The organism is Spirosoma areae (genome assembly GCF_054781775.1).
This window is the reverse complement of sequence record NZ_BAAGTT010000040.1, coordinates 57,464-114,866: the sequence shown is the minus strand read 5'-3', so window position 1 is coordinate 114,866 and position 57,403 is coordinate 57,464. Positions and strand designations below refer to the sequence as shown.

Below are 57,403 nucleotides of genomic sequence, written 5' to 3'. Positions count from 1 at the left end.
AACCGGTTAGCGGTTTTTACATTGCCAGTGGAGATGATGCCTCTGTTTAAAAAGCACATTGGCTTCCTGGCCGACAATGCGGTAAATCCCGACAAACGCCGGTATGCCGTTGTGGGCGAAGCGCCACGTCATTTCATCGACCTCGACGCGTATCCAGACACGTCCGCTACTACGTTGCCGCGCTATTACAAAGATGCTACTGACCGTTACGGAGCCGACACGCTGGCATTGCATGGGCTGGTTCCCTGGCAAATTCAACTGACGAAGTATCAATTGACCGAGGCCTTTAAGCAGCGGGATGTCCGGCGAATTCTGCGCGTAGCCGCTGATTTGGGTCATTACATTGCCGATGCCAACGTGCCGCTGCACACGACTCGCAACTACAATGGGCAATTAACGAATCAGCAGGGTATTCACGGCTTTTGGGAGTCGCGGTTGCCGGAGATGTTCAGTACAGATTACGATTTTCTGACGGGGCAGGCCGAGTACGTCTATTCGCCCCAAAAAGCGGCCTGGCGAGCCGTATTCAACGCAAATGCTGCGCTGGATTCGGTACTTCGGTTTGAGCAGAAACTAACGGAGGAAGTGGGTGAAACCCGCAAATTTGGTTTTGAGGAGCGTAACGGCATCACAACCAAAGTGTACTCAGCCGATTTTTCGCAGCAATACCACGAACGGCTGCGCGGGCAGGTCGAACGTCAGATGCGGGCGTCGGTCAAAATGGTGGGCGATTTCTGGTACACCTGCTGGGTCGATGCAGGACAGCCCGACTTGCGGACTTTAGCGAAATACCAGCTTACAGACGGGGAGCAGAAAGAAGAAGTAGAAGAGAAGAAAAGCTGGCTGAAACGGTTGTTTTCGGCGAGGAGCGAGGATTAACGTTTTTCTAATAATTCACTTTCAAATTCTCCAATCTTACTATTGAGTTGGTTATAAGTGCATGTTGTGGGATTGAAATTTAATAAACTCGATAAACTAATGGTTTTTTGCTGGGGTAAATATTGATTCAGGATAGGGGTTGGAAGTAAATAAAACACTCACTGGTCTAAATTTAATGGATTAGCTGTTAGCTTATCTTTATGGGTATATAGACAGAAAATATACAAATCTGCTTGTCGGCTGACTGCTGGTGCGTAGGTGTTTGTTGCCGCATCCCAACCAAGTGTTTCCGAAATGCCAAATCGAATTAGTGACTCCTTTTTTTGTGTCCAGCTTTGTAGGTAAGCAGAAGATTTTACTTCAATTTTTAAGCCTTTTAGGGTTCGTAAATCATAGGCATCCCACTCGATACGCTGTGTATTTTCAAGGTCAATAGCGGTAGAAATTATGAATTCAGCAAGTTGTCCTCTGAGTGTATTGGACAACAAATCAGAATGGGACCACTGCCAGAAATTCAGCAGATTGACAGGTAAATTTGTGCCCTGTGATTGAAATGGCTCTTTCCCGGATTTTAGCATGGGCAAATTTAGTGAGTTACGGCACTTGCCGTAACTCACTAAGGTAGGTCAGACCGACAACTTCTTCATATACTCGGCATCATTCTTCAAGCTTACCATTGGCGATTCGGGGTACTCTTCCTGCTCAACCAAAAAATACTTGATGCCGCTGTCCATGGCGATACGCAGGGTCTTTTTGAAGTCCACATTGCCTTTGCCAATGTCGTTCTGAACAGGCTTGCCTTCTTTGATGGTATAGTCTTTAACGTGGCAGAGTTCGTAACGGTTGCCGTATTTTTTGAGGTGTTCGGCCGTGTTCACACCCGCCACGTCAATCCAGCACAGGTCCAGTTCAAACATCACGTTTTTAGGGTCGGTGTTGGCCAGCAGAAATTCCTGCGGGAGCTTGCCATCCATTGGCCGGAACGAATAATCGTGGTTATGGTAGCCGAATTTTAAGCCCGCCTTGCCAATTTCTTCGCCCGCTTTGTTGAACTGGTCGGCAACTTTCTTCCAGTCGTCCCATGATTTTTGCGGCCCCATATGCGGACACAGCAGGTAGGTCAATCCGGCTCCCTGCGCCATTTCGATGCTTTTCTTGAGTTCGTCCGGCTTGTCGACCTGCCCTTTAAAATTGAAGTGGGTGCTAACCATTTTCACGCCCAGCCCGTCGAGAAACGACTTCATTTCTTTTGGTTCCATACCCCACAAAAAGCCCTGTGCTCCGGCGAAGCTCTCGAATTGTTTGTAGCCCATGTTCGCCAACTGTGTCATGATGCCTTTGGGGTCTTTCGGCAGTACATCGCGGGCGCTGTAGAGTTGAACCCCAAATGGGCTAATGGTCTTGGCGGGGGCATTGGCGAATAAATCAGCCTGGCCCAGGGCAAAAGCGCCGGCTGTGAGCAGACCAGACTGTTTAATGAAATTGCGTCGTTGCATGATAGAAAAAAGTTTGCGGGTTTAAAACGTAAAGATGTGACGGTTTTGTGTAAAACGATGAATGATGAATGATGAATGATGAATGATTATTCTTCAAGTCAATAACTCATAATTTATAATTCATCATTTTTTAGAGACGTATCTTTGCGGTCTTTTCTAAATACGAATGACGTTTTCCAAAATCTATCTACAGGCCGGGCGCGACGAAGCCATTCGGCGGTTTCACCCCTGGGTATTTTCACGGGCTATCAGCCGCTATGAGGGCGACCTCAATGATGGCGATGTGGTAGAGGTGTTTGACAATAAGAGCCGGTTTCTGGCTACTGGTCACTATCACGACGGCAGCATTGCCGTCCGTATTTTCTCATTTGGCGCTACAGCGGGCGGACCCGTTACCCCCGATTTGCCCTACTGGACCCAGAAACTGGCGCATATTCGCAGCATCCGGCAGGTAATCGTTACCGGAGAGACCAATTGCTACCGGCTGGTGCATGGTGAGGGCGATGGCTGCACGGGTCTGATTGTGGATATATACAATGGCGTTGCCGTATTGCAGGCGCACTCCATCGGGATGCACCGCGAGCGCGACATCATCGCCGAAGCCCTAAGACATGTTTTCGGCGATGAATTGCAGGCGGTGTACGACAAAAGTGCCGATACACTACCCGACGAATACGGAGCAACCGTCACCAACGGCTATCTCGTTGGTCGAACGCCTGTGCCACACCCGGTTCAGGAGAACGGCAACACGTTTCTTGTTGACTGGATAACGGGGCAAAAAACCGGCTTTTTTCTCGACCAGCGCGACAATCGGGCCTTGCTGGCACAATATGCCCAGGGCAAAAAGGTCCTGAACGCCTTCTGTTATTCGGGCGGTTTCTCAATATACGCGCTCAAAGCCGGGGCCAGTTCGGTGCACTCGGTTGATGTTTCGCAAAAGGCTATTGATCTGACCAACCAGAACATCCTGGCCAATTTTGGCGATAGTGAGACAAACCGTAGCGACGGACCGCACCAAGCCCATACTGAAGATGTAATGCATTATCTAAAAAAACATGACCATCAGTACGATGTTGTCGTGCTCGACCCACCCGCCTTTGCCAAGAGTTTATCGGCGCGTCACCGGGCTGTGCAGGGCTATAAACGACTGAACGCTGAAGGGTTGCGCCGGGTCGCAAAGGGCGGGATTTTGTTTACGTTCTCGTGTTCGCAGGTGGTGGATCGGGAACTGTTTTACAACACCATTGTGGCGGCTGCCATCGAAGCTGGGCGACAGGTGCGGGTCTTGCATCACCTGAGCCAGCCCGCCGACCACCCCGTTAGTTTATTTCACCCCGAAGGGGGCTATTTGAAAGGCCTCGTGTTGTGGGTGGAATAAAGAGTGAAGAAGGATGTGTGAGGAGTGAAAAATAAAAAAAGTTGACAAAATATTCTTCACGCTTCACGCATCATTCTTCACGCAACATTCTCCTTTTTTCCTTCCATCCTTTCCGTTAATTTTGACCCTCAACCGCGTGTATAACCCGATACTTATATAGCTACTTATGGCTGAATTAATCCGAATGCCCAAGATGAGCGACACCATGACTGAAGGCGTCATTGCGGAGTGGCACAAGAAAGTGGGCGATAAAGTGAAATCCGGCGACGTACTGGCCGAAGTTGAAACCGACAAAGCCACCATGGACCTCGAAGCCTACGATGAGGGTACGTTGCTCTATATCGGTGTTGAAAAAGGGGCATCGGTGCCGGTAGATGGCGTTCTGGCCGTTATTGGAGCCGATGGAGAAGACTACAAAGCCCTTCTAAACGGATCAACCGGCGGTAGTCAGGAAGCACCGGCTGCAGCGGCTCCTAAGCCGGAATCAGCACCGGCGCAACCAGCACCAGCACCGAATGGGGCGGCCACCAACGAAACCGCCACTAAACTGCCCGACCCTAAAGCGGTTTCGGCAGCTCCGGCAGAGAACGTAAATGCGTCAGTGATTCGGATGCCGAAAATGAGCGACACCATGACCGAAGGCACCATTGTGGCGTGGCATAAGAAAGAAGGCGACACGGTGAAGTCGGGCGATGTACTGGCCGAAGTCGAAACCGACAAAGCCACTATGGACCTCGAAGCCTACGAAGAAGGCACGCTGTTGTATATCGGTGTGAAGGAAGGGGCATCGGTTGCCGTTGACGATATTATTGCGGTTGTCGGCGAGAAAGGTACAAATTTCAAAGTTCTGCTCGATGGCGGAACCACCCCTGCAACGGCTCAGGCCGCGACTGGCGAAGGTGGTAGCCAACAAACAACCGCTCAGCAAAACCCGCAGGCTGACCTACCCGCCAATGCCGACACGGATTTGTCGTATGGCGGTGGCACGGGTGATAGCGCTGAATCGAACGGGCGCGTAAAAGCCTCTCCATTGGCTAAACGCATTGCCGAAGAAAAGGGCATTAGCCTAACGCAGGTGCATGGCACTGGCCCCGAAGGGCGCATTGTGAAAAGCGATGTCGAGTCGTTTGTGCCCGGCAAAGCGGCTCCGGCAAATCAACCGGCTGCTCCATCACCGGCTGTTGCTCCAGCCCCTGCGGCTCAATCCGCACCAACACCTGCTCCTACGCCCGCAGCAGGGGGCGACTACGAAGATATTCCGCTTAGCCAGATGCGGAAAACAATTGCCCGCCGGTTGAGTGAAAGCCTGTTTACCGCCCCGCATTTTTACCTGACCATGGAAATCAACATGGACAAGGCAATGGAACTGCGCGGAACAGTCAACGGACTTAGCCCGGTGAAGGTATCGTTCAATGATTTCGTCATTAAAGCCGCTGCGCTGGCCCTCAAACAGCATCCGAACGTGAACTCGTCGTGGCTGGGCGATAAAATTCGGAAGTATAAGTATGTGCATATCGGGGTCGCCGTCGCTGTTGATGAAGGCTTGCTGGTTCCGGTCGTGCGGAATGCCGACCAGAAAACGCTGTCGACTATTTCGGGCGAAGTGAAAGATTTGGCTGGGAAAGCGAAAGACAAGAAACTACAGCCGAAAGATTGGGAAGGCAGTACGTTCTCTATTTCAAACCTCGGCATGTTCGGCATCGACGAGTTCACGGCTATCATCAACCCGCCCGATTCGTGCATTCTGGCTGTTGGCACGATTAAACAAACCGTGAAGTTTGAAGGCGATGCGGCTGGCGTTCCGGTCGCGAAGCCAACAAACGTCATGAAAGTGACGCTCTCCTGCGACCACCGCGTGGTGGATGGAGCTACGGGCGCAGCCTTCCTGCAAACGGTGAAGCAACTGCTCGAAGACCCGATGCGGATGCTGGTGTAGGTCATTCTCTAAAAAAAAGCCGCTCCCGAACAATCGGGAGCGGCTTTTTCTATAAAAACTAAAAACTTAAATCGTTGCGGGTTCCAAAGCGCCCTGGAGTTTTTGCTCCAGTACATTTTTGGGAACGGCACCGATTACTTTATCGACCAACTGACCATTTTTGAAAATCATCAGGGTTGGAATGCTGCGGATACCAAATTTAGCGGGCACCTGCGAATGCTGGTCAACGTCCATTTTCGCAACAACGGCCCGCCCTTCGTATTCACCGGCGAGTTGTTCAACAACCGGCCCGATCATCTTACAGGGACCGCACCATTCGGCCCAGAAATCTACTAAAACGGGTTTGTCAGAATTTATGAGTTCGTTGAAGTTCGCGTCGGTCGCTTCTACGGCATGTGTTCCTGCTGCCATGACTGAAATGAGTTTATTTAGTTGAACTTGTTTCAGCTACATAATCCGTTTTTAAGGTGATTAGTTCACCACTACGCCACCTTACACGACACACATACATGGCTAAATAGTAGTTGACAGACTAAATGAAGGGTGTTGATTGTGAAAAAAATGCTTGTGTATAATTTCAACGAAAAACCGTAGTTTTGAGCCTTCAGCACCATCTGACTAAATGCTATAAGTAATACGCCCTGCACGCCCAAACACATGGGCACCACTGCCGCAACACAAAGCCCTGATACTAAACAGAAAATACCGTGTAGGGCAGGGCCAGCAACGCCAGCCCATGTAGCCCTGAGCGTAGCGGTGGTTGCATACCCATCAGTAACGCAGTAAGTAAGCCCCCGGCAAAGTAGATCAAGCCAATATCGGTCCAACTTAACCAGCCCCACAGTTTGGCTGCTGGCGAGTTAAGCACATCGTCGCAGTTGGTTTTGCTGTTGATACGGCACAGTCGGTCGGTTAGGGCGTTTTTACTGCCCAACTGTTTAGCGACTAACAAACCACTCAGAATTAGGCCCGTTGCTTTGGTTACTATCAGAAGCCAATCGGGAGCGGTAAGGTCCTGTGCCACACTCAGAAGGACAAACAGAGAAGTTACTAAAGCGCCAATCAACAAAAATGGTTGCTTTGCTTCGTCCAGCCGTTCCTGAATGCGCTTTGTGGTATAATCGGTTTCGCCCGATTGTTCATCAGCTTCAGCCAACAGCACCACACCCGACCACTTCTTCTCAAAATCAATGAGTGACTCGGTTTTACGGCCAACACCGCTATCTGTGTATGTAATTGTATCTCCCTGTAAACCATTCACCAACACATACCAGCCGTTGTTTTTTTGGAGGTGAGCAATGAAGGGTAGGGGTAATTCGCGCAGTTGTTCAATGGTATTCAGTTGTAGCCCTGTGTTCTCAACCCGCCAATCGGTTAGTACATCGCTCAGGCTAAGCAAACTCGGAAAGTCAGGATGTTGTAATAACGACTCTTCCACGGTTGCCCGTGTCACCTTCGCCCGCAGTCCCTTCAGCAAGTCGTGGAGCGTTACGATTGCGTTCTCGTCGGTCGTGTTTAAAAGGGTATCCAAAAAAGCCATGCTTCGGGCGATTGACGACCCAAAGGTGACGCAAAAAATGGCTTGTTCTTATTCATGTTTATTCAATTTTTATTCATATTTTATTCAAGTTAAGACTACTAAATAAATTATAAACAGAAATTGGGCACATTGTGCTTGCCCCTAACTTATACATTGTTGACTATCAGTGGTTTATGAAGATTTGAGTACTTTTCTCTAATAAACATGAATGCATGAAGTTCGCAACCTTTTCCGTTATTTGTCGTCATAGCCATACACTTCATAGCCATCCCTACGCTCATCGTTTATGATTCTATCGGCCAATATCAAACAGTACCGGAAAGACAATCACATAGCCCAGGTTGAAGTAGCCGAAAAAATGCATATGAGTCAGCCAACGTATTGGCGGACTGAAAACAGCGACGAAGCCTGCGCCAAACGCCTGCCCCAGATTGCAAACGCGCTGGGAACAACACCCGACATTTTACAGAATTATCATCTGGTGCAGAACGGGAATGGAGTTGTAGAGCCTGCCGGTTGGGTGAAAGCGTTAGTAGCCGAAAAAGAGTCAATCATTCAAAAGCAAGCGGGAGAAATCACGTTTCTGAACGCTTACACGTCTTATATGCAGTCCGTTTGGAACACCTATGGCGGGGGAGAAGTATTTTCCGGTGAGCACTAATGGATTAGGTATGGTTTTGTAAGAGGCTGTCTAAATTTCATAAAAACAGGCCCGGTTTTACCCCCAACCCCCTGAAGGGGGCTTATTTCCACGACGGACAAAGCCCCCTTCAGGGGGTTGGGGGTAAAACCGGGCCAACAGAAATCTAATTTTTAGACAGCCTCTAAAACTCAGCTAATAACTTCCTCAATAATCGACTCGCCGGATGAATTATCGCCCGGCGTGGATTCGCCACCGGTCCACTGCCAGCGTTCATAGAGCCGAATTCGCCCGTCGGGAAGTTGTTCGGGTGTGGAGTGGCAACGGCCCGTCATCAACTCACCCTTTGTGTTGATGTGCTCATACCGCATATCTAAGCAGTTATCGGCCAGCACCTTAGCCAGGAGAAACCCTTTCACAATGGTCCCACCGCTGTAGTCGGCCCAGACGATTTGGTCTTGCTGATGATAATGAAACAGCGTATTGCCACTCACCTCGCCGTTGGGGGTATTTGCGACGGAGCGGAAAGTTTTGTTGTCGTACATGGACTTTAAAGAATGTAAAATGATTAATGAACAGTGTATACTGAAGTAGGGGACGAGCTATCTATTGTTCATTAATCATTTTACATTATTCATTAAACACTCGGCTCCTGCTGACTCAGGCAATGGAAACTGCCTAAGCCCCAGACAATATCGGTTGAATCGATGCCAACGATTTTGCGGTTGGGGAAGCACGCGCCGATGATGTCTAATGCCCGCTGATCGGTGGCGCACCGGAACGTCGGTACAATAACGGAGCCGTTGGTAATCAGGAAGTTGGCATAAGAAGCCGGAAGCCGAAGCCCATCGCTGAAAACGGGGTCGGGCATGGGCAGTTCGACAATCGTTAGCGGCTTGCCGTTGAGGAGTCGCATTTGTTTCAGTTCCTGATGAATTTCCTGCAAAAAGGGAAAGTTGTCGTCGTTGGGGTTCGACTCGTAGGCGGCAATAACGGTATCCTCATTCACAAACCGAACCGTATCGTCGATGTGGCCGTCGGTATCGTCGCCCACGATGCCTTCTTCTACCCAAAGCACTTGCTGAACCCCATAGTAATTGCAGAGATACTGCTCGATCTGGGCCTGCGTGAGGTAAGGATTGCGGTTTTGGTTGAGCAGACAGGCCCGGCTGGTCAGCACCGTTCCGGCCCCGTTAAACTCCACCGACCCGCCTTCCATAACAATTCCCGGCGTAACGTACTCCAGCTTCCGGTAGTGAGCAATTTGCACCGGAATCAGGTCGTCGCGGTCGTAGGGCGGGTATTTGTTGCCCCAGGCGTTGTAGCCCCAGTTCACGATCAGCCGTTCTTTTTTGGCTGGATTGATGAGAAAGGCCGGACCGTGGTCGCGGCACCACGAGTCGTTGGTGGGGTGGGGCAGGAGCGTGATGCGGCTCATATCGGCACCGGCCGCCAGCAGCCGAAGTTTAGCGGCCTGAATGACGATGTCGTTATGGGCGTTGATGCACACCTGTTCGCTCTCAGCGATGGCCTTAATAAAGTCGATGTAAGCCGGAAACATCAGATCTTGTCGGTTGCGGGTCCAGGACGCTTCGGTATGCGGCCAGCTCAGCCAGGTGGCCACGTGCGGGTGCCACTCCGGTGGAAAGAAAAAGCCCTCGCGGGCCGGAGTCCGGGTAGGATCAAAAACTTCATTTTGCGTTTCAATCAATGGCTGTATCTTCATGCGAATTTTTGAACTCGTCGGCAAAACTACATAAAATATGCACCTCAATGGATGGAAAAGGTGGCTGTTCGTGATTGGTTTCGGGTTGAGTGGCCTCAACCAAAGCCGGGCGCAGGCCACCCAAAAGGCTCTGTCAGAACTGGACCGGCTGCCCGTATGGCATCCCCATTACCGGCCATCTAATCCTGAGTTTCCGGGCGCCTTTCCCGGACAGCCCAACGCCTACGCAAGCCTGAGCGACCTGCTTCAAAAAGCGGGTGCGGGCAGTAAGATAGAATCGCTGATTATTACCAGTGATGTGCTGAAACAGGGCGGTCTGCCAGGGTTGCGTCAGTTGCAAACGGTGCGCGTGTTAGTTCTCAATAGTCTGACGCAACAACAGGCCGATTCATTAACTGAGGTTATTCAGGATTGGCCATTGCTGGAGCGATTGTCGGTCAATATAAACCAAATTACGCCCGGAAAAACGGAAACGAACCCTCTATCCACCTTGCCAGATGGTATTCAGCGGTTGCCAAAGCTGCGCGATGTTCGCATCAATTTCAGCGGAAAGAGTGCAACGTTGAGCGAGTCGATGCGTATGCTGGCCGGGCTGAAAAACCTGCGCCATCTTGAACTCACAAACTGGCAGACCATGCCTGCGCTCCAGGTGAATCTGGATCAGTTTCGTCAACTTACGGGGCTGAAACTTTATGGGCAGGGGTGGCTGATTAAACCCGAAACGTTGGCAGGATTAACGCAGTTGACCGAGTTGTCGCTGGCCAATGTTCAGCTTGATACCCTTACCTTTCGTGAGTCACTCTCTGGGTTATCGGGTCTGGAAACGCTTAGCCTGAGTAACGTCCGGCAGTTGCGAAAACTGGCATTAGGTAGTCTGAAAAACCTTAAAGCTATTGAGTTGCTGTATAATCCAGAACTGACCGTCGATGCCGCTACGTTTGCGGGTTTGTCGGGTCTGGAGCGGCTTATTATTCGAGGGTATCGGTCAGCGGAATTGTCGGGCCTCTGCCCCCTCAAAAATCTGCGTGTGTTGACAATCAGCGCCAATGGAACTAGTGGAAATAGTGATATAAAGAGATCGTCGCCTTTGCCAGAGTGCATCGGCCAACTGACACAACTCACCGAACTGCGCGTAGAAAACAGGCTGCTTGGCCAACTTCCGGCCACGATTGGCTCGCTAAATAACCTGACGCAGTTGACCCTGAATGCCTGTGGTCTTGATTCACTGCCCGCTTCAATTGGGCAACTAACCGCCCTGACGGAATTATTTTTACCTGGAAATAAATTCAGGCAACTACCGGCGCTTGGTCAACTGCAGGCCCTCCGGGAACTGACCGTTTCGAATAATCAACTGACCGCCCTGCCCGACGATATTGGTCAGTTAACGCAGTTGACGACGCTGAACGCCGACCAGAATAAACTCACGCAACTGCCCGCTTCGGTTGTTCGGCTGGTTAATCTACAGCGGCTTTCGGTGAGCAATAACCAATTGGAACGGCTCCCCGATGCGCTGGGTAACCTGCACAAACTACACTGGCTGACCATTGGCGACAATCAGTTAACGGCTTTACCCGGCAGCATAGGCCAGTTGGATTCGCTGCGAACGCTGTTCATTGGCAAAAATCGCCTGCGGACATTGCCATCCAACCTGGCCCGCTGGAAAAAACTTACGCTCCTGATGATTGGGGCTAACGAATTGACGGCGCTGCCCAGTGATTTCGGAAAACTTCGTCAACTGACCCAACTGTCAATCGTGTCCAATCCGATTACCGAATTACCCGCATCGGTCAGCGAGTTGGTAAATCTGGAATCGATCAACATTTACGGTACGCAACTGCGGTTGCTGCCCGACAACATCGGTGCGCTCACCAAACTCCGGTCGGTGGCGCTGGTCAATAACGAACTGATTGCCCTGCCAAACAGCATTGGGCAGTGGCAGGAGGTGGCCCATCTTTCGCTGGAACAGAACAGATTACAGGGCCTGCCCAACTCAATCGGGCGTTTGACTAAGCTCATGACCCTGTTGATAAGTGGCAAAGAGAAAGCGATGGAGGGCGCTACCGGCGGAATCCAGCAGTTGCCCGATAGCCTTGTGTACTGCACCCACCTGAAGCAATTAACCATTCGGCAGCAGCCGCAGGTAGACGCCGACGACGTGTTTGCCAAAGCCGCCCGGATAAAAGGGCTAACCAATCTGACGATTGCCAATTGTAATGTCAGCCGGTTACCGGCCATCGCCTGGAAAGAGGTTGCCTGGGAGAGTCTGGATGTATCCCAGAATTTGCTCACCGAACTGCCCGTCGACATCCTGGACGCACCAAAGTTACAGTTCGTAACGGTTAGCGAAAATCACCTTTCCGACGTGCTGAACCGAGGTTTTTATGGAAAAGATAATCTCCGGGTTGCTTTCGCTGAAGCGGGCGTGTTACCGCTGGGAACGCTGAGCAAACCGAATCGGAAAATAGGCATGGCCTATCAGCAGATGGCTGCCCAGAAAGGGGGGCAACGGGACTGGGAGGGTTCGCTGTCCGACCTGCAAAAAGCAATTGACTTCATGCCCGATACGGCCCTGGCCCTACCGTATTCCCAACGGGCCGAACTCCATTTCTTCCGTAAAGAATATACCGATGCGCTGGCCGATTTCGACAAAGCGATTTCCTATGCCCCGCAACTTCGCAAGGAGAAGCAGGGCGATACATTGGCTGCAAACCGTATGCTGGCTGCGCTGTGGCAACGAAAAGCCGCCGTTCTGGGCATTACGGGCCAGTATGATGCTGCCCTGGCCGGCATAACGGAGGCCGAACGGCAATTGCCCGCAACCGATAATAGCCCATTGGGCGGCCTGATTCAGACGGAACGCGGGCGGTATCTGACCATGAAGGATAAACTCACCGACGCTGATTCGAGCTATCGAAAGGCCATCCGGGCGTATGAGAAGTTATCCTATGCCGAGCCGGGCATTCGCCTGACCATTGTTGAACTTAGCGTGCTGACGGGCCAATATGACCGGGCGCAGCAGGCGTTAACGAACCTTCCCACGGAGCAAATACGGGAGGGCTATGACGTGCTGAAAGAATACCTGGCGGCCTGCTTAGCCGTGCTGAAAGAGGGTCAGCCGGGACCGCAGGCTTTGGAGGGTTTCACGGCCTACCTGGCAAAACATCCCGCCAAAATTTACGGCTGGAGTTTCGATTTGTTCGACAACTGGCTCACTAAATCCAAACTGCCAACGGATAAACGTGCGGCCCTTCGCCAACTGACCGATACCACGAAAGAGCGATTAGTTCGACCACAATAAGCCAGCGTTACCGAATAAGTCCCCGAATGGCGTCCGGCGTTAGCCCGATAAAGTCATCTACAATGAGTGATGCACCCGTGTTGGTGAGTTCGGCGCGGGTGTGGGTGGTGGCGACGGCAACAACGGCCATCCCCGCCCGAAGGCCTGCTTCGATACCGGCAAAAGCATCTTCAAAGACGACGCACCGGGCCGGAAGCACGCCTATACGTTCTGCGGCTGTGAGGTAAATTTCGGGGTCGGGTTTGCCCCGGTGAATCATGCCGGCATCTACGACGGCATCGAAATAAGGGCGCAACGGCAGCCCGTCGAGTGTGAACCGGACGTTGCTCTCTGGCGCCGAGGTGCCCACCGCCAGGCGAATCTGCTGCCCCTGCAACGCGCTCAGAAACTCCAGCAAACCCGGCGCGGGCTGAAGGTGCGGGCGATACAACTCGCGGTAGATGGCTTCTTTCTCCTCGGTCAGCACAATCAGTTCGCCGGGCGAAATTGGCCGCTGGAAAACGTAGGCCATGGCATCCGCCGAGACGCGCCCATTGATGTTGTCGATGTACTGATCTTTGGTGATGGGGCGACCGTGTTTCTGCGAAAACTGCAGCCAGGCGTTGATGTGAAAATTGGTGTTGTCGATCAAAACGCCGTCCATATCAAACAGGACAGCAAATGGCGAAGTACTCGTGGTTGTATCGGGCATGAATAGCGGGGGGCATGTAGAACCGCAAAATTTTGCGGCTTCTCTGCGTCAGCCGCAAAGAAAGCAGATTAGCCCCTAACCCTTACCGTCTAACGTCGGATTTTCTAACAGAATATCACCTGCCAGCACAGCCGCTTCATGGAGTAATTCGGTGGCAATCAGTTCGTCGGTCACGGTTTCAATGCGCTCATCGACAGCATCCAGCCGTTCGTTGTCTACAGGTGATGCCGCCTTCATACCCAGCAATAGCCGACCCACATAAAGCAGATTGAGCGAAAAACGCAGTTCGGGCAGGGCGGGGCTATGCCGGGTTTGGGGTTCAATTTGCATACGGGTAGAGTAGTTATAAGTAGCATGGCCGGGCGGGCATTCCAGCGGAAGCCCGCCCACGCTACTTACAACGCTTTGATTTTCAGGTTTCTGAAATAAACAGGTGCGCCAGCGTGTTTGCCCTGCAAGCCAATGTAGCCACGCAGGGGCAGGTCGGCGGGTGGTTTGCTGAGCCATTCCGGTACGGCCGAACCGTCGGGGTTGGTTTTGGCGGAGGTGAATGTCGACAGGTCGATGGTATTCACCAATTGATTATTGAGCACCACATAAATCATTTTTCCCTGGCAGGTAATGGTATAGCGATTCCACTCGTCGGGCTTTTTAACGATCCGTTGCTTTGTGGGTGCCTGATGCCCGAAAAACGCGCCACATTGCCAGTTCGTGGGCGATTCGGCCCATTTTTTGGCGTAATCATCGGCAATCTGAATCTCGACCGAATTTGGAATCCAGTTGGTGGTGTCGCTGGCGTGGACCACAATGCCGCTGTTGGTGCCATCGGCGGTTTTAAAGAACAGGTCGAGGATGAAATCGTCATAAGGCACGGCAGTCCAGATGGCTTTGTCGGCGGTGGCCGTCAGCACCCCTTCTTCCAGACTCCAGACGCCTTTGGGGAAACCTGCGTCGGAGAGGTCGCTGGCAAAGAGCGGTTTCCAGCCAGCACCACTCGGATTCGGATGGCCTTTGGGTGCCACACTGGACGGGGATGTTTGGGCAAAAAGCTGACTAACTAAAGCCAGTGTAAAGCCGGTAAGCAACAGGTACTTCTTCATGTAGGGGTTTTGCTGGAATAGTCAATCTGCAAAGAAAGAAGTTTTAACCACAGAGATGCGGAGTATACAGAGAAAAATTAAAAATTCCTCTAACTCTGCGGGTGGTCATGGATGGCTTTATCATTCTTCAGAATGACAAAAATAACTCTTTCTGTAAGTCCTGAACGACTTCATTATAAGCTACTTACCATAGCCAGTTGGTTAGTCCGGGCTTCGTTTTGGCGGAAGCTTTTCATAATCCAGCCCCCCCCAATCACGTCGTCGCCTTCATAAAATACGGCCGCCTGCCCCGGTGCAATCGCCGAAACGCCTTCGTGGAAAAGCACTTCGATTTTGTTGTCATCCAGTTGTGAAATGGTGGCGGGTGTGCCGGGGTCTTTATAGCGCACTTTCGTAACGGTTTCGAGCGCCCCGTCGATGCGGTCGTACTTTTGCAGATTCAGTTTGCTCACCAGCATACCGTCGCGAAACAGGTCTTTATCGACGCCCAGAACAACCTCGTTGGTATCTTTCCGAATCTCGGTCACGAACATCGGTTGCCCAAACGCCATGCCTAAGCCTTTGCGTTGCCCAATGGTGTAGAAGGGATAGCCCTGATGCTTGCCCAAAACTTTACCCGTGCCTTCCATCACGAAATTGCCCCCGGCCACTTCGGCTTCCAGACCGGGCATTCGCCGTTTCAGAAAGCCCCGGTAGTCATTGTCGGGCACGAAACAAATTTCGTAGGATTCCGATTTGGTGACAAGCTCCATAAACCCCCGTTCTTTGGCCATCTCGCGGATTTCGGATTTTCGCAGATGACCCAGTGGCAGGTTCGTCCGGCTCAAACTTGCCTGCGACACACCCCACAGCACGTAGGATTGATCTTTCAGGTTATCAACGCCTTTCGAGATGATGTGTCGGCCATTCTCTTCCCGAATATGGGCGTAGTGGCCCGTTGCAATGGAAGCACAATCCAGCCGGTCGGCCCGGCGAAGCAGGGCGTCCCATTTGATGTGGGTGTTGCAGAGAACGCAGGGATTGGGCGTGCGGCCTTCGAGGTACTCGCCCGTGAAATGGTCGATGACGTAATCGCCGAACTCCTCCCGAATGTCTAAGATGTAGTGCGGAAACCCCAGGCTAACGGCAATGTTGCGGGCGTCGTTGATGCTGTCGAGGCTGCAGCAGCCGGTTTCTTTCTTGGTGCCGCCCGAGGAGGCATAATCCCAGGTTTTCATGGTCATGCCAATGACCTCGTAGCCTTCTTCATGCAGCAGGACGGCTGCCAGCGAGGAATCAATGCCGCCACTCATGGCGACCAGAATGCGTCCGTGTTTGCTCATTGTGCGATCCGCGAGGATTCAAAGTCCTCCGATTGTGGTTTAATAAGATGCTATTTATACGCGCTTACAGTCAAAAATTTTATAATTTATACCAAACTGTAAAAAACCAGTAGAACCGCCAGTAGTTGTACCAATTTTGCTATGTTTGTCTTACGTTAAAAGCGCGTAATAGATTACAGTTCAACAATTTTCGAGATAAATCCATTCAGCGCAATCACACAAATTTATGGCCTCATCACTAAAAAATAGTAGACGCGCCTTTTATCAGTTTATTGTAACTGCCATTTTTAGCTTCAGTATAGTTAGTTGCGGCCAATCAAATGATGTAGGTTCGTCACCCGACCCCACGCCAAAAACTACCCTTTATGGCGCCGTCAATGTATATGCTGATGAGATTGCTATCGAATTTGAAGCTTATGCAAACCCCGGCGGTTCCGACACATACACTTTAAAACAGTTTAAAGTAAGTGCTCCAGGGTTTTCTACACTTTTGACTTCTCAAGCTGTCTCTCCTGAAGCTCCCCTAACAGCCACGTCAAGTTAGAAAAATCTAACCTGATCGTAACAGAAGGTACTTCAACCAGTAAAGCTTACATTAAGCCACAGGATTATTCAAAGAAGGTCGCCATTGTTGTTGCCGGTGAAAAAGGGAATGGTGAAAAGGATATTTTTACAAGACGTTATAGTGTAAAAGCCGTTGAACCCGATACGCTTGTTCGTGAATATCATATCTATTTAAAAGATGGTGCTATTATAACAACTCCACATCGACGTCTTTCATTGGCTGAACGAATACAAGAAATCGAAATAAGCCCAAAGAATTTAGTTGTCAAGGTTGAGGGTGGAAATAAATATTCTGCTATAGTTTTAAAATAGCGAGTATAGGTATGACTCCATGGAAATCGACAGGGTAGGTTTCCGCCAGACTAAACGGGACGGTTTTTTATTATCTTTGAAGACTCGTTCACTTTGGTGGTATTGATAGTTATGGAAACGCTTACTCAGCCCCTGTCAGCATATGAAACCGAACGGGGCAAACCCATGCCCAATCTTGTCCATGGCCTTATTCAGGCGAATCTTGTCTTTGAACTCAAAGTACGATACCGGACTGACTATCACATCGCCAGTGAAGTATCGTTAGCAACTTCGCCTGACGGGAGCACACCTGACGTACTCGTTTATCCAAATTTTGCCATTGATTATCAGAATCAACCTGCTAAACGTTCAGATGCTCCATTAGTCTGCATCGAAATTCAATCGCCTTCGCAGAGTAATGAGGAGATGGTTGCCAAAACGCATGTCTACTTCCAGTTTGGCGTAAAATCCTGCTGGGTGGTGTTACCAAGTTTGCGGGCCGTTATGGTGTTTGACCACCCCGGCCATTACGTATTCTTCTACGAAGATGACACACTGCGGGACCCTAACATTGGCTTTGAATTACCTTTAACGGCCATTTTTGCGTAAAATGGCTTGAACTTACTTCAAAAACCGGTACGTCATCTTCACCAGAAAGATATCCCGCGCCTGTTGGGCAAACACGTTGTCGAACAGGCTCCGGTTCAGGGGCGAAGCGAGGTCGTTGGCTACGTTGGGGGTGTTCCCCTGCGACCATACCAAATACAGTTCGGACCCTTTTCTGTATTCCCAGCGGGCTACCAGATTCGACCGAAACTGCACGAAATTAAAATCGGGCTTGCTAAAGCTGTAGTCAGTTACCCCATCGCGGTTTTCATCGACCAGATACCGGTCATTGTCAGCCCGAATGTCGCCCGCAGCAAATGACCGAAACCGCTGGTCATAGACCTTGTTGAGCGGGTCAATCACATACGCGAAATTTTTGTAGGTTGGGCGGGTAATAAACGGCTGACCGTAGTACTGAAGCGTGAGGTCGGGGGTAATGTTGTAGTTCAGCCGCAGCGTGTAGCGCATGGTTTTCTGGCTTACCTCACTCACCACCGTGCGGGTTACGCTGTTGTAGGCGGCACTGCCAACGAATTGGTCCTGCCTGCGCCAGTTGTGGCTGTACCCGGCGCTGAGGCTGATGTTGAGCGCATCGAGGGGTTGCAGGCGCAGGGTAAACGTGTAATCGCTGTTCCGCACGGTTCGCTCAAAACCCCAGGCATTGGAAAACTCCAGGTAACCCAGCACTTTTTTTCGCGTATCGGATTGAATATACCCCCAATGGTTTATGCCCGACGGCAGGCGCAGCGACGACGCGCCCCGCAGCGCATTGTTGGAGACTTCATACGGGTTCCAGGTGGTGCCGGTGCCCATTTGCCAGTTGTTCTGGAACGTGCCGTGAACGTTGGTGTTGAAGGCCTGATAGAGAAACTGCCCGCCAAAATCCCAGCGCGACCAATGATTGTAGTTGATGCGGGCCGAGCGAAAAATGGAAAACGATTTCTGGTAATGCAGCCCTGCCCAGGTGAAATGGTTGATTTCGTTAGCCGTGAGCATGAAGCCAACATCGTTGAGTTCGAGTTCGGGCGAGCGGTAGGTAAGCCCGGTTTCAAATTTAAACACCTGCCCTGATTTCCCCGACTTGCCCGCACTTTTGCCAAACCGAAACGTACCGCCCGTGCCCGTCAGCGAGGTTCGGCTGGCATCCACGTTTACCTCTGGTGCGCGGGCTCGCTGGAACAGATGTTCAAACGCCCGTTGGGTATTGGCAATAACTTCCTGAGAGCCCTGTACCTGACTGAAAACCAGATTTCCCCGGACATACCAGGTTCGGTTTTTCCAGAAATGCAGAAAATCCAGCCCGCCGGAGTAAGCGTTGGTATGTAGCTGGTGGTTCAAATTATTCTCCCGATTGACCGCCGTAAAAATGCCGCCAATGACGGTATTACCTGCATTGATGTCTTTCTGCAATCGCCCGACGAAATAACTCGTCAGGGGTTCAACGGCTTCCTGCCGACGCTGACCGTCCTGGTCAATTTCGGCCAATGTGCGCCCGGTAATGCTTTCGAGAATGCCAATGCTCCAGCCTTTTTTGGTTTTGCCGCTGAACTTAGCCGCGCCCAGAATAGCCGTGTTTTGAGGAACCTTAGCATACTGGTCTTCACCGAGCAAAGGGCTGCCGTGGGGTGAACTGCCAATCCGGCGCGAGTAAAACAGCAGGTCGGAATCATAGTCGCCCCCGGCTTCGGAACCGGTAAGCTGATAATCGAAAATATTGCGGCTTTCAATGAAAAACGGGCGACGTTCGTCAAAAAAGTTCTGAAAGCCGTCAATCCTGACCCGCGATGGGTCGGCTTCGACCTGCCCAAAGTCGGGGTTAACGGTGAAATCGAGGATAAGGTCGCTCGTAACGGCCACTTTGCCATCCAGCCCAACCGAGAGTTTTGAATCGGAGCCGGTAGCGAAGGGGTTGCCTTCTACGGGGCGGTATTTTTCGGTTTTCGCGACAACATACGGAGCGATTTCGACCTGTTTCTGGGCAGGCACATTCGTCAGACCATGCAGTTCGCCAAAGCCGCTCACCCAAACCCCCGAATTCTGGGGAATGTACTGCCAGACGGAGCGTTCTTCCTTGCGGAAGAGCCGCCTTGTTACCTGAATACCCCAGACTTTTTCAGACTCATTGCCATACCGCAACTGACTCAGGGGAATTTTTACTTCGGCGGTCCAGCCGCTGCTGTCTACATGCGTTTTACCGTACCAGATGGGGTTCCAGCTCGTGTCCCAGTTGTTGCCATTCTGCGACACAAATTCATCGCCCCGCACGCCCGACACCGACAGTGAGAACGAAAAGGCGGTGCGCTGGTCGTGGTAGCTGTCAATATTGATTTCGACCCAGTCGCCCGGAAATTCATCCCGGCGGCTCATCCGTTTAATAATCGAATCGGGGGCGGCATCAGCACACCGGTAGCCAACGTACAGGAACTTCTCGTCGTAGAGAATCTTAAAACGCGTTGGCTGCGATGGGGCTTTGCCTTCGTTGGGTTGGTATTGGGTGAACTCGCCCCCCCAGGCCACAGCGTCCCAGGCGGCTTCGTCGGGGATGCCGTCCAATTTAATTGATGCGTTACTTATCTTTTGGGTATGATATTGTTTTTTTTCAACGACGGTATGGCTTGTCGGCGGAGTTTGCGCCAGCAGACAGGTACTTATCAACGAAAAAATAGCGGTAAACGCAGCTCTATTCATGAAGGTTGCTGATGAACACATTTCTCCTGCTAATGATGCGGAAGTCAGCCGGAAAGTTGCTTTTGGGCGCAAATTAAGCCGAAATGAGACGTGAGGCTTGTTAAGATTTGTTAAGCCTTCATTAGTTATTCACGATGAACTCGACCCGGCGGTTTTGGGCCCGTTGCGCTTCGCTGGTGTTGTCGGCAAGGGGTCTGGAGCCGCCATACCCTTTGGCCGTAATGCGGGCATCAGCAATGCCGTGCCGGATGAGGTAGCTGGCTACTACTTTAGCCCGAAACTCCGACAGGGCCTGATTCAGGCGCTTGTCGCCGATGTTGTCGGTATGCCCGGCTATTTCGACCCGCAGGGCTGGGCTGGCCTGCAAGGCCCGAACCAGCTTGTCTAACTCGGCACAGGATTCGGGCAATAGTGTATAGTCACTCTGGGCAAACACAACGTGCTGCAACACCATGGCGTCGCCTGCTTTCAACTTCCCGAACGAAGGCTCTGCCGGAGGAGCAGGGGCAGCAACACCCGGAACGACTGTTGCCAGCAGGGGAGCAGGCTTCTGAACGAGCTTTGCCGGGGTGGTTGCTACTGAGTCAGTTTTACGTTTCGCCAGTGTCGATACAGGTTTAAGCGCGGGTAGTTTGGGCGTTGATGGTTTTGGTGCGGGTCGGGTAGTGGCTACCGGCAGCACTGGCAGCGGGGCAGGCTGTTGTTTCGCTGCAACGGGTGGTTTGGGTAGTGGTCGGTCGGGTTTGCTGAACAAATATTTTGCCGGAATGACCTGATGCGGTTTTGAGGCAAAGCTAAACAGTCGCCGGTCGTCGGGCGATTCCCAAAAAACCGAAATGACGCTTCCTTTCCAGTCGTTGTAGTACTCAATCCGCAGGTCGTAAAGTTGTTTACCGTTCAGCGAAATCTCGCCAACGAACTGGCTGTCGTCCTGCTTGCGCCATTCGTTGATCACGTTTTTGCCGCCAACCCACACCCGCACGCCATCGTCTACCGTTGCGCTGAACCGATACGTGCCTGATGTGGGTGCGTAGAGTTTGCCCGTCCAGCGTACTGAGAAGTATTCACGCGGCACACCGGGGCCGGGCGATTCCCAGTTCCAGTTGAAGTTAACGTCGGCGTCGGTGCGGGTCATAACTTTCCGCTCGAAGTTAGGCCCGCTGAAATACTCGCCTTTGAGGCCCGCCTGGAGGCTGGCCGCCGGTCTGGTTTTCTGCGCCCATGCCCCGCTCCCGGCCAGCCACAAACTCAGCAGGATTACCTTCCGCCACGGTCTCATACGACAGTTAATTTAGCCGTAGAGAAGTTACGTTATTTAGCTATTCGTTTGAAAATTGAGCGGTCAATTTGGTTGATTTCGGTCCAAAAAATTAGCGTAAGGGCTGAATAGCAGGGGGCAGGGGGCACGGAGCAGGGGCAAACCGTGCTCCGTGCCCCCTGCCCCCTGCTATTCGGAACGCAGGGAGTTGACGGGATTCATCAGGGCAGCTTTTAGAGTTTGGACGCTAATCGTTAGTAAGGCAATGCCAATGGCCAGCAAACCGGCCAGGCCAAACATCCACCACGCCATGTCGATTTTATAGGCAAAATCCTGTAGCCACCGGTTCATGGCATACCAGGCAAGGGGGCAGGCAATCAGCATAGCGACCAAAACCAGCCTCAAAAAATCTTTGGAGAGTAGGGCAACGACACTGACCACCGACGCGCCGAGGACTTTCCTGACGCCAATCTCTTTGGTACGCTGCTGCGCCGTGAACATCGCCAGTCCGAACAGCCCCAGACAGGCGATAACAACGGTTAGTCCCGCAAAAATGCCAAACAATTGACCCACGCGCTGCTCAGACTGGTACATGGCATTGAACCGCTCGTTCAGGAACGAATACGCAAATGGATTATCGGTTTGTGCTTTCCATCGCTGTTCCAGGGTTGTCAACAGCGTGGGTATGTCGCCAGTGCGAACCCGTAACGCCATCTGATACGGGTCGGTGCCGTAAAGCATCACCAGCGGGGCAATGCGCTGGTGCATCGACTCGAAGTGAAAGTCGTTTGTTACGCCAATAATGGTGTAGGTGCGCTTACTTTCGGGGCTGCCATCGCCCACCGTTGAGAGCCGTTTGCCGATGGGGTTTTTCCAGCCGAACTGTCGGACGGCTGCCTGATTGACCAGCACAGCGGCACTGTCGGAAGGAAACGCTTTCGAGAAGTTACGCCCCTGGCTCAGGCCAATGCCTAATGTGGCCAGGTAGTTGTCGTCGATGGTATACGTTTTGTTCCGATACGTGACTGGCTGAGCCGCTCCGTTTTCTGGCTGGAAACCTTCCGCCCCGTTATTGGAGGCTCCGGCAGGCAAATACCCGGCGAGTGTAACGTTCTGTATTTGAGCTAGTTTTACCAGTTCGGCTTTGAACGCATTGACGCTGGAGCCGAGCGTGTAGGTGTCGTGCAGAATCAGCACCTGATCTTTGTCGAAGCCTACTTTTTTGTTCTGGATAAACCGGAGCTGCTGGGAAACGACTACGGTGCCGATGATCATCCCGATAGACACTACAAACTGTATGGTAACCAGTGTGTTCCGGAGCCAGCCACTTCTGGCCCCGGCCTGCAGGCGGCCTTTCAGAACGCTCACTGGTTTAAAGGCCGACAGGAAAAAAGCAGGATAACTACCGGCCAGTAACCCAATGAATAAACAGGCCAGTCCGATACCCGGCAGCATCCATCCCTTTGTGAGCGAATTTAGCCCAAACTGCTTACCCGACAATTGATTAAAACTCGGCAGTAACACGGCCACAATGCCCAGAGCAACGACCAGCGCCATGAATGTAATCAGCACCGACTCGCTCAGAAACTGGCCAATCAATTGCCGTTGCACTGAGCCGAGCACCTTCCGAATGCCAACCTCTTTGGCCCGGCCCGCCGAGCCAGCCGTTGACAGGTTCATGAAATTAATACAGGCAATGAGCAGAATAAAAACGGCGATGGCCGAAAAAATATACACGTAGTTGATGTCGCTGTTCGGTTCGATTTCGGCCTCCAGATTCGACCGGAGGTGAATGTCCGTAACGGGCTGAAACTGAAAACTTAACTGGTCACCCTTGCGTAAAAATTCAGTCAGGCTTATTCCTAAAAACTCCTGAATTTCGGGGCCAATGTACTTCCTGACCAGTTCGGGCAATTTGGTTTTCAGCGTCTCTATGGAATAACCGGGCCGGAGAACCAGATAGGTATGAGCGCCACTGGCCAGCCATTTGTCGCGCAGGGGAATTGAGCGCATCGAGAGAAACAGATCGACGTGGAAGTGGGTATTTGTTGGAATGTTCTGGCAAACGCCCGTTACCCGAAAAAGCCCGCGTGTACCCATCGTCAGGGTTTGGCCGACAGGGTCTTGCTCACCGAAGTAGGTATGGGCTGTGGTTTCGGTGATGACAACCGTATTCGGTTCAGCCAACACCGTTTTGGGATTCCCGTTCAGCAGCGGGATTGAGAACACCTCAAAAAAATTAGAATCGGCAAAAACGACGTGTTCTTCCTTAAATCGCTCCTGGGCATGTTTAACAATGAACGTACCTTCCTGATACAACCGGGTAGTGGCTTCGATGCCCGAATAATCACGAGCTAAGGCCGCAGCCGCCGGAACCCCAACCGTAGCCGTATTGACCTCGTTTCCACCAATCTGACCATGCATGACCATGCGGAATATTCGGTCGGCTTTGGTATGGTAACGGTCATAGCTCAACTCATGAACGACGAACAGCACAATCAGCAGGCAGGTTGCCAGGCCTACCGCCAACCCTATAATGTTGATGGCAGTAAAGGCTTTGTGCAAAACCAGATTCCGCCAGGCGATTTTAAAATAGTTTCGCAGCATGTCAGGACTCAGGATGAAAGGTGAAGGATATGGGGTTGATAGTTTGGGTTTGACCAGAGGCCGTAGTAGTTTCAGCGCACTCAGGCCATACCGCCAGTTGGCTTTGCGTTCGCCTACGGTCCTGACCCAATGGGTATAAAGTTCGAGCAGGTCGCCCTGCACTTCCTCGCGGGTATCGGGGTGGCCGAAGGCGTTGAGTAGCCAGGAGGCCCAGGCAGGCGGTTTCATGATGAAGAATGGAGAATGGAGAATGGAGAATGGAGAATGGAGAATGGATAATGGATAATGAAAAATGCAGGGGGTTGATGTCAGGGCACAGGCGGGTTCATTGTACATTATTCATTCTTCATCTCATTCCGAGCGCAGTGACTTGACTGGGTTCATCAGAGCCGCTTTGATGCTGTGAAAACTCACCGTTGCCAGTGCAATCAGAATGGCAGACAGGCCAACCGCTATGAATACCCAGGCACTTATGTCGATTCGATACGAGTAGTTGGCTAACCACGCCTGCATGGCAAACCAGGCAAGGGGAATGGCAATAGCTAACGCAATGAATACCAGCTTGACGAAGTCGCGGGAAAGCAGCAGGACGATGCCGGGAATGCTGGCCCCCATGACTTTTCGGATACCGATCTCTTTAGTGCGTTGCTCAATAACCAGCAGGGCAACGGCAAACAACCCTAAGCAGGACAACAGGATGGCCACTCCCGACGCCAGACTGAAAATCTGCGACAGCATCTGCTCATTTTTATACCAGGCATCCAGGTTTTCATCCAGAAAGGACCCCATAAATTCCGATTGAGGAGCGACTTCCTCCCAGAGTTGTTTAAGCTTGTTCATTGACCCGCTCAGACTCTGCGGGGCCACCCGAACAAACACGTAATTGAGTGGCTCTGAATGCGAAAGGTGCATCGTAATCGGTTTCTTTTCATCCGTTGAGGCATACAGATGAAAATCAGAAATCACCCCAATAATTTGTGACGGGGTGCCCGTCGTATCTTTATCATCTTTCAGCAACGTACCCACCGGGTTGGCCGAACCGATCAGTTTAGCCATACTTTCGGTGACAATGACCCGATTAACCGAATCGGATGGATAAGCCGGATTAAATTCGCGACCGTCCAGAAGCCTGATGTTCAGGGTTTTGAGGTAATCGTAATCGACTAACAGCCAGTCAGTTGAAATGTCTTTTCCCTTATAGGTATAGCCAATGACTGTTCTGGACGTGACCCGATCTTTACCCTTGCCCAGGTTGACGCCTGCGCCGGTCACGGCCAGCACCGTGGGGTCATTCGCCAGCTTGTTTCGCAGTCGACCGAGCACCTGCCGCCCATTTACCCGGTTGCCTACAGGGATACTGATCACCTGTTCTTTCTGAAAGCCGAGCGGCTGCCGGCGTAAATGCTCAATCTGCTGAATGGCAATAATCGTACAGCAAATTAATAAACTGGATATGGTAAATTGGGTAACGATCAGTGAGTTACGTAGAACGCCTGGTCGTTTCAGTGTAACTTTTCCTTTGAGGACTTCTACCGTTTTGAACGTGGCCATTTTCCAGGCTGGATACCCACCGGCCACTGAGGTAACGACCGCAAAGACGCCCAGCATGACGGCAACAAAACCCGGCTGGAGCAGATGGGCCAGGTTGATTTTGGACTCAAAGGCGGCATTGAAGGCGGGCACAAGACTGTAGGCCAGCAGCGAACCAACCAGAAATCCTACGAAACAGATTAAAATCGACTCGCCCCAGATTTGAACGAATAACCCGCTTTTGAGGGCACCTAAAGACTTTCGCACGCCCACTTCCCGCGCTCGGGTGAAAGACCGGGCAATGCTCAGGTTGATGAAGTTGATCGAGGCAATCAGCAGGATAAAACAGCCGATGCCCAGCAGGGCATACACCACCGCAATGGGGGCGCCTTTCCCGCCGGCTATTTCTGTATCAAAATGAACATTAGCCAGTTTTTGCAGCCGCACCGCAAATACGTCGCCCCGCTCGTCGGGTTTCGCGCCTTTCTTCTTAAGCGTTTCGATAGTGGACGAAAAGTACTTTTGGGCAAACGACCTGAATCTCGTTTCAGCCGTCGTTTGGTCCGTATTGGCCGCTAATTTGATGAAAACGCTATGCGAGTTGGCGTCCCATTTATCTTTGTCTGCCTGATAAGTTGGGGCATTCTCGATCCGAATCAACGCGTCGCACCGAATGGATGAATTGTCTGGCAAATCGGCTAACACGCCGGTAACGATGTAGGTCTTTGGGTTGCCCTCATTTCCTGCCTGCAGGCGTTTACCGATGGGGTCTTCGAGGCCAAACACTGCCCTGGCCATGGTTTCGCTGATGACGATGCTGCTCAAATCACGCAGGGCGGTTTCCCGATTCCCTTTGTGCAGCGGAAACGAAAACAGTTTCAGGAAATCCGGGTCCGTCAGGGCGACTAATTTATCGAAATACTTGCCTTTGTACGTGACCAGACTCGTTCGTCCCGACATGAGCCGGGCGGCTGCTTCTACGTCCGGGTAGTCGGTTTTTAAGGCTGGTGTGAAGGGGAGGGGCATCCCGCCGGAACGGCTTGCCCGTTCCGGATCGTTCGAGAACAGATACGTCTGGAAAATGCGGTCGCCATCGGCATGGAACGAATCAAACGTCAACTGCCGGTAGACTGTCAGAAAGAGAAAGACACAGATGCAGAACGCTACGGAAAGACCAGCCACATTGATGGCGGCATACCCTTTACTTTTCCATAGGGTACGAAGAGCGATTTTGAGATAATTCTGTAGCATGTCAGGACTCAGGATGAAAGGTGAAGGATATGGGGTTAATCGGTTCGGTTTGGTCAGAGGCCGCAGGAGTTTCAGCGCACTCAGGCCATACCGCCAGTTGGCTTTGCGTTCGCCTACGGTCCTGACCCAATGGGTATAAAGTTCGAGCAGGTCGCCCTGCACTTCTTCGCGGGTATCGGGGTGGCCGAAGGCGTTGAGTAGCCAGGAGGCCCAGGCAGGCGGTTTCATGATGAAGAATGGAGAATGGAGAATGGAGAATTCAGGGGGTTGATGTCAGGGCACAGGCGGGTTCATTTTACATTGTACATTATTCATTATCCATTGTTCATTCCCCTCATCCACCCATCAGTTGCAGCGTTTGCGGGGGCAGCGCATTCCACAGTTCCGCACGTACCTGCTTCACTTCCTGCAACGCTTTCCGCCCGGCGGCTGTGACGGTGAAAAACCGCTTTCGCCGACCACCCCGCTCGGCCGTAGCCCCACCCATTTGGGACGTCAGGAACCCTTTTTCGGCTAAGCGTTGCAGGGTTGTATGGACCGTGCTGAACCCAACTGCGCGGCCCGTTTTCTGCTCGATTTCCTGCGTAACCGAAACGCCATAAGCCCCTTCGCTGAGGATGGCTACCGTGAGCAGAACTACCTCTTCAAACTCTCCCAGAAAGGCTCGTTTCATTGCCTGTATATATTATACGATAATGTCGAACAAATGCAGTGCCAACAGTTTAATAATGGCTCTACGTGCTCAAAACGCAGTTGCGAAGAGAGTCTGACCTGGAATGATGTCCGTTTTTGGACATTCATCCGTCCGATAGTGAACGGCAGGAGATGGGGTAAAGCGTATGGGGAAATTTCAGCCGAACGACTGCCCGTATTGGGCCGAAGTTTGTTATCTTTGAAAAAACTCGGTCAGGCTATGGAAGCGGTTATTGAACACCCTGTTGGCGACGAATTTCAAGACGAAAAAATGTCCAGTTATAATCATTCCGTTTTACAGAGCCATCTGGCTTTTTTACTATTATCAGTTTATCGCAATCAATATAGTATCCTAACCGAACTTGACTTTGATTTTGCCTCTGGCAAAACCCGGCCCGACCTGCATAATGCCTAAGCGCAAAACCAATTGGCTGGCCGATGAAATCATTGTGCAGGAGGTGCCCCTGACAACCATTGAAATTCTTCCTCCCGAGCAAGGCCTGAATAGCCTGAGCGACCGCATCTACAAAAAGCACTTTCCGGCGGGCGTTAAATCGGTTTGGTTAGTGGTGCCTACGGTGCAAACCGTTTCTATTTTGCTTCCTGATCGTCGTCAAATCAATGTTGCGGAGGGCGTATTAACCGACCCCGTAACGGGGATTCAACTCAAGCTGAGCGAAATTTTTGAAGGATAAAGTTCCGTATTGATACCAATAGCACTACCAGCCCGAATAAATTCGCCCGGTTGCCTACCCACGCCCTTCGGTGAATGCCCTACCCGTTGTATAATATTGACCCCGTTCTGAAGCCATTTGTGAAGGTGATTTGCTCCATCGAACGGGATGGGCCAATTGTTTCGTCGGGGCCATTGCGGGTGCTGCCTGATACTCGTGTGGAGCTTTTTGTTAATTTCTGCAACCCCCAGCACGCCACGTCTTCGAGCGGGGTTATGACCCCGCTGGGCCGGAGCTTTATTACCATCCGCCTGAACCAGTTTATGGACGTTCAGACGCAGGGAAATGTAGGCTTTGTGTCGGTTTGCTTCGCGGGCGGTAGTGCCTGTCCGTTCTTTCCGGTGCCGATGCACAACATGACGAACCAACTCATCGACCTGCGGGATGTATGAGGGCCATGTGTTCATGACATGCAGGTACACGTCGAGGAGGTTAAAACGACGGTCCAGCGGGTGCTTATCATCAGCCCTATCTGATTGCCCACGAAAATCGGGAAAACCGGATACGGGCCGGTCGGCCGCTGCCGTTGACTTCAGTATTGGGCAAATCAGGCAGGCCAATGGGCAGCTTTCGCTGGAAGAGGTAGCCCGTCGAACGGGTGTCAGTAATCGGCAACTGGTCAGGCGGTTCGTAAGGCTCTATGTAGTATATTACCCACCATGAGGCTGCGGGACATCCGTCTGATGGGTAAATCATGCAAACAATCAATCGACAAATCCGGTCTGGCCTGATCCTGTTTTGGGCGCTCTATTTTTCCATTGTGCTGCTCAGTAACAGTGCTGACGCCCTCAAGGCCCTGGGGCTGCTTCCGTCCAATTGGCCGTTTGCTTCGGGAAATTTCGGCCTCATTCAACAGGTTATCGGCGTGTATGGGTTGCCGGTTTTTGTGGCGGGGCTGCTGTTTGCGGGGGTTATTGTCTGGCAGGGGTTTGGCATGATGGTTTTTTGGAAAGCATTCATCGGAACCATCCGGCAAACCCCAAACGAGAAAGTCCTTGTGCATCAGGCCCTCGGCATCACCATTGGCCTGTGGGCCGCTTTCATTCTGGCCGATGAATTCTTCCTGGCTTATACACTCGGTGGCTTATCTGCCACGCATTTCAGCCTGTTGCTTGCTGAACTGGCTACGTTTATTCTGATTCGACTGCTGGAATAGTATAACCTATTTTCTTCCCGCTTTTACTTCAGAATTCCGCGACCGTTAGCTATGTCAACCATCAATAGAAAAACCTTTCTGAAAGAAATCTCCCTGCTGGCCGGGGCTACGATTGTTTCGGGACCAGCCTTCGCCACCGAAGCTGTATGGAAAAAATCAGCCATGAAACTGGGGTTGGTTACTTATCTGTGGGGAAAAGACTGGGACGTGCCGACACTGATTAAAAACTGTACCGATACAAACATACAGGGGGTGGAATTGCGGGTGGATCATGCCCATAACGTAAGGCCCGAACTGACTACGGCAGAACGGCTGGCCGTTAAGAAGAAATTTGCCGACAGCCCCGTTCAACTGGTGGGGCTGGGTACAAACCAGCAATATGATTTTCCCGATCAGGGCCAACTGAAAGCCTCCATCGACCGGACCAAAGAATTCATCCGACTGAGTGCCGATGTGGGCGGGTCGGGCGTGAAAGTGAAACCCAATGCCCTCCACAAGGAGATTGCTGCCGAACAAACGCTTGCCCAAATTGGAAAATCGCTGAACGAACTGGCCCGCTATGCCGCCGACTTCGGGCAGCAGTTCCGGCTGGAAGTACACGGTGAAGAAACCCAGGAACTTCCCAACATTAAAAAAATTATGGCTGTTGCCGACCATCCCAACGCAACGATTTGCTGGAACTGCAACCCGCAGGACCTGAACGGCAACGGGTTTCAATCTAATTTCAACCTCGTAAAAAATCGGTTCGGGGCCACCTGCCACGTGCGCGAACTGGACCGAACTGATTATCCCTACAACGAACTGCTAACCAATCTGGCCAACATGAAGTATAGCGGCTGGGTACTCCTCGAATGCCATACCAATCCAGCCGATAAAGTTCAGTCGATGAGAACACAACGGGCAGTTTTTGACCGGATGATTGCCGCGCTCTGACCGCTTAAACGTATCCTCACACGGCAGTACCCGACTACGTTTGCTTACTCACTTCGCAAACTCTTTGCCGGATTGGCCAGAGCCGCTTTGATCGACTGAAATGAGATCGTCAGTAGGGCAATACTCGTTGCCAAACCACCTGCCAGCCCAAATACCCACCACGCAATGTCAATCTTGTAGGCAAAATCCTGTAGCCACCGGTTCATGGCCCACCACGCCAGGGGCGACGCGATCAGGATGGCAATCAGAATCAGCTTCATGAAATCTTTCGAGAGAAGCGTTACGATGCTGGTGACCGACGCGCCCAGCACTTTCCGAACGCCGATTTCTTTCGTCCGGGCTTCGATTGAAAATGTCATTAGTCCCAGCAAGCCCAGGCACGCTACCAGTAATGTAAGTGCCGTAAACCCGTTGAAGAGCCGGGCCAGCCGTTCTTCTTTAGCGTAGAGCCTGTCATAAGCCTCATCCAGAAAATAATAGTCGAAGGGGACGGCTGGATGACTACGGTCATATAGTTTCCTGAGTTGAGTGAGTGCGTCCGGTACATTGGTCTGTGCCTTTAGCCGAACTAACAGATAGCCGCCGTTTGCCAGGATCGAACGGCTCGTATCGCTCACGATCGACAGCATCATGGGCGATACCGTTCCGTGTAAACTCCGCACATGAAAATCGGCCACGACACCGTCGGCAGGATGGTCTTTAAACGGAGCGGGTTGTTCCGGGGGATTGCCTGCGATCCCGGCTTCTTTCATCAGTGTCTGGTTATAAATGGTCAATTCTTTCGTAATACTACCCGCTTCCCAGCCAACCGGGCGATACTGCCACCGAACACCCATCATGTCGAAAAAAGGTTTGTCGACGGTCAGGGCGTTAACCATGAGTTGTTTTCTGGTTTTTGCCGTTTCCAGAAAATAGGTCAGGATGTTATTGGTAAACAATCGGGTATTCGTTACCGCTACGTTGCCAGCGCCCGCCCACTGCCGAACGGCGTCGCGCAGGGCCGGAAACTGCGGTACCAGATCATTGTCGATGTACATCGCCACTACCTGGGCCCGGTTAATACCCAGATTCTTCGTCCGCAGAAACTTCATTTGGGTGTACAACACAACGCTGCAAATCAGCAGCCCAATGCTCGCCGTAAACTGAACCGTTGTGAAAATCTGCCGCAATCCAGCCCCGCCATATCGCATGGTCGTTGCCCCTTTTAGTACCAGTACGGGCCGGAATGCAGACAGTAAAAGCGCCGGATATGCACCGGCCAGCACCGAACAGGTCAGCCATAAGACCAGCATCAGGCCCCAGTATGGCCCCTGACGTAGCACCCGACTGTCCATGTGCAAATCGAGGGCATGATTCGCCCAGGGAAAAATGGCCCGAAGTAATGCCAGCGATAAGACAAAGGCCAGTGTGGTCGTCAGAAACGATTCGACGAAGAACTGACCAATCAGTTCAAGGCGCTGACCGCCAATGGCCTTGCGGATGCCGACTTCTTTGGCGCGTTTAGTAGCGCGGGCCGTAGTCAGACTCACATAGTTGATGACTGCCAATGCCAGGATGACCAGGGCTATTGTTAGTAAAATATACAACGACTGTCGGGCATCTTTCGACTCGCTGCGGCTATTTAAATGGAGTGATGGTAAAGCTTCGAGAATGTAGTTGGCCGATATGTCAGCGAACTGTACGTCGGCTTTTACTTTTTGTAATTTTTTTTCGACGGCGCTCGTGCTGGCGCCCGGTCGTAGGACCAGATACGTCGTTAGAAAACCACCTCCTTTAACTATACTCTGCTGTTTTGGGCCGAGTGTGGGCATGGAACTTAATGAAACTAACCCATTGAAGCTAACCACTGAATTGGTGGGTAGGTCATTGAGTACTGCCGAAACAGTTAGGGGGAAATGCTTATCAAAAATCAGCGTTTTCCCGATTGGATTCTGGTCGCCAAAATATTTCTCCGCCAGTTGGCGGGTCAGCACAATGCGTCCCGGCTCGCTAAGGGCCGTTTCTGCATCGCCCTGAAGCAGTTGCAACCCCATTACTGACAGTAGCGAGGGATCGGCGAAGCCAATGTTAATTTCTTTGAATCGATGGTTTTGGTCAGACTGTAACACCACATCGCCCAAACCATCGGTCCAGCGAACAACTTGCTCTACTTCAGGAATCTGTCGTTTTATCTCGCGCCCGAACGATTCGTGCAAGCCGAAGAACGTAACTTCTTCTCCACCGTATTTGGCTACTGACAAAATCCGGTACGTTCGGTTGGCAAACGGCTGGAAACGGTCATAATGAAATTCATGCCAGACATAGAGGGCAATGAACGTACTGACGGCTAATCCAACGGTCAGCCCAATGATATTTAGGGCGCTGAACAACTGATTTTTCCACAGTTGGCGCATGGCTATGGCAACGTAATTTCGGAACATTTCCATGGTTCTGAACGGAGTTGAGGTAAACGGTTCGGGTTTACGTTTCAAGGCAAAAGGTTTCAAAAATTCCAGCACATCCCACCCGTAGCGCCACCGCGCCCGGCGTTCACCTACCCGGCTGACCTAATACGCAAACTCCTCATGCAGGTCGCCCGCTCCGGCGGCCTGGCGGCACTTCCACCAGCCAGTGAGGGGCGCCGGGCGCTTCCCGGCTATTCGCTACGTAAGGATTTGACTGGGTTCATCAGAGCCGCTTTAATGCTCTGTACACTCACTGTCAGCAAGGCAATGCTCACGGCCAGCAGGCCCGCCCCGGCAAACACCCACCAGTCCATGTCGATTTTGTAAGCGAAGTTCTGAAGCCACTGACTCATCGCCCACCACGCTATCGGACTGGCAATCACAATCGCTATTCCGACCAGCTTCAAAAAATCTTTGGAGAGCAAAACAACGATACTATGTATGCTGGCTCCCAGTACTTTACGGATGCCGATTTCTTTCGTCCGCTGTTCGGCTGTGAAGGCGGCTAACCCGAACAGACCCAGGCAGGATACCAAAATCGTCAGGATGGAAAAGTAGAGGATAATACGGCCCGTGCGTTGCTCTGCCCGGTACTGCGCGTCTACGTCCTGATCCACAAACCCGTAGCTGATGGGGTGATCGGGGTCCAGTTTTTTGTACACCTTTGTTACGTCGGTGAGGGTGCGCGACACGGTGCCGGGCGTTGTTTTGACCAGTAGGGTAAAATAGAAATCCTTGGGCCGGAAGCGAAAAATGAACGGTTTGATGGCTACGCGAAGGGGCTGAAAATGAAAGTCTTTCAGAACGCCAATCACGTTACCGTCCATCCCCCAGAATTTGACCCGCTTGCCCAACGCCACAGTGGGTGTCCAGCCCATGCGCCTGGCGGCTGTTTCGTTAATGAGGTAGGCGCCCTGTCTGGACGATGTATCGGCTGTAATCCGGTTCGAAAAATTTCGCCCGGCAGCCAGCGACATGCCCGCCAGTTTCATGAAATCGGCGTCAATGTTCATTTGCGTGATAAGAAATTCATCTTTTGGGATCTGTCCCTGCCAGTCAATGGTTGTCTCGTTGCTGATATCGACTAAATTGCTCGTTGCAACCGATGCCTGCGCCACCCCCGGTAACCGGCTAATCTCATTTTTCAACACCATTGCCTTCGCCCGCAGATCACCTTTAAGCCGGACGTAGAGCAACTGTGATTTATCGAACCCTAATTTGGCACTCTGTAGGTAAGCCAACTGACGGTAAATAAATAGTGTGCTGATGGCCAGAGTGATAGCAAAGACAAACTGCCCAATCACCAGCGACTGCCGGAAGCCCCGGCCCGCCTGTACGTTGAAAATGCCTTTGAGAACCCGTGCCGGACGGAACGCCGACAGGAAAAAAGCCGGGTATAGCCCCGTTAACAGACTCACAACGCCTGTCAATCCGATCAGAATTGGCCAAAAAACAGGGAGTTGATAGGGAATCTGAAGGGTTTTGCCGGAAAGGTCGTTGAATAGGGGCATCAATACGTCGGCTATCAGCAGGGCTGTCGTAACGGCTAACCCTGTCATCAGGAAGGCCTCGCCCAGAAACTGCCCAATCAGTGATGAACGCTGCGCGCCTACTGTTTTGCGAACGCCCACTTCTTTGGCCCGCTGCGAGGCCCGCGCTGTGGCAAGATTGATAAAATTAACGACTGCAATCAACAGAACAATTAACCCAACGGCCACAAAAATACGAACGTAGGTTATGTCGCTGCGTTTGCCAAAATCGGTTCTGAATGCAAAGGTTGAGTGCAGGTAAATGGCCGACAGGGGCTGGAGCACTAACTGAGCGTCGTTGCCGGCATCGTAGCGTTTCAGTTGCCCTTTGATTTTTTCGCCAAAGGCAATTGGATCGGCAGGGTCGCCGGATGGCCCGGGCCGAAGCTGAACGTAGGTATGGTAGTTGTTGCTGTTCCATTTGTTGCCCCATTGGTCATATCGCTCAACCCACCTGAATGGAAGCAGGACCTCGAACTGAATGTGCGAACGAGTGGGTGCGTTCTGGACTACCCCCACCAGCGTTAGGGTTTGCTCGTTATTGACTGTGAACGACTGACCCAGCACATTCTTTTTTTGCCAGTTTTCCCCGAAGATCCGCTTTGCCATTGCTTCGCTGAAAATCACTTCGTCGGGGCTGCGAAAAATGGTTTTCAGATTCCCAGCCAACAGCGGGAAACTGAACAGGCTGAAAAAACTGGAATCTACAATCAGCATCTGGTCTGATTCCGTCGATTGGCGGCCCTGAGTCAGCAACCCCGACCACTGCCCCACGCGGGTAGCCTGTAGCACCTCGGGGAAGTCTTTTGCCAGCGCCGGTGCCAATGGGCCGGGCGTTACGGCGACATCAAAAACTCCACCAGCCTGTTTTTGTTTTTCCGTTACGCGGTAGATGTGGTCATAATTGGCGTTGAAGCGGTCGTAGCTCCACTCGTCATACACATACAGGGCAATGAGTAGGCAGCAGGCCATGCCGAGGGCCAGCCCGCCAATGTTGAGCAGGCTATACAGCCGGTTTCGCCACAGTTGGCGAAAAGCGATTTTGATATAATTCTGTAGCATATCCGGATTTATGAGATAGGTTAAGGAATACGCACCGCGATGGTCGCCGGTGGGTTTACGCTTCAGGGCAAAAGGTTTCACGAACCCCAATACGTCCCGCCAGTAGCGCCACCGCGCCCGTCGTTCGCCGATGCGGTTGACCTGGTAGGCGAACTCTTCGTGGAGGTCGCCCTGTACCTCTTCAAGCCGGTGAGGAGCACAGAAGAACCGCAGCAAACGGTCGGCTAAGCGGGGCGGATTGGGTTTCATACGCTCATGGCCGGGTTGAGTGGACTTGGCAGTCGATTCCATAAACTCGCCCGCACGGCCTGAATCTCCTGCAGGGTTCGCTGCCCGTAGACTGTCACGGAAAATAGTCGCTTGCGTCGGCCCCCGCGCTCGGCAGTTGGTTCACCCATCACGGATTTCACCATGCCCTTCTCTTCCAGGCGTTGCAGGGCGGCATGAATCTGATTCAGGCGCACCGAACGACCCGTCTGCTCAACAAGTTCGTGGGTGAGCGCTACACCGTAAGCCTGACCTTCCATTACGGCAACGGTCAGCAGAACAATCTCCTCGAACTCGCCCAAATAGCTTCGTTTCATGGCTACTAATTAGTTCTATTTTTGCTGAGCAAATGCCTTGCCAATATCGAAAAAAGGCTTTTGCCGCACTTACAGCACATCTTTAAGAAAGCAGAAATGCGGGGTTGTCCAGTTTCGGACGAATTCTGTACGGTTTAGGACGACAACTCGCCGGATGTGTATTTAGCTTTATGGCCCAGGACAGTCTTGAAAGCTGAGCACGGGGCAGGGTGCAGGGAGAGTTCTCTGCTCCATGCACCCTGCCCCGTGCTCACCGCACTGAGTTGTCCATATCGGCGGCAATTAGCCAGCGTTTGTCGGTTCCTTTGCGGAGGGCGAGTATGAATTTGCCAATATCGCTGCCCGTTGCGGCAGAGCGGTAGGCGCCAATGATATACCCAACTGAACCTTCCTGAGCGAAGGATAATGCCCGCAAAAACAACGGACTCCCAGCCGAATGTCGATAGGCTGCCTTTAAATTCGCATGGCCCCGGATAGCGGGTCGACGCGGTTGAAGCACAAACCCATCGGGGACAAACAGCGACACCAATGCCTCAATGTGGCTGGCCTGCCAGTCCCGTTCATAATCGCGCAGCACCCGGTCAAGTTCGGGTGGGAGTTTGACCGATGGCAGGGAATCTGTCGGTGGGAAGGATGAGTCGGGTTGCTGAGCGAATAAATACGCTATCGGGCAAAAAAGGAGGAGAATAACAACGGCTGGTTTCATGGCTGTAGGCTTAAGTTACTTAACGCTTATTCGGTTCGTAAACTCCTGACTGGATTTGTTAAAGCCGCTTTCACACTCTGAAAGCCAACCGTCAGTAAGGCAATGCCAACGGCCAGCAGACCCGCCCCGGCGAATACCCACCATTCGATGTCGATTTTATAGGCGAAGTCCCTCAGCCACTGGTTCATGGCCCACCACGCCAGGGGCGACGCGATCAGGATAGCAATCAGAATCAGCTTCATGAAATCTTTCGAGAGAAGCGTTACGATGCTGGTGACCGACGCGCCCAGCACCTTTCGCACCCCAATTTCTTTGGTGCGTTGCTGCGCCGTAAACGTCGCCAGACCGAACAAGCCCATGCACGAAATCAGAATGGCGATGGCGGTGGCAGTGTTGACGAGTTGCCCGGTTTTCGCTTCTTTTTCGTAGAGTTTAGCGATGGAATCATCCAAAAAGGTGTACTCGAATTTAGTATCGGGATACACTTCCTTCCACTGTTGTTCCATACTGGCCAGTGTCGCCCTAACATCACCTGCCTGTTTCCCTTTGGTAGCGAGTTTGACGCCGATGTTTCGGGCTTGTGGTAAATTAGCGATAAAGACTGCCCCAATTTTTTCATGAAATGACTGCTCATGAAAGTCAGCAACTACGCCCACGATGGGATACGTTTTGCCTTGCAGTTCAATCAGTTGATTTAAAGCATCGGCTGGTTTTTTAAAGCCCAATGCGTTGGCGTAGGTGGCGTTGATAACCAACTCCCGAAGCGAGTCGCTTTTCAGATAATTTCGACCCGCCAGCAATCGTAGCTGATAGAGCGGAATAAAGTTCTCATCGCCCACCTTCGCCGAAACGTCCATCTCGATTTCCTTCATGCCCCGGTATTTTAGTTTGGTGACCATGTAGCTTTCGCCCATGGGCGGAAACCATTCCATCGTGACCCGCTCAACACCCGCTAATTGCTTCAGCTTCTGGGCCAGAACCGGCCCTTTGCCGTCGCCACCGGCGGGCCGGATTGATACAATGGCGTTGGTTGAAAAACCCAGGTCTTTGTTCCGCATGAAATGGAGCTGCCGACTCACCACCAGGGTTCTAATGATAAACACTAAGGAAACCGTGAATTGAAAAACAATCAGGCTTTTCCGTAAATAGCCTTTCTGCCCACCTTTCAGCGCGGTTTGGCCTTTTAAAACCAATGCCGGTAAATACGAAGATACTACCCAGGATGGATAAAAACCGGCCAGCAGCGACGTGGCTACGGTAACGAATAGTAAGAACGCCAGCGTTTGCACACTGAACAGGTCGAACGTTAAGCCTTTGGGCGTCAGCGACTGAAACGTGGCGAGTATTGGGTTAACGAGTACTGCGGAAATTAAGACGGCTATAAACGTTAGAAAGGCCGTTTCGCTCAAAAATTGAAGAACCAGGTTCCTGCGGCTGCTTCCCATCACTTTCCGAATGCCCGTTTCCTTCGCCCGCTGTACGGCCTGAGCCGTGGACAAATTGATGAAGTTGATAGCCGCAATCAGCAGAATAAAACCGGCAATCGCCATCAGGCCATATAGCGTTGGTAAGTGGGCTTTGCGGGAATAATTATCCTGATAGGCCTCATTGAAATGCAGGTCGGATAAGGGTTGCAGACCGGGCGTAAATTTGAACTCCTTCTGGAAATGGGCTTTGCCAAAACGCTCGAAAAGCGGGGTCAACTGAGCCGGTGTAGTGCCTGCTGGCAACTTGACAAACGCCTGCGAAGCCGACCAGATATCATTCCATTCATCAAGGTTGATTTCACGGGCCAACTGACTGGTCCGGATGGTGGCCGACGAAATGAAATCCGTGAAGGTGAAGTCAGTGGGGTGCGCCCAATCTTTCACAATACCCACTACGCTAACCCGCACCGAATCCTGGTAAATGACTTCCTTGCCGATAAGTTGATCAAGCGGCAAATCACCAAAATAGGTACGCGCTTTTTGTTGCGTCAGCACCAGTGTAAACGGCTCATTCAGGGCGGTTTTTGGGTTTCCAGCCAACCACTCATACTTAAACAGATCGAAGTATTGCGGGTCAACAACCACCAGATCGGCACTGCCGCCTGTGCGCCGTCGGCTTTCAAATCGTTTTGGTTTTTCCCGGCCATTGGGAATGAGTACATCCGACTCGATGTTGTGAAAAGCTGCTACGGTTTCTAAGCCCGCAATCTCTTTTCGTATCGCTTCGGGAACGGCATTCGGTATGAATCCGACCGGATGTTTTTCACTCGGGTTGCCGTATTGCGACTCGCCGACCAGTCGATAAATCCGTTCCCTGTCGGGGTGAAACGTATCATAACTCAGTTCGTAGTTTGTGATAATGTAAATGACCAGACAGGCCGTTACGCCCAGCGTAAGCCCGAAGAGGTTAATGAGCGTACTGACTTTGTGTTTGGCCAGATTACGCAGGGCTGTTTTAATGCAGTTTTGTAGCATAACAGGATGTAATGAAAAGAATGACGAATACGCAGTAGGTGTTCGTTTCAGAGCAAACGGGCGCAGAAAACTCAGCACTTCCCGCACGAATTGCCGACGGGCTTCTGCTGCGCCAAGGGTGGCAACCCGCCGGGTGAATCGCTCATGCAGATCGCCCTGCACTTCTTCCAGCAGATGAGGAGCGCAGAACCATTCGAGCAGGCGGTCGGCCCAGCGGGGGGGAGTTTTCATACTGATTAATGAAAAATGTAGAATGAACAATACAACTTAAAGTGGTTTCATTATACGGTACGTATGGTGCATTTTTCATTAGCCTGCTAAACTGAAAGTGGGAAGAGCCTGTGGGGAAATCGAACTCCATAGCTGGTCGCGTACGGCCCGGATGTCGTGGAGTGTTCGGCTTCCCAGAGCTGTCACGGAGAACAGGCGTTTGCGTCGGCCCCCGCGCTCGGCAGTAGCTTCGCCCATGTGCGATCTGAGCATGCCTTTCTCTTCCAGCCGGTGCAGGGCCGCATGAACGGCACTAATGCTGACCGAGCGGCCCGTTTGCCGCTCCAGTTCGTCAGTAGTGGCCACTCCATAAGCCGCATCGTTCAATACAGCAACGGTCAGTAACACGATTTCTTCAAACTCGCCTAAGTATGTTCGTTTCATGACGAAAGAATAAGATTAATTTTTGTAGAACAAATGCTTTGCCATTTTTTAAAAAGTTGCTTCACTGGTTCTACTGGCTTGTTCGTGTGCTGGAGCCTGTCCGAAATCGTACACTATTTGTCCGAAGCTGAACAAGGTTGCCTATAGATTGCCGAAACGCCCGGAACCTGTAATCAGGCTGATGCTAAAATCGCTACCGCTTAATAATAAGAAAAAGTAGTAAGGTAGTGAGTTGTTACTTTTCGATGATTATCAACAATTTACTGGTAAACTACTTAATCCTCCTTTTCCCTAACTGCTGATGAAAAAAGTTGCTAAAGTGATCGGTATTGTGATCGGCGTAATTGCTCTGGGCATCGCTGGTCTGCTGGCTTATGTTAAACTGGCTTTGCCTAATGTAGGCGATGCGCCGACGTTCAAGGTAGAGGCCACACCCAAGCGTATTGCACGGGGCGAGTATCTGGCTAATCATGTTACAGTCTGTATGGATTGCCACAGCACCCGCGACTACAGCCTGTTTTCGGCACCGGTAGTGCCAGGAACATTGGGTAAAGGGGGTGAACTATTTAATCAGCAGATGGGCTTCCCCGGCTCATTTACCTCGAAAAACATTACGCCGTTCGGCATTGGAAACTGGACCGACGGTGAAATCTACCGGGCCGTTACAACGGGTGTCAGCCGCGATGGACATGCGTTTTTTCCGGTTATGCCGTACCCATATTACGGTAAAATGAACGACGAGGATGTGCAGAGCATCATTGCGTATGTGCGTACCCTTAAACCCATCGACAACAAACCTGCCGACTCAAACGCTGATTTTCCGTTCAATTTTATTCTGAACACCATCCCGAAAAAAGCGGAGCCAATGCCCGTGCCTGACCCCAACGACGAAATGGCTACGGGTAAGTACCTGGTGATGATCGCTGGTTGTGTGGAGTGCCATACACAGGTTGAAAAAGGCCAGATAATTCAGGAGAAGGCTTTTTCGGGTGGCCGGGATTTTAAGTTGCCAGCGGGGACGCTCTATACACCTAACATCACGCCCGACAAAGAGACGGGTATTGGCGCCTGGACTAAAGAAGCATTTATTGCCCGGTTTAGAGCCTACGCCGACAGTAGCTATAAACCACAGAAAGTTGGCCCAAAAGATTTTCAGACACTGATGCCCTGGACGATGTATGGGGGTATGAACGAGCAGGATCTGGGGGCAATCTACACATACCTCATGTCGCTGAAACCCATACGAAACAAGGTGGCTGAGAAATTTAAACTTCACGTAGCCATGCGCTAATGCGCTGTCTGTACCTTTGTGCTACGCTCCGATGCCTTTTCTCCGGTCTCTGATACCTGTTTACTGATGGCTCTTAAAACGCTCGTTAAAATTTCCAACGTTACAAATCTCAGCGATGCCCGCTACTGCGCCGGTATGGGTGTCGATATGCTCGGCTTCTCGATGGATACCGGCTCACCAGATTATGTCGACACCACAACATTCAATGAAATAAAATCGTGGGTGGCGGGTGTACAGATTGTTGGCGAAACCACCGCTACCGACCCTGAAGTTATTGAGCAACTTCTCGACGCCTACCAGCCTGATGCCTTACAGATCGACGAAGGAGCTATGTTGCCTTACCTCGCGGCATTGGGCAAACCCCTCATTCTTCGGGTCGATTTATCGCAACTGACGCTCGACCAGCTCGATACCTTGTTTCAGACCGGCGTGACCGGGGCCGACTATATCCTGCTCGAAAGCAATGGCCCACTCCACCTCGATACTGACCTGAAAACAGCTCTGCAACGGGTTGCAACCCGTTACTCTATCTTATTGGGCACCGGAATCTCGGCGACGAACGTCCACGAGTTGCTGGCCGAACTGCCCGTTCGGGGGATTGCCCTGAGCGGTGGAACCGAAGAGCGACCCGGTAACAAAGAGTTTGGTCAGTTAATGGATATTCTGGAAGCCATCGAGGTCGAGTAAAAAACAGTACTATGTATTACCTACTATCATTGAAAACATACTTCCATCCATTGCCGCGTCCTTCCGTCCAATTCTCTTTCCGCCAGACCTTTCCACCTGCTACGTTTACAGCGGTTTTAAACACAAAAAGCCATGAACAAACGATTGGGCGGCACTCCGCTAGAACGCATCTCCGACGAGGCAATGATCGGGGGCGTAGCAGCCGGACTGGCGCAGTATTTTGGGTTAAATCGCACGGTTGTGCGGTTGATTTTTTTGCTCGGTATTCCGCTGCCTCATTTTCCAGCGTTACTGATTTATGTTATCTTGTGGATCGTCATGCCGAAGCAGCCGCTTGGGGCATCTGTCAATCAATTAACCGTTTACGCAAACCCTATTTTCTCCATGGACCCCTACAATCCTAATCGACCTGCCTCTCCCGACCGTAGCCTTATTGGCGGAGCCGTTCTCATTGTGCTTGGTATTATGTTTCTCATCGACCGCTACTTCGATATTGACTTTGGCGATCTGTGGCCATTTATGCTGATTGCCATTGGTCTTTGGCTGATTTTCAAAGATCGCATCAAAACGCCATACGACTCAAACAGTAATCCTCCCAGCAGCAACGATCCGAACGGATCGCTCTAATAAACGTTTCAGGTTCACTATTTCAGGTTCCAGCCGGGTTGCCGGAGCGGTTATCTATCGAAACCTGAAACGTTGAACCTGAAACCTGAAACAGTTTACCATGCAACGAAGAAACGGATTATTCTGGGGAATTTTTCTGCTTACGCTGGGCGTATTGTTCCTGGCTCGTCGGGCTGGCTGGCTCGATGTCGACTGGCACTCGCTCGTCAATTTATGGCCGGTACTGCTCATTCTGGCTGGCGCTAATCTGATTCTGGAACGGCGCGGCAATCCGGCCGCATTCATCACAACCGTAATGCTGGCTGTAGCCGTACCCACTACATTGTTTGGGCTATTTAATCATGGTCGCGACCGCGATGGGTTCCATATGCGCTGGAATCATGACGATGATGACGACGATGATGACCGAAGCAATTCAGACAATGATGGAGATGATTCGGACGACGATGACAACCAGGACGACTACCGTGCCGAACGTGAAGGCCGGGATTCGGAAAGCTCCAGCGTGCAAACCAATACGTTTGCCGAAGCAATGGATGCCGACACCCGCGAAGCAGTCCTGAAACTGGCGGGAGGAGCGGGTCGATTCATTATCAGCGGCCCATCATCTGAACTTATCAAAGCCGATACGAAGCAGTCGGTGGGCACGTATTCGATGTCCGTCGACCGCGACGAAACAACCCACATCCCAACTATTGAACTGAAGCCAACGGAAGAGCATCAGGAATTCGATTTGAAGGATGGCGATTTCGAGAATCGTGTCGATGTACACCTGAACGCCAGGCCCGTCTGGACGATGGACATTGCCCTCGGCGCGGGGCAGGGCGACCTGGATTTGAGTGATTATGTTGTGAAAAGCCTGAAAATCGGCGCTGGAGCCGCCGACCTTGACCTGAAGTTAGGCGCTAAAGCGGATCAGTCTGATATAAAGCTGGACGTTGGCGCGGCTTCGGTGACGGTGCGTGTTCCGAAAGAAGTGGGTTGCCGGATTGAGAAAGACGGTGCGCTCAATCTCGAACAGTTGGATGACTTCACGGATGTTGGCGGGGGTAAATTCGTCAGCCCCGGTTACGATGCCGCGCCAAAGAAAATGACAATCCGGTTCAACGGGGGCATTTCACGCTTTAAAGTGGTGCGGTACTAAACAAAACAGCCCCGGCAGGTAGTCGGAGCTGTTTTGTTTAGTTTTCTCTGTTCAATCGATTAAGCAGCATTTTATTAAACACCTGCTCGGTTTTATTCAACTCCGCCAATTGCGCCGGGCTGATAACTTTCAAAAACCGCCCCATGTACTCTTCATCAAGATCGGCAAGTTTTTGTTTCGTTGCGTTCACTTCCCGCAGTCCGTTCACTAACTGATTGTCGTTGAGGTTGCTGCGCGATGGCTCGTTCGTCAATTGCCGAATCCGCCGGTTCAGTTCCTGCTTCTTCCCGTTGTATTCATTATAAACGGCCCAGAATTGGGGAGCCTGATCGGTGGTCAGATTCAATCGGTTGGTAATCATCCCGATCTTTGCCGCTTCAATTTTTTGTCGGCCATTCGGGTCTTGTGCCACAGCCAGTTGAGCAAACAGCATCAAACCAACCAGCCAGCCAATCCATATAGTTCTCATTGTGATAAGGTTAACTAATCTAAAAATCAAGAGCCAACCTTCGATTCGTTTGGCACACTCTGTTCATTAATAAGTTGCTGAATTTCGTCTGGCTGGAGATTCAGGTATTGAATAGCCGTTGTATCATTTCCCAACGACGAATGAAGCTGCTGACCATCAGCGAGTTCGTCAGCGTTAATGCCCTGTTCGTCGAGGTAAGCCGTAATCACTTCATTGCTAACGCCTGCCAGCGCTTCGCTGGGCAATGAATCCTGGCGTTGCGGTAATGTTTGCCACACAAGTACGGCAATCAGACTGGCACCGGCCAGTGAGACGGCGGTGCGCTGCCACGACCAGCTAATACTAAAGGCCGGTTTTGCCTTATGGGCCACACGGGCCTGAACCCGCGAGGGTAATGAATCAAAATAACCGTCCGGCGCTACAAACGGCACTTGCCGCATGGGATGCTCGGGCGGTAGTTCATCAAGCCGAAAGTTGTTGTTATCGTTCATTGGTAGTAGGTGTGTACAGGATACACAAGTCTATCCCGGTGTCTGGGGGTTTGACAGCGTCAATGGGCCGGGGTTTAATCGGTTGTATCTGTTTTCGTTAGATAATCCTCAATTTTTTTGACCGCCAGGTGGTAAGACGCTTTCAGGGCACCGACGGACGTACCTGTAATATCGGCAATTTCTTCGTATTTCATATCATCGAAGTACTTCATGTTGAAGACTAACCGCTGTTTGTCGGGTAATTTCAACAGCGCCTTCTGTAGTTTCATCTGGATTTCTTCACCACTTAGTTCATTGCCTGATGTGACATAGTTGGAATTGCTTTCCAGCTTTTCCATTAACTCGCCTTCAACATCGCCAATGGGCAGAAAAAACCGCCGGCGTTTCTTATTCAGAAAGTTCAGGCATTCATTGGTAGCAATGCGGTAAATCCAGGTATATAACTGACTGTCACCCCGAAACTGTTCCAGGCTGTTCCACACTTTTATGAACGTTTCCTGCACCAGGTCGTCGGCATCGTCGTGGTCGATGACCATTTTCCGAATATGCCAATAAATTTTCTGCTGGTATTGGCGTACCAGCAGATTAAAAGCATAGTTGCGGGTCGATGGATCGCGGTATTTGGCGAGGAGTTCTGCGTCAGTCATTTTATGTGTGTAGAGACGCAATACGTTGCGTCTCTTTGCGTCTCCTATGCGTCAGTTAAACAACCGACAAACCGTCCGGCAGCAGGAGACGCAAGGTATTGCATCTCTACTTTCTGGCTATTGCTTTCTTCACCTGCTCAACAATTTTATCGGCGGTGAGTCCGTATTTTTTCATCAACTGGTCGGGTGTGGCGCTTTCGCCGAAGGTGTCATGAACACCAACGTATTCGAGTGGGGCGGGATAGTTTCGGGCCAGCACCTGTGCTACACTGTCACCTAAGCCACCGTTAAGCATGTGTTCTTCGGCGGAGACAGCACAGCCCGTTTTCTTCACTGATGCCAGAATCGCTTCTTCATCTAACGGTTTAATTGTGTGAATGTTGATAATGTCAGCGTCAATTCCCTCTTCAGCCAGCATTTCACCCGCTTTGATGGCTTCCCAAACTAAGTGGCCCGTGCAGAAAATGGACACGTCTTTGCCTTCGTTGACGGTCCACGCTTTGCCAATTTCAAATTTTTGGTCGGCGGGCGTAAACACCGGGATCACGGGCCGCCCAAAGCGCAGATACACCGGCCCAACGTGGTCGGCAATGGCAATGGTAGCCGCTTTGGTCTGGTTGTAATCGCAGGGGTTGATGACGGTCATGTTAGGCAGCATTTTCATCATGCCCAAATCTTCCAGAATCTGGTGCGTGGCGCCATCTTCGCCCAGCGTCAGGCCCGCGTGCGACGCGCAGATTTTGACGTTCTTGTTCGAGTATGCTACCGACTGCCGAATCTGGTCATACACCCGCCCCGTGGCAAAGTTGGCGAACGTGGTGGCGTAAGGTATATGCCCGCCAATGGTTAATCCCGCCGACACGCCAATCATGTTGGCTTCGGCAATGCCGCACTGAATGAACCGGTCGGGGTTTTCCTTGATAAACGTTTCGAGTTTGAGCGACCCGGCCAAATCGGCAGTCAGGGCGACAACATTCGGGTGCGATTTGCCCAGTTCGGCAATGCCCGCGCCGAAGCCCGAGCGGGTGTCTTTCTTTTCGGTGTACTCGTATTTTTTCATAATCTGTAATCAATTCGCCGAAGCGAGGGTTTGCAATTTGGTTAAAAAATACTGCGCCGACGGGCAGTTTGGGTGCTGAGCTGCATTTTCGATAGAAAAGCCGTTAGGCTTCATGGCGTTGGCTAAGAGAATTTTACTCTTGCGAAACCTCTTGAAACGTCTTGACACTAATCCCAAATTTATAATGGTTGTTATAGGATCGTAGTCATCTTCAGGATTAGGTATCTCATTTACTGAGGCACCTATAAATTGACTTAATGCAGCCGTATCAGCGAGATACCAATTCTCGAATTCTTTAACGGCCACAGCGACAATTTGATCTGGATGTTGAATAAGCTCTTGCTTTGTAAAAGTTATGCAACTGTCTGTGTCTAAGTCAACCAATACGATAATTTGTTCCGCTCCTTTATCCAGGAGAATCTGCCGATGTTTATCAATTCGCGTAGCACCGAATTCTTTTTTACCTCCTGCCTGAGTTACCGCAACCAACTCAATATTATAGTGGGCTACAAAGGTTCGAAACTCTATTGTATCCAGAATTAATGGTTCTATTTCACCTTCACAAATGATGCCCAATTTTACCACGGCAACCCACCTCTGAGAGCGTTGGAAAGCCAGGCTTCATCCATTGGTAAACCGTGCAGGTTCATTCCTTTTATTTGCTTTGTCTGCGTGGCCCCTTCTTTTTTGTCAACCAAAATAATTTCATCAGGCGTTAACTGCGAGACAAGCGTTTGTGAATGTGTATTGAGCCAAATATAATGCCCGAATTCCTCACAGGCATACCGGCAGAGATTAACAAACTCTTTAATAACCTTTGGATTTAAACCATTTTCGGGTTCTTCAATACAGAGAAACTGCGGCTCATCACTTTGATAAACGGCGGTTAACAGAGCGAGAATGTTATACGTACCATCTGATATAAGGTCTTTGGTAAATGGCTTATCCGAGTACTGCTCATACCAAAGCAACGTATCCCGACCGTCGAAAGAATTAGCTACAACATCAACTGCCTTGAACTCAGGAACGAATAACTCAAGCCATTCAAAGATTTCAGATTTAAGTGTTTCATCACTTAGTACCCGTTTTAAAACTTTTTCGAGATTACTTGTTGAGAGAGTTAGCTGATAATCATCCACATAGTTCAACTTCTGTTTATCTTCTCGACCAACGAACAAGCGTGAGAAGTTTGCAACTAATTGTTGAGTTTCATTAGGGTCATCTTCTCTCCATTTTGTTCCAATTATTGTATACTCTTGCTGATTGTTTGTATTGGGACGCTGAACAAGACGAACCTTGGATGACTTCTCCAATTCAATCTCAATTTGAACCGTGTTAGAATCACTTTTTCGATTAGTAAAATATTCTCTACCAAATAGACTTTCGACCGTTCCTCGATTTGTTCTGGCTGATAAGTTGAAAAACTCCAAAGCCTCGAAAATATTTGATTTGCCCGACCCGTTAGGCCCCACAAAGACCGTGAACGGATTCGGCTCAATAAGCTCGATCCGCTCAATGGACTTGAAATTTTCGATGACTAAGCGTTTGATTTTCATTTGTCTATGTAGAGACGCAATACCTTGCGTCTCTTATGCGTCAGCCCAAACCATCCGGTCAGGAGACGCAATACCTTGCGTCTCTACAAAAATTAATAATCCGTTACGCCTACCGACAGCGGCAAGCCGTTCAATGCCTGGGTTAATTGCTCGGCGTTGGGGGCGGTTCCGTGCCATTTGTAATTGCCTACCATGTATTCGACGCCAAAGCCCATTTCGGTATGCATCAGAATCATTGTGGGTACGTCGGGGTCCTGCTGCGCTTTTTTCAGCGTCCGAATCACCTCCTCGATGTCGTTGCCTTCCATCTCGTCCACAAACCAGCCGAAGGCGCGGTATTTGGCACCCAGGTCGCGGTTGCTGTTTACATTGTCGGTAGTGCCGTCGATCTGGGCGTGATTGAGGTCGATAACGGCGGTCAAGTTGCCAAGTTTCTTGTTGGGAGCAAACTGAGCCGCTTCCCAAATCTGGCCTTCCTGTTGCTCACCATCGCCCATCAGTACGTACACATGACTACTGTCGCCGTTGAGTTTTTTAGAGTAAGCGGCACCAGAAGCCACTGACAAACCCTGCCCCAGCGAACCCGACGCGATCCGAACACCCGGCAGATGCTCGGCAGTGGTGGGGTGACCCTGCAATCGGCTGTCTAACTTGCGGAAGGTTGCCAGTTCTTCGACCGGGAAATAGCCTGCCCGCGCCAGCACCGAATAAAACACCGGCGAAATGTGGCCGTTCGAGAGAAAGAAAATATCCTCATCGCGCCCGTCCATGTCGAAAACGGGCTTGCCTTCGGCGTCTTTTTTCCGGTTCATCACCTCGAAATACAGGGCGACAAAAAAATCAGTGCAGCCCAATGAACCGCCGGGGTGACCTGAATTGACAGCAGCAACCATGCGAAGAATGTCGCGCCGAACGGCCGTAGCCGTGTGTTTGAGTTGTTCGATTTCCATGTGTAACGCGGGTGGAAACCCGCAATTAATAATTGAAAAACGGGTTTCCACCCGCGTTACGTTAAAATTTGTTCTGCGTGATTCTTCGTATCAACTTTGCTGATAATGTCGGTGATAATGCCATTCTCATCAATCAAAAACGTAGTGCGAACCGTGCCCATAAAGATACGACCGTACATCGATTTCTCTTTCCACACATCGTAGGCTTCCACAATCCGCTTGTCGGGGTCAGCTACAAGGGTAAAGGGTAAGTCATATTTCTTACTGAATTTTTGATGCGATTTCTCATCGTCGACACTTACGCCCAACACTTCATAGCCATTCGTGAGTAGCTGTTCATAATTATCGCGCAAACTACAGGCCTGGGCCGTACAGCCGGGTGTATCATCTTTCGGATAAAAATACAGCACCACTTTTTTGCCACGAAAGGCAGACAGGTTAACCGGCTGACCGTTCTGGTCAGTGCTGGTAAAGCCGGGGGCGGGGTCGCCGATGGTTAGGCTCATGTGGGTTTGGTTTCAGTCTTAAACCTAAAAGGTTTGGGTTTAGCGTCTTCTCTTCTTTCGTTTCGGGCTGGCTTTTCGCCGAACAACGGGCCGGGGTACGTCGATGGTTGTACTGTCCGAACCGATATTCCCCGACCGGTCTCTCACCTGCACGAGCACCTCCGCGCCCGCTTCAAACGGCTCATCCGGGTTTAGCTGGTCAGACCAGAGCAACGCCCGTTTGTAATCGTACTGCATCAGCACCCACTCGCCGTTGACCAATGCCCGGAATTCGGCAATACCCGATAAATTGTCCCGAATTCGGGCCGAAATTCCTTTGGGTGTTGCTGACAGGATCTCAACCGTTGGCGGAATGGCATCGGTCATAAGCTGAAATCGACCCAGCGAACGGGTCCTGAATTCAATCTGACCTTTGTTCCAGGTCCCCCCCAAAAAACTCTCGCGGCCACCGCTTATCCAGTATGCTTTCGTTCGCATGGTGTCGATGGCAATCGGGTAGTTGGGTGCATACTGAACGGTCAGGTAATCGTTCAGCGGAATCGTTGGCTGGTTAATTTCTAAAATGCCCCCCGGCATCGACCGCATCGCCAGATGCAGCGTATCGAACAGTGTTTTTGGACTGAATGTCAGTCGGGCATTGCCATCGGCGAATACATCTGACCGGCCTGGTACGATGCGCTTTTTGAAATTCGTTCGCACGACCCCCCGACCAAATTGAATCGAATCGGGCAATGTCTGGCGCAAATCTATGAGATAAACGGCCATGTTGTTAAGGACATAGCTAACCGGCTGCTCCGTTACGGTGCGACCTGTAAACAGTTTGGCGACGAGTGGATTCGTCGCCGAACTGTTTTTGACCGTTAGTTTCAGCACATTTTCGTCGGTGGTAATCGTCGCGGTGGCTTCGTCATTGGCGGACTCCGGCGTGTAACTTTCCGACTGAACGGCTGATGAATCGAGCAGGGGCGGGGATGTAGTATCGACTTCGGGCAGAAGAATGAAGGTAAGCTGAGTGGCGTGGTCGAAGGCATCGTAGAGTGTTAGCGTCACTTCGTGGGGTTGCCCATCCAGCAACGGCAGCCGCCCCCTGTAGGCTGCGTTGCTCTGTAACTTGTAGAGATTCAGGATGTTCCCATCGGCAATATAACCCCGGTGGTAGCGCTGACCGCTCATTTGCTCAACTTCGTAGTTCTCATGCACATTCATGAACCGCGTTTGCTCATTGGGGAAGCTGTTCATGTTGTAGGCAAACACCTCACGGCCATCCAGCCGGATTTCCAGACAGCTAATGCCATTTCGGTAGGGCGACCCGCTGGTTTTGTCGTAGGCCAGCACTTCCAGGCCAATCAATCCCGATGCTGTAATGGGTTTGGTGAGTGTGTACGTCCCGTCGGCCCGGCGCACCGGCGCAACGCTAACGCGCTGGTATTCGCCATTCAGGCGCGAGGTAGCCGTCATGGTTTTCAGGGCAATGCGTTCAAAATAGGGGGGTACGTTATCCTGAATTTCCGGGAAGCCATACAACAACGGATTTATCAGGTTGTCTTTGGCATCGCGTATTTCAAAATGCAGGTGCGGCCCACCCGACCCGCCGGTGTTGCCCGATGCGGCAATTACATCGCCTTGTTTGACGGCAAACTGTCCTGGTTCGGGCCGCAGGTCAATCTCAAACGTTTTCTTCTGATACTGCTCTTGGCGGAGATACGTCGCCAGGGTGTCGTTCAGCGTTTTGAGATGACCATATACGGTCGTTAGCCCGTTTGGATGTTTAATAAAAATAACGTTACCGTAGCCCCCGGTGAACACCGCTATTCTGGATACATACCCATCCGCAGCCGCATGAACGGCCAACCCCTCGCGGCCACCGGTACGGATGTCTAAGCCCGCATGGAAGTGATTCGGTCGTAAATCACCCATCCCACCCGATAGTGAATTGGCCGTACCCGGCTGAATTGGAAATAAAAAGTATCCGTCGGCGAGTGTACCCGGTTGAATGTAGCCGGTTTGGGGTTGCCCTGAGGTCAATGAAGCCGGCCTGGTCGATTGCCCGTGAGCCAGCCCTATTGAGGTCAGAATCGTACTAATCAGATAAATAAATAAGCGTTTCAACGGCAAAATAAAGAGCGGTTTTTGACGGAACAGAGTCGAGTTTCCTGCCCGGCAAACTAAAGTCATTTCACATCAAACGTTAGCATCGGAGTTTCTTCTATAAACGCGGTCAGTCGGTCGCCAATATATACCGGCCCAACACCTTTTGGCGTTCCGGTAAAGAGAATGTCGCCCTGTTGGAGTAAAAAATACCGTGATACAAACGAAATCAGGTAATCAATTTTGAACAGCATCAGGCTGGTATTTCCCTGTTGCCGGGTTTCGCCGTTTACCTCAAGGCGAAAATTCAGGTTCTGCAAGTCCGGGAAATCCGTTTTGGGCACAAAGCCCGAAATAGGCGCCGAGCCGTTGAAGGCTTTGGCCAACTCCCAGGGTAACCCTTTTGCTTTTAGTTTCGACTGAACGTCGCGGGCCGTGAAATCAATGCCAACGCCAATTTCGTCGTAATATTTAGGGGCGAACTTCGGGTCGATGTTTTTGCCAACCCGGTTGATTTTCACCAGAATCTCGACTTCATAATGAACATCACTGGAGAATTCAGGATAAAAAAACGGCTCATTTTTTAGCGGAACGGCCGTTTCTGGCTTCATGAAGATAACCGGATCGTCGGGTTGTTCGTTATTAAGTTCCTGAATATGTTCAGCGTAGTTCCGGCCAACACAAATAATTTTCATAGACGTAATACGGGTGGAAACCCCTAAGGCTGATAAATGGATGCAGTTTCCACCGCGCGGGCGGCCCGGCGCAACGGCAGACCGTCTGCCTGACAATAAACCATTGTGAATGTTACAAATCTAAGGACTAAAGACGCCCTGATCGCATTCATTCAGAAAAATTTGAACAAATGCGGTACGTTTAGGGTCATTATACGTCAGATTAGACAGGTAGAAATAAACCAAATGAAAATGAAAAATGCACTCATCGCGATGCTGGCCATCAGCGTCGTCATCGGTTGCCAGAAAGTTCCCCTCACGGGAAGAAGCCAGTTAGTGCTAATTCCAAACGAGTCGCTCCTGCCGCTCAGCTTTACCAATTACCGTGAGGTGCTGGGTACGAGTCAGGTTGTCAGGAGCAATACGGATGCTGAGATGGTTCAGCGAGTCGGCAACAACCTGCGTCAGGCCATGGAGCAATATCTGCGGGCTAATAATTTTGGGAATCGCTTAGATGGTTACCAGTGGGAATTTAATCTGATCGAAAGCCCGCAGGTCAACGCCTGGTGTATGCCGGGGGGCAAGGTGGCATTTTACACCGGCATTTTGCCCTATACGCAAAACGAAGCGGGCGCGGCTGCGGTAATGGGCCACGAAATTTCGCACGCCATTGCCGAACACGGTCGTGAACGAATGAGCGAGGGTCTTATTTCCAGCGGTTTGGTTCAGGTGGGACAATCCTACCTGAACTCAAAAGCGCAGCAGAACCCCAAAGCGACGAATACGATCTTTATGCAGGCTGTAGGCGCTGCCCTGCCTGCTGGCGTTGCGGTTGCCCGGACACTGCCCCACAGCCGGGCGCAGGAATCGGAAGCCGATAAACTGGGCCTGATTTTTATGGCAATGGCAGGTTACAACCCGCAGGAAGCGATTAGTTTCTGGGGACGAATGGCAAAGGCAGGTGGTGGCAAAAAAACAGCCGAATTCCTATCCACCCACCCATCCGACGAACGCCGGATTCGGGATTTACAGGCGCAACTACCCGAAGCGATGAAGTATTATAAACGGTAGTGTCTGTTGTTGGCGCTTAGGTTGCCAGGTGCCAACAATAAAAAAGCCGGGGCTTTCGCTCCGGCTTTTTGTTTTTATATCCGATAACAAGCCGGCTAACTCTTACAAAGACAGAATCACCTGACGCACTTTTTCAGCCGCTTCTTTCAGCAACACCGCCGACTGCACTTTCAGGCCCGATTCGTCAATGATTTTAGCCCCCTCTTCAGCATTGGTTCCCTGAAGCCGAACAATAATCGGCACTGGAATATTGCCGATGGCTTTATAGGCTTCCACGACGCCCGTTGCCACGCGGTCGCAGCGGACAATACCGCCGAAGATGTTGATTAGAATCGCTTTCACGTTCGGGTCTTTCAGAATAATCCGGAAACCCGCTTCAACCGTTTTGGCGTTGGCTCCACCCCCCACATCCAGGAAGTTGGCTGGTTCGCCACCCGACAGTTTGATAATGTCCATCGTGGCCATTGCCAGTCCCGCGCCGTTCACCATGCAGCCCACGTTACCGTCGAGTTTCACGTAGTTCAGGTCGTTGGCCGAGGCTTCTACTTCGAGCGGGTCCTCTTCCGAAATGTCGCGCAGATTGGCCAGGTCAGGGTGGCGGTAGAGCGCGTTGTCGTCTAAGTTCACTTTCGCATCGACGGCCAGAATTTTGTCGTCCGATGTTTTCAGAACTGGATTGATTTCAAACATCGACGCGTCAGTATCGACATACGCTTTGTAGAGGGCAGTCACGAACTTCACCATTTCTTTGAACGCATCGCCTTTCATGCCCAGCCCAAAAGCAACTTTACGCGCCTGAAACGGCTGTAAGCCTACGGCCGGATCAATCCACTCTTTCACGATTTTTTCGGGTGTTTTTTCGGCTACTTCCTCAATGTCCATCCCACCTTCGGTGCTGGCCATGATGACGTTGCAGGCTTTGCTGCGGTCGAGCAGGATACTGATGTACATCTCTTTCGGCTCCGACGCACCCGGATAAAACACGTCCTGCGCCACCAGCACTTTGTTCACTTTTTTGCCTTCGGGGCCGGTCTGGTGCGTAACCAGCACATTGCCAATGAGGTTTTTGGCGATGGTTCGCACCTCATCGACCGACTTGGCTAAGGCTACTCCCCGCTGTTCGCTGCCAACGACCTTGCCCTTACCCCGCCCACCTGCATGAATCTGCGATTTGACGACGACGAACTTTGAACCGGTTTGCGCCATAATCAGTTTGGCGGCCTCAACGGCTTTCTCGGGCGACTCGGCCACGATGCCTTCCTGAATGCGGACACCGTATTTTTTGAGAATTTCTTTACCCTGATACTCGTGTATATTCATGACAACTGCAACAAGGAGGATTGGAAATCGTATTTTTGTGCGGCAAGTTAACAGGAAATGATGAATGATGAATGATGAATGATGAGCGGAATTGACGAAAATCAATCTACGTTCTTCGATTCTCAGGGTATCATTCATCATTCATCACTCATCATTATTAATGGCGTCGCTTCTTCAAACTACTGATATTCGCCGAAACTACGGCACGCTGCCTGTTTTGAAAGGAATAAATTTAACCATCCAACCGGGGGAGGTGGTGTCCATTGTGGGAGCGTCGGGGGCGGGCAAAACAACCCTGCTGCAAATTCTTGGCACGCTCGACCGGCCCGATTCGGGCGAACTGCACATTGCCGGGCAGAATGTGTTTACCCTCAATGACCGCCAACTGGCTCAGTTTCGGAACGAGCGCATCGGGTTTGTGTTTCAATTTAATAACCTGCTTCCCGAATTTACAGCACTCGAAAATGTGTGTCTGCCCGGTTTTATTGCGGGCAAAGACGAGAAACTCGTTCGACAGCGCGCTGAATCCCTGCTTACTACGCTTGGCCTGCAAAGTCGCCTGACGAATCTTCCCTCGCAGTTATCCGGGGGAGAGCAGCAGCGGACAGCCGTGGCGCGTGCTCTGATTAATGAACCGGCTATTGTTTTCGCCGATGAGCCCAGCGGAAATCTCGACTCGCGTAACGCGGAAGACCTGCATCAATTATTTTTTCGGCTTCGCGATGACCTGGGTCAGACGTTCATCATTGTCACACACAACGAAGCCTTAGCGGCCCTTGCCGACCGTACGGTCACCATTCGGGATGGACTTCTGTTCAATTGACTTATACGTCATTTGACGGGTAGGAATAGGTAGTTTTGTAAGTATATTTACTTATATTTTCTCTAAAAATCGTTCATTTTTTTAGTTGCAAATTATTGGTAGTGAGGTTTTTATGCTTTTTAGTAAAAAAATATTTCATTAAAATGAATAATATTTATTAATTTTTGTTTTATAATTGTGTCGAAAAGAAAAGTTTTTCATAACGTTGAGTAAATCAGAAAGCCAAGAGAGTGTCTCGCTTGGCTTTTTTGTTTGCCCTATTGCGCGCATTTCAGTCCGCCTTTGCCCCCGAAAGCGGCACTTCTTTAGCCGCTTTGCGCCGTTGTTCGTATTCCTCCCGCAGCATTCCGTATAAGTTTAGATCGTAATACGCATCATCCACCCGCGATGCTTTTCGCAGTGTGCCTTCATACTGAAATCCAACCGATTTATACAGGGTTTCAGCCCGCTCATTAAACGCCCGGACATCCAGCCACAGCCGATTTGCGTTTATTACGTTGAATGCATAAGCCATTAGCTGATCCAAAGCCGACCGACCATAGCCCTGCCCCTTCGCCAGAACAAGGATGCGTTTGAGCAGGATTGCGTTATCCGGGCTTTGCAAATTACTCAGAATGCAATGGCCAACCGGTTGATTGTCAGCAATAAATAAGAAGCACTGATAGGTCGGGTCACGTAATGCCTGGCGGTATTGTTCGTGCGTCCATTGTCCAACAAACCGGCGGTTATCGGGGTGATTTTCGGCTTGAATAGCAACCTCAATATCGGCTTCGGTGAAGGGTTGAAGGGTAAGCATCCTGTTGATGTATGGGCTACCTCGTGGGCTGGTATGACCCTGGCAGCTAATCCGAAATTACCGCCAATAACCGGTTGGGCCACGTTGCCTGAGGTAATGAGTATGTACGTTTGAAAAAATCTCTTCGCTATATTGAAGGTAAAATAGCTTACAATTGACGAATACAACCTCTTTAAGACCATCAATTGAGTATGAAACTGCTAAATAGCCTTGTTATCCTCATTTTTTGCCTTGACTTAGCTCATGCACAAAGTCCGAAATTAGACAGCTTAGACCGGCTTATAGAGCGGGCCTCTACGGATACGGCACGGATCAACCGGATTAATGAAAAGATCACGATGTTAGGCGAAATAAATATTGATTCGGCAGTAAGCCTAAGTTTGAAAAACATCGAAAATGCCAAACGGATTAAGTATAAACAGGGCGAAGCTTTCGCCAGAATGCGCTTAGCCAATAACTATAATTTTAAAGGGAGTTACACAGTTGCTAATCAGAATCTGAAGATAGCCGAAGCGATATATGGCTCACTGAATGACTCCATTGGTCTACTAAAAGTGTACAACTCCTATGGAACGATGTATGGAATGCAGAGCAAATATGATAGCTCCATAGCCTTCTTTGAGAAGAGTATGGGCATTGCCGAACGGAACGGAAATAAGGCTGATTTAGGAACGATTTATTCCAATATAGGCATTTCCTACCAGATGCAATCCAACATGCCGCAGGCGCTGCACTATCAACAAAAGGCGCTGAATCTGGCTGAAGCGGCCCATGATCTCAATGATCAGGCGTATTGCTTAGTGAATATGGCCAACATCTACCGGGAAATGGGCGATAGGAAGGGGGCTGAACAACGGTTTGAACGAGCGATAAAACTGGCTAAGCTTGAGGGTGTCAAAAACGTGGAATTGTATGCCTACACCAATTTAGCGGCTATTTACTCCGAAGCACACACCGCCCAGAAAGCGTATGAGTTTGCCATAAAAGCGGCCAACTTAGCCAAAGAGATGGGCGATCAGGGCATTCAGGCCACCAGTTTATCCAGAGCTGCCACCAACTTAGCCGAGCAGAATAAGTTTGGTGAAGCTGAAATTATAAACAGGCGGGCTATGGCAATTGCCGACGCATCCCGGCAACCGCTGAATATTCATCAGACGTATTCGGCAATGGGGACGATCCTGAAAATGCAGGCAAACTACGCAGCCGCTATTCCCTATTACGAAAAGAGTTTTGAGGTCCTGAAGGATGCCGATATTTATGATGCACAGACGGGCCTCATCTATTCGGAATTGGCAGAGTGTTACGAAAAAACGGGTAACTATCGGCGTGCCCTGGCTACCTATAAGACGTTCGCAGCCATTAAAGATTCTATTCAGGGAAAAGAGAATGTTCGGAAAGCTACTGAACTCATGATGACCTATGCGTTCGATAAGAAACAACAGGCG

The 57,403-nt window shown here is 51.1% G+C and carries 53 protein-coding genes and 1 pseudogene (2 of these 54 cut by a window edge); 19 read left to right on the top strand and 35 right to left on the bottom strand.

Annotated features, from left to right (window positions below; genetic code table 11):
* A protein-coding gene (locus tag ACYVI1_RS23960) for a zinc dependent phospholipase C family protein (RefSeq protein ID WP_460913381.1) crosses the window boundary here: on the top strand, positions 1–879 show its 3' portion. 147 nt of this gene lie to the left of the window's left edge; the window shows 879 of its 1,026 coding nt (coding positions 148–1,026); its start codon lies off the left edge, out of view; it ends in the stop codon at positions 877–879.
* A 158-nt stretch (positions 880–1,037) separates the two neighbouring features.
* On the opposite strand, the gene ACYVI1_RS23955 is transcribed toward ACYVI1_RS23960, so the two are convergent.
* Entirely contained in the window at positions 1,038–1,457 is a 420-nt protein-coding gene (locus ACYVI1_RS23955) for a hypothetical protein (protein WP_460913380.1), read from the bottom strand.
* A gap of 48 nt (positions 1,458–1,505) precedes the next feature.
* The gene (locus ACYVI1_RS23950) at positions 1,506–2,375 is read right to left on the bottom strand and encodes a sugar phosphate isomerase/epimerase family protein (protein ID WP_460913379.1); all 870 of its coding nucleotides are present in this window, start codon (positions 2,373–2,375) and stop codon (positions 1,506–1,508) included.
* A gap of 166 nt (positions 2,376–2,541) precedes the next feature.
* Here ACYVI1_RS23950 and ACYVI1_RS23945 point away from each other — a divergent pair, with 166 nt between their 5' ends.
* Positions 2,542–3,753, top strand: a complete 1,212-nt coding sequence (locus tag ACYVI1_RS23945; protein ID WP_460913378.1) for a class I SAM-dependent rRNA methyltransferase — start codon at positions 2,542–2,544, stop codon at positions 3,751–3,753.
* A gap of 166 nt (positions 3,754–3,919) precedes the next feature.
* Positions 3,920–5,689, top strand: coding sequence for a pyruvate dehydrogenase complex dihydrolipoamide acetyltransferase (locus tag ACYVI1_RS23940; RefSeq protein ID WP_460913377.1), 1,770 nt, complete (start codon positions 3,920–3,922; stop codon positions 5,687–5,689).
* Between the two features lie 66 nt (positions 5,690–5,755).
* On the opposite strand, the gene trxA is transcribed toward ACYVI1_RS23940, so the two are convergent.
* Both trxA and ACYVI1_RS23930 read right to left on the bottom strand, forming a co-directional pair.
* Positions 5,756–6,100 (bottom strand): thioredoxin, encoded by a 345-nt coding sequence (gene trxA / locus ACYVI1_RS23935; protein WP_460913376.1) that lies wholly within the window; start codon positions 6,098–6,100, stop codon positions 5,756–5,758.
* A gap of 280 nt (positions 6,101–6,380) precedes the next feature.
* Positions 6,381–7,220: a cysteine peptidase family C39 domain-containing protein gene (locus tag ACYVI1_RS23930; RefSeq protein WP_460913375.1), complete on the bottom strand. Its 840-nt coding sequence runs from the start codon at positions 7,218–7,220 to the stop codon at positions 6,381–6,383.
* Between the two features lie 295 nt (positions 7,221–7,515).
* Between ACYVI1_RS23930 and ACYVI1_RS23925 the strand changes: the two genes are divergently transcribed.
* On the top strand, positions 7,516–7,890 hold the full coding sequence (locus tag ACYVI1_RS23925) for a helix-turn-helix domain-containing protein (RefSeq protein WP_460913374.1): 375 nt from the start codon (positions 7,516–7,518) through the stop codon (positions 7,888–7,890).
* 170 nt (positions 7,891–8,060) lie between these two features.
* Here ACYVI1_RS23925 and ACYVI1_RS23920 read toward each other — a convergent pair whose 3' ends face one another.
* Together ACYVI1_RS23920 and ACYVI1_RS23915 are read right to left on the bottom strand one after the other, a co-directional pair.
* Positions 8,061–8,414 carry a n-acetylglutamate synthase gene (locus ACYVI1_RS23920; protein WP_460913373.1) on the bottom strand — a complete coding sequence of 118 codons (354 nt, stop codon included), beginning with the start codon at positions 8,412–8,414 and terminating at the stop codon, positions 8,061–8,063.
* A 92-nt stretch (positions 8,415–8,506) separates the two neighbouring features.
* Complete coding sequence (locus ACYVI1_RS23915) at positions 8,507–9,595, bottom strand: agmatine deiminase family protein (RefSeq protein ID WP_460913372.1); 1,089 nt, start codon at positions 9,593–9,595, stop codon at positions 8,507–8,509.
* A gap of 37 nt (positions 9,596–9,632) precedes the next feature.
* Here ACYVI1_RS23915 and ACYVI1_RS23910 point away from each other — a divergent pair, with 37 nt between their 5' ends.
* Positions 9,633–12,893: a leucine-rich repeat domain-containing protein gene (locus ACYVI1_RS23910; protein ID WP_460913371.1), complete on the top strand. Its 3,261-nt coding sequence runs from the start codon at positions 9,633–9,635 to the stop codon at positions 12,891–12,893.
* Between the two features lie 7 nt (positions 12,894–12,900).
* Here the strand turns inward: ACYVI1_RS23910 and ACYVI1_RS23905 are convergent, their stop codons facing one another.
* The 4 genes from ACYVI1_RS23905 to mnmA all read right to left on the bottom strand — a co-directional run bounded on the left by ACYVI1_RS23905 (position 12,901) and on the right by mnmA (position 16,006).
* Positions 12,901–13,584, bottom strand: coding sequence for an HAD family hydrolase (locus tag ACYVI1_RS23905; protein WP_460913370.1), 684 nt, complete (start codon positions 13,582–13,584; stop codon positions 12,901–12,903).
* Between the two features lie 75 nt (positions 13,585–13,659).
* The gene (locus ACYVI1_RS23900; protein WP_460913369.1) at positions 13,660–13,914 is read right to left on the bottom strand and encodes a hypothetical protein; all 255 of its coding nucleotides are present in this window, start codon (positions 13,912–13,914) and stop codon (positions 13,660–13,662) included.
* A gap of 65 nt (positions 13,915–13,979) precedes the next feature.
* Positions 13,980–14,684, bottom strand: coding sequence for a 3-keto-disaccharide hydrolase (locus ACYVI1_RS23895; RefSeq protein WP_460913368.1), 705 nt, complete (start codon positions 14,682–14,684; stop codon positions 13,980–13,982).
* Positions 14,685–14,857: 173 nt separating this feature from the next.
* Positions 14,858–16,006, bottom strand: a complete 1,149-nt coding sequence (mnmA, locus tag ACYVI1_RS23890; protein ID WP_460913367.1) for a tRNA 2-thiouridine(34) synthase MnmA — start codon at positions 16,004–16,006, stop codon at positions 14,858–14,860.
* A gap of 226 nt (positions 16,007–16,232) precedes the next feature.
* Between mnmA and ACYVI1_RS23885 the strand changes: the two genes are divergently transcribed.
* Positions 16,233–16,550 carry a hypothetical protein gene (locus ACYVI1_RS23885; RefSeq protein WP_460913366.1) on the top strand — a complete coding sequence of 106 codons (318 nt, stop codon included), beginning with the start codon at positions 16,233–16,235 and terminating at the stop codon, positions 16,548–16,550.
* A gap of 443 nt (positions 16,551–16,993) precedes the next feature.
* Positions 16,994–17,470, top strand: coding sequence for a Uma2 family endonuclease (locus tag ACYVI1_RS23880; RefSeq protein WP_460913365.1), 477 nt, complete (start codon positions 16,994–16,996; stop codon positions 17,468–17,470).
* 12 nt (positions 17,471–17,482) lie between these two features.
* Here ACYVI1_RS23880 and ACYVI1_RS23875 read toward each other — a convergent pair whose 3' ends face one another.
* The 5 genes from ACYVI1_RS23875 to ACYVI1_RS23855 all read right to left on the bottom strand — a co-directional run bounded on the left by ACYVI1_RS23875 (position 17,483) and on the right by ACYVI1_RS23855 (position 27,474).
* Entirely contained in the window at positions 17,483–20,155 is a 2,673-nt protein-coding gene (locus ACYVI1_RS23875) for a DUF5916 domain-containing protein (protein WP_460913364.1), read from the bottom strand.
* A gap of 121 nt (positions 20,156–20,276) precedes the next feature.
* Positions 20,277–21,434 carry a PA14 domain-containing protein gene (locus ACYVI1_RS23870; RefSeq protein WP_460913363.1) on the bottom strand — a complete coding sequence of 386 codons (1,158 nt, stop codon included), beginning with the start codon at positions 21,432–21,434 and terminating at the stop codon, positions 20,277–20,279.
* 168 nt (positions 21,435–21,602) lie between these two features.
* Positions 21,603–24,248, bottom strand: coding sequence for an ABC transporter permease (locus tag ACYVI1_RS23865; RefSeq protein WP_460913362.1), 2,646 nt, complete (start codon positions 24,246–24,248; stop codon positions 21,603–21,605).
* 123 nt (positions 24,249–24,371) lie between these two features.
* Positions 24,372–27,029 (bottom strand): ABC transporter permease, encoded by a 2,658-nt coding sequence (locus ACYVI1_RS23860; protein WP_460913361.1) that lies wholly within the window; start codon positions 27,027–27,029, stop codon positions 24,372–24,374.
* 106 nt (positions 27,030–27,135) lie between these two features.
* A complete protein-coding gene (locus ACYVI1_RS23855) occupies positions 27,136–27,474 on the bottom strand; it encodes a PadR family transcriptional regulator (RefSeq protein WP_460913360.1) in 339 nt (112 codons plus the stop codon).
* Positions 27,475–27,507: 33 nt separating this feature from the next.
* Between ACYVI1_RS23855 and ACYVI1_RS23850 the strand changes: the two genes are divergently transcribed.
* From ACYVI1_RS23850 to ACYVI1_RS23840, 3 genes are all read left to right on the top strand, one after another.
* Complete coding sequence (locus ACYVI1_RS23850; protein WP_460913359.1) at positions 27,508–27,909, top strand: hypothetical protein; 402 nt, start codon at positions 27,508–27,510, stop codon at positions 27,907–27,909.
* The gene (locus ACYVI1_RS23845; RefSeq protein WP_460913358.1) at positions 27,902–28,189 is read left to right on the top strand and encodes a hypothetical protein; all 288 of its coding nucleotides are present in this window, start codon (positions 27,902–27,904) and stop codon (positions 28,187–28,189) included. The genes ACYVI1_RS23850 and ACYVI1_RS23845 overlap by 8 nt, the downstream gene beginning before the upstream one ends.
* Before the next feature lie 74 nt (positions 28,190–28,263).
* Positions 28,264–28,620: a DUF6597 domain-containing transcriptional factor gene (locus tag ACYVI1_RS23840; protein WP_460913357.1), complete on the top strand. Its 357-nt coding sequence runs from the start codon at positions 28,264–28,266 to the stop codon at positions 28,618–28,620.
* A 76-nt stretch (positions 28,621–28,696) separates the two neighbouring features.
* Here the strand turns inward: ACYVI1_RS23840 and ACYVI1_RS23835 are convergent, their stop codons facing one another.
* Entirely contained in the window at positions 28,697–28,924 is a 228-nt protein-coding gene (locus ACYVI1_RS23835) for a hypothetical protein (RefSeq protein ID WP_460913356.1), read from the bottom strand.
* Between ACYVI1_RS23835 and ACYVI1_RS23830 the strand changes: the two genes are divergently transcribed.
* A complete protein-coding gene (locus tag ACYVI1_RS23830; protein WP_460913355.1) occupies positions 28,923–29,384 on the top strand; it encodes a hypothetical protein in 462 nt (153 codons plus the stop codon). The genes ACYVI1_RS23835 and ACYVI1_RS23830 overlap by 2 nt on opposite strands.
* Before the next feature lie 51 nt (positions 29,385–29,435).
* Entirely contained in the window at positions 29,436–30,317 is an 882-nt protein-coding gene (locus ACYVI1_RS23825; RefSeq protein WP_460913354.1) for a sugar phosphate isomerase/epimerase family protein, read from the top strand.
* Positions 30,318–30,361: 44 nt separating this feature from the next.
* On the opposite strand, the gene ACYVI1_RS23820 is transcribed toward ACYVI1_RS23825, so the two are convergent.
* The 7 genes and pseudogenes from ACYVI1_RS23820 to ACYVI1_RS23790 form a co-directional block, all read right to left on the bottom strand.
* Positions 30,362–32,743, bottom strand: coding sequence for an FtsX-like permease family protein (locus ACYVI1_RS23820; protein WP_460913353.1), 2,382 nt, complete (start codon positions 32,741–32,743; stop codon positions 30,362–30,364).
* 42 nt (positions 32,744–32,785) lie between these two features.
* A pseudogene (locus ACYVI1_RS23815) lies at positions 32,786–32,851 on the bottom strand (hypothetical protein); the annotation flags it as partial.
* Between the two features lie 101 nt (positions 32,852–32,952).
* Complete coding sequence (locus ACYVI1_RS23810; RefSeq protein WP_460913352.1) at positions 32,953–35,601, bottom strand: permease prefix domain 2-containing transporter; 2,649 nt, start codon at positions 35,599–35,601, stop codon at positions 32,953–32,955.
* Positions 35,598–35,936: a PadR family transcriptional regulator gene (locus ACYVI1_RS23805; RefSeq protein ID WP_460913351.1), complete on the bottom strand. Its 339-nt coding sequence runs from the start codon at positions 35,934–35,936 to the stop codon at positions 35,598–35,600. Before ACYVI1_RS23805 ends, ACYVI1_RS23810 begins: the two co-directional genes overlap by 4 nt.
* 250 nt (positions 35,937–36,186) lie before the next feature.
* Complete coding sequence (locus tag ACYVI1_RS23800) at positions 36,187–36,642, bottom strand: YybH family protein (protein ID WP_460913350.1); 456 nt, start codon at positions 36,640–36,642, stop codon at positions 36,187–36,189.
* Between the two features lie 26 nt (positions 36,643–36,668).
* Positions 36,669–39,335 (bottom strand): permease prefix domain 2-containing transporter, encoded by a 2,667-nt coding sequence (locus tag ACYVI1_RS23795; RefSeq protein ID WP_460913349.1) that lies wholly within the window; start codon positions 39,333–39,335, stop codon positions 36,669–36,671.
* A 78-nt stretch (positions 39,336–39,413) separates the two neighbouring features.
* A complete protein-coding gene (locus ACYVI1_RS23790; RefSeq protein WP_460913348.1) occupies positions 39,414–39,758 on the bottom strand; it encodes a PadR family transcriptional regulator in 345 nt (114 codons plus the stop codon).
* A 301-nt stretch (positions 39,759–40,059) separates the two neighbouring features.
* Between ACYVI1_RS23790 and ACYVI1_RS23785 the strand changes: the two genes are divergently transcribed.
* The 4 genes from ACYVI1_RS23785 to ACYVI1_RS23770 all read left to right on the top strand — a co-directional run bounded on the left by ACYVI1_RS23785 (position 40,060) and on the right by ACYVI1_RS23770 (position 43,507).
* Positions 40,060–41,049 (top strand): c-type cytochrome, encoded by a 990-nt coding sequence (locus ACYVI1_RS23785; RefSeq protein WP_460913347.1) that lies wholly within the window; start codon positions 40,060–40,062, stop codon positions 41,047–41,049.
* A gap of 66 nt (positions 41,050–41,115) precedes the next feature.
* Complete coding sequence (gene trpF, locus ACYVI1_RS23780) at positions 41,116–41,736, top strand: phosphoribosylanthranilate isomerase (RefSeq protein ID WP_460913346.1); 621 nt, start codon at positions 41,116–41,118, stop codon at positions 41,734–41,736.
* 132 nt (positions 41,737–41,868) lie between these two features.
* On the top strand, positions 41,869–42,363 hold the full coding sequence (locus tag ACYVI1_RS23775) for a PspC domain-containing protein (RefSeq protein WP_460913345.1): 495 nt from the start codon (positions 41,869–41,871) through the stop codon (positions 42,361–42,363).
* Between the two features lie 100 nt (positions 42,364–42,463).
* Complete coding sequence (locus ACYVI1_RS23770; RefSeq protein ID WP_460913344.1) at positions 42,464–43,507, top strand: LiaI-LiaF-like domain-containing protein; 1,044 nt, start codon at positions 42,464–42,466, stop codon at positions 43,505–43,507.
* Between the two features lie 37 nt (positions 43,508–43,544).
* On the opposite strand, the gene ACYVI1_RS23765 is transcribed toward ACYVI1_RS23770, so the two are convergent.
* The 10 genes from ACYVI1_RS23765 to ACYVI1_RS23720 form a co-directional block, all read right to left on the bottom strand.
* Positions 43,545–43,976: a hypothetical protein gene (locus ACYVI1_RS23765; protein WP_460913343.1), complete on the bottom strand. Its 432-nt coding sequence runs from the start codon at positions 43,974–43,976 to the stop codon at positions 43,545–43,547.
* 26 nt (positions 43,977–44,002) lie between these two features.
* The gene (locus ACYVI1_RS23760; protein ID WP_460913342.1) at positions 44,003–44,467 is read right to left on the bottom strand and encodes a hypothetical protein; all 465 of its coding nucleotides are present in this window, start codon (positions 44,465–44,467) and stop codon (positions 44,003–44,005) included.
* A 74-nt stretch (positions 44,468–44,541) separates the two neighbouring features.
* Positions 44,542–45,114 (bottom strand): RNA polymerase sigma factor, encoded by a 573-nt coding sequence (locus ACYVI1_RS23755; protein WP_460913341.1) that lies wholly within the window; start codon positions 45,112–45,114, stop codon positions 44,542–44,544.
* Positions 45,115–45,220: 106 nt separating this feature from the next.
* The gene (locus ACYVI1_RS23750) at positions 45,221–46,174 is read right to left on the bottom strand and encodes a transketolase family protein (protein ID WP_460913340.1); all 954 of its coding nucleotides are present in this window, start codon (positions 46,172–46,174) and stop codon (positions 45,221–45,223) included.
* 9 nt (positions 46,175–46,183) lie between these two features.
* Positions 46,184–46,750: a DUF4276 family protein gene (locus tag ACYVI1_RS23745; RefSeq protein ID WP_460913339.1), complete on the bottom strand. Its 567-nt coding sequence runs from the start codon at positions 46,748–46,750 to the stop codon at positions 46,184–46,186.
* Positions 46,751–46,752: 2 nt separating this feature from the next.
* A complete protein-coding gene (locus tag ACYVI1_RS23740; RefSeq protein WP_460913338.1) occupies positions 46,753–47,730 on the bottom strand; it encodes an AAA family ATPase in 978 nt (325 codons plus the stop codon).
* Positions 47,731–47,822: 92 nt separating this feature from the next.
* The gene (locus ACYVI1_RS23735) at positions 47,823–48,680 is read right to left on the bottom strand and encodes a transketolase (RefSeq protein ID WP_460913337.1); all 858 of its coding nucleotides are present in this window, start codon (positions 48,678–48,680) and stop codon (positions 47,823–47,825) included.
* 56 nt (positions 48,681–48,736) lie between these two features.
* The gene (gene bcp, locus ACYVI1_RS23730) at positions 48,737–49,186 is read right to left on the bottom strand and encodes a thioredoxin-dependent thiol peroxidase (protein ID WP_460913336.1); all 450 of its coding nucleotides are present in this window, start codon (positions 49,184–49,186) and stop codon (positions 48,737–48,739) included.
* A 39-nt stretch (positions 49,187–49,225) separates the two neighbouring features.
* Positions 49,226–51,361 (bottom strand): M23 family metallopeptidase, encoded by a 2,136-nt coding sequence (locus ACYVI1_RS23725; RefSeq protein WP_460913335.1) that lies wholly within the window; start codon positions 51,359–51,361, stop codon positions 49,226–49,228.
* Complete coding sequence (locus ACYVI1_RS23720; RefSeq protein WP_460913334.1) at positions 51,358–51,969, bottom strand: fumarylacetoacetate hydrolase family protein; 612 nt, start codon at positions 51,967–51,969, stop codon at positions 51,358–51,360. The genes ACYVI1_RS23725 and ACYVI1_RS23720 overlap by 4 nt, the downstream gene beginning before the upstream one ends.
* Before the next feature lie 231 nt (positions 51,970–52,200).
* On the opposite strand from ACYVI1_RS23720, the gene ACYVI1_RS23715 reads away from it, so the two are divergent.
* On the top strand, positions 52,201–53,019 hold the full coding sequence (locus ACYVI1_RS23715; protein ID WP_460913333.1) for a M48 family metallopeptidase: 819 nt from the start codon (positions 52,201–52,203) through the stop codon (positions 53,017–53,019).
* A 102-nt stretch (positions 53,020–53,121) separates the two neighbouring features.
* Here the strand turns inward: ACYVI1_RS23715 and sucC are convergent, their stop codons facing one another.
* A complete protein-coding gene (sucC, locus tag ACYVI1_RS23710; RefSeq protein ID WP_460913332.1) occupies positions 53,122–54,339 on the bottom strand; it encodes an ADP-forming succinate--CoA ligase subunit beta in 1,218 nt (405 codons plus the stop codon).
* Positions 54,340–54,499: 160 nt separating this feature from the next.
* On the opposite strand from sucC, the gene ACYVI1_RS23705 reads away from it, so the two are divergent.
* Positions 54,500–55,162: an ABC transporter ATP-binding protein gene (locus tag ACYVI1_RS23705; RefSeq protein ID WP_460913331.1), complete on the top strand. Its 663-nt coding sequence runs from the start codon at positions 54,500–54,502 to the stop codon at positions 55,160–55,162.
* A 271-nt stretch (positions 55,163–55,433) separates the two neighbouring features.
* On the opposite strand, the gene ACYVI1_RS23700 is transcribed toward ACYVI1_RS23705, so the two are convergent.
* The gene (locus ACYVI1_RS23700) at positions 55,434–55,958 is read right to left on the bottom strand and encodes a GNAT family N-acetyltransferase (RefSeq protein ID WP_460913330.1); all 525 of its coding nucleotides are present in this window, start codon (positions 55,956–55,958) and stop codon (positions 55,434–55,436) included.
* A gap of 191 nt (positions 55,959–56,149) precedes the next feature.
* Between ACYVI1_RS23700 and ACYVI1_RS23695 the strand changes: the two genes are divergently transcribed.
* A protein-coding gene (locus ACYVI1_RS23695) for a tetratricopeptide repeat-containing sensor histidine kinase (RefSeq protein WP_460913329.1) crosses the window boundary here: on the top strand, positions 56,150–57,403 show its 5' portion. It continues 975 nt past the right edge of the window; only the first 1,254 of its 2,229 coding nucleotides appear in the window; the start codon lies at positions 56,150–56,152; its stop codon lies beyond the right edge, outside the window.

Bases quoted from the DNA above. Each gene is read 5' to 3' on its own strand.
- ACYVI1_RS23800 (WP_460913350.1), bottom strand. From the start codon at position 36,642: ATGAAACCAGCCGTTGTTATTCTCCTCCTTTTTTGCCCGATAGCGTAT.
- ACYVI1_RS23885 (WP_460913366.1), top strand. From the start codon at position 16,233: ATGGCCTCATCACTAAAAAATAGTAGACGCGCCTTTTATCAGTTTATT.
- ACYVI1_RS23840 (WP_460913357.1), top strand. From the start codon at position 28,264: ATGCCCTACCCGTTGTATAATATTGACCCCGTTCTGAAGCCATTTGTG.
- trpF (WP_460913346.1), top strand. From the start codon at position 41,116: ATGGCTCTTAAAACGCTCGTTAAAATTTCCAACGTTACAAATCTCAGC.
- ACYVI1_RS23865 (WP_460913362.1), bottom strand. From the start codon at position 24,248: ATGAAACCGCCTGCCTGGGCCTCCTGGCTACTCAACGCCTTCGGCCAC.
- sucC (WP_460913332.1), bottom strand. From the start codon at position 54,339: ATGAATATACACGAGTATCAGGGTAAAGAAATTCTCAAAAAATACGGT.
- ACYVI1_RS23850 (WP_460913359.1), top strand. From the start codon at position 27,508: ATGCAGTGCCAACAGTTTAATAATGGCTCTACGTGCTCAAAACGCAGT.
- ACYVI1_RS23820 (WP_460913353.1), bottom strand. From the start codon at position 32,743: ATGGAAATGTTCCGAAATTACGTTGCCATAGCCATGCGCCAACTGTGG.
- ACYVI1_RS23925 (WP_460913374.1), top strand. From the start codon at position 7,516: ATGATTCTATCGGCCAATATCAAACAGTACCGGAAAGACAATCACATA.
- ACYVI1_RS23725 (WP_460913335.1), bottom strand. From the start codon at position 51,361: ATGACTTTAGTTTGCCGGGCAGGAAACTCGACTCTGTTCCGTCAAAAA.
- ACYVI1_RS23830 (WP_460913355.1), top strand. From the start codon at position 28,923: ATGCAAACAATCAATCGACAAATCCGGTCTGGCCTGATCCTGTTTTGG.
- ACYVI1_RS23700 (WP_460913330.1), bottom strand. From the start codon at position 55,958: ATGCTTACCCTTCAACCCTTCACCGAAGCCGATATTGAGGTTGCTATT.
- ACYVI1_RS23795 (WP_460913349.1), bottom strand. From the start codon at position 39,335: ATGAAAACTCCCCCCCGCTGGGCCGACCGCCTGCTCGAATGGTTCTGC.
- ACYVI1_RS23940 (WP_460913377.1), top strand. From the start codon at position 3,920: ATGGCTGAATTAATCCGAATGCCCAAGATGAGCGACACCATGACTGAA.
- bcp (WP_460913336.1), bottom strand. From the start codon at position 49,186: ATGAGCCTAACCATCGGCGACCCCGCCCCCGGCTTTACCAGCACTGAC.
- ACYVI1_RS23790 (WP_460913348.1), bottom strand. From the start codon at position 39,758: ATGAAACGAACATACTTAGGCGAGTTTGAAGAAATCGTGTTACTGACC.
- ACYVI1_RS23765 (WP_460913343.1), bottom strand. From the start codon at position 43,976: ATGAGAACTATATGGATTGGCTGGCTGGTTGGTTTGATGCTGTTTGCT.
- ACYVI1_RS23715 (WP_460913333.1), top strand. From the start codon at position 52,201: ATGAAAAATGCACTCATCGCGATGCTGGCCATCAGCGTCGTCATCGGT.
- ACYVI1_RS23760 (WP_460913342.1), bottom strand. From the start codon at position 44,467: ATGAACGATAACAACAACTTTCGGCTTGATGAACTACCGCCCGAGCAT.
- ACYVI1_RS23755 (WP_460913341.1), bottom strand. From the start codon at position 45,114: ATGACTGACGCAGAACTCCTCGCCAAATACCGCGATCCATCGACCCGC.
- ACYVI1_RS23770 (WP_460913344.1), top strand. From the start codon at position 42,464: ATGCAACGAAGAAACGGATTATTCTGGGGAATTTTTCTGCTTACGCTG.
- ACYVI1_RS23835 (WP_460913356.1), bottom strand. From the start codon at position 28,924: ATGATTTACCCATCAGACGGATGTCCCGCAGCCTCATGGTGGGTAATA.
- ACYVI1_RS23920 (WP_460913373.1), bottom strand. From the start codon at position 8,414: ATGTACGACAACAAAACTTTCCGCTCCGTCGCAAATACCCCCAACGGC.
- ACYVI1_RS23825 (WP_460913354.1), top strand. From the start codon at position 29,436: ATGTCAACCATCAATAGAAAAACCTTTCTGAAAGAAATCTCCCTGCTG.
- ACYVI1_RS23860 (WP_460913361.1), bottom strand. From the start codon at position 27,029: ATGAAACCGCCTGCCTGGGCCTCCTGGCTACTCAACGCCTTCGGCCAC.
- ACYVI1_RS23775 (WP_460913345.1), top strand. From the start codon at position 41,869: ATGAACAAACGATTGGGCGGCACTCCGCTAGAACGCATCTCCGACGAG.
- ACYVI1_RS23870 (WP_460913363.1), bottom strand. From the start codon at position 21,434: ATGAGACCGTGGCGGAAGGTAATCCTGCTGAGTTTGTGGCTGGCCGGG.
- ACYVI1_RS23805 (WP_460913351.1), bottom strand. From the start codon at position 35,936: ATGAAACGAAGCTATTTGGGCGAGTTCGAGGAGATTGTTCTGCTGACC.
- ACYVI1_RS23895 (WP_460913368.1), bottom strand. From the start codon at position 14,684: ATGAAGAAGTACCTGTTGCTTACCGGCTTTACACTGGCTTTAGTTAGT.
- ACYVI1_RS23785 (WP_460913347.1), top strand. From the start codon at position 40,060: ATGAAAAAAGTTGCTAAAGTGATCGGTATTGTGATCGGCGTAATTGCT.
- ACYVI1_RS23945 (WP_460913378.1), top strand. From the start codon at position 2,542: ATGACGTTTTCCAAAATCTATCTACAGGCCGGGCGCGACGAAGCCATT.
- ACYVI1_RS23735 (WP_460913337.1), bottom strand. From the start codon at position 48,680: ATGGAAATCGAACAACTCAAACACACGGCTACGGCCGTTCGGCGCGAC.
- ACYVI1_RS23955 (WP_460913380.1), bottom strand. From the start codon at position 1,457: ATGCTAAAATCCGGGAAAGAGCCATTTCAATCACAGGGCACAAATTTA.
- ACYVI1_RS23950 (WP_460913379.1), bottom strand. From the start codon at position 2,375: ATGCAACGACGCAATTTCATTAAACAGTCTGGTCTGCTCACAGCCGGC.
- ACYVI1_RS23810 (WP_460913352.1), bottom strand. From the start codon at position 35,601: ATGAAACCCAATCCGCCCCGCTTAGCCGACCGTTTGCTGCGGTTCTTC.
- mnmA (WP_460913367.1), bottom strand. From the start codon at position 16,006: ATGAGCAAACACGGACGCATTCTGGTCGCCATGAGTGGCGGCATTGAT.
- trxA (WP_460913376.1), bottom strand. From the start codon at position 6,100: ATGGCAGCAGGAACACATGCCGTAGAAGCGACCGACGCGAACTTCAAC.
- ACYVI1_RS23910 (WP_460913371.1), top strand. From the start codon at position 9,633: ATGCACCTCAATGGATGGAAAAGGTGGCTGTTCGTGATTGGTTTCGGG.
- ACYVI1_RS23705 (WP_460913331.1), top strand. From the start codon at position 54,500: ATGGCGTCGCTTCTTCAAACTACTGATATTCGCCGAAACTACGGCACG.
- ACYVI1_RS23750 (WP_460913340.1), bottom strand. From the start codon at position 46,174: ATGAAAAAATACGAGTACACCGAAAAGAAAGACACCCGCTCGGGCTTC.
- ACYVI1_RS23905 (WP_460913370.1), bottom strand. From the start codon at position 13,584: ATGCCCGATACAACCACGAGTACTTCGCCATTTGCTGTCCTGTTTGAT.
- ACYVI1_RS23915 (WP_460913372.1), bottom strand. From the start codon at position 9,595: ATGAAGATACAGCCATTGATTGAAACGCAAAATGAAGTTTTTGATCCT.
- ACYVI1_RS23900 (WP_460913369.1), bottom strand. From the start codon at position 13,914: ATGCAAATTGAACCCCAAACCCGGCATAGCCCCGCCCTGCCCGAACTG.
- ACYVI1_RS23880 (WP_460913365.1), top strand. From the start codon at position 16,994: ATGGAAACGCTTACTCAGCCCCTGTCAGCATATGAAACCGAACGGGGC.
- ACYVI1_RS23875 (WP_460913364.1), bottom strand. From the start codon at position 20,155: ATGAATAGAGCTGCGTTTACCGCTATTTTTTCGTTGATAAGTACCTGT.
- ACYVI1_RS23740 (WP_460913338.1), bottom strand. From the start codon at position 47,730: ATGAAAATCAAACGCTTAGTCATCGAAAATTTCAAGTCCATTGAGCGG.
- ACYVI1_RS23720 (WP_460913334.1), bottom strand. From the start codon at position 51,969: ATGAAAATTATTTGTGTTGGCCGGAACTACGCTGAACATATTCAGGAA.
- ACYVI1_RS23845 (WP_460913358.1), top strand. From the start codon at position 27,902: ATGCCTAAGCGCAAAACCAATTGGCTGGCCGATGAAATCATTGTGCAG.
- ACYVI1_RS23855 (WP_460913360.1), bottom strand. From the start codon at position 27,474: ATGAAACGAGCCTTTCTGGGAGAGTTTGAAGAGGTAGTTCTGCTCACG.